Raw genomic sequence first — 57,671 nt, forward strand, 5'->3', positions numbered from 1 at the left:
CACCGTATGTCATTCGCGAACTCCCGATTTGACGTTTCATCTGAAACACGCGGATATTGTCGTAGCCGCTGTCGGGAAACCGGGAGTTATTACCTGGGAAATGATCCGGCCCGGGACGATCGTCATAGACGCGGGCATCCATGAGCTGCCGGATGGTAGGATTACCGGCGATGTCGATCCGCGTGCGATCGAGGTTGCGGAAGCGATGTCTCCGGTTCCCGGGGGCGTAGGCGCTTTAACGACGGCGCTGCTGTTCGAAAATGCGATGCGGGCGATTCGGCTGCAGCAGCAGGCTGGAAGGGAGGCTGCACGATGATGGAGCAGCAAAACGCGATGTTCGACCGGACGATCCGGTCGTTTGTTCAAGAAGCGGGAGCGGCTGTTCCGACGCCGGGCGGAGGCAGCGTCTCGGCGCTCGTCGGAGCGCTCGGGACCGCGATGGTGTCGATGGCGGCCAATTTTACCCAAGGCGCGAAATTCGCCGGAGCGGAAGCGGCGATGAAAGAAGTGGTCGGCCGGCTGCAGGACTGGACCCGGGATTGCGAAGACTTGCTGGAGGCGGACGTCGCTTCTTTTGAGCGGTATATGTCGGCTCTGAAGCTGCCGAAGTCGACGGACGAGGAGAAGCGGGTGCGTGCGCAAGCGATCCAGGATGCGGCGGGCCAGGCGATCGAAGTGCCGCTCGCGCTTATGCGCGTATGCCGGGACGCCCTTGAGCAAACGGTGCGTATCGCGGAGTCCGCCAATCCGAACGTCATCTCCGATCTCGGGATCGGCGCGATTTTGTTCGATTCGGCGGCTCAGTCCGCTTATTTAACCGTAGAAATCAATCTGGCCTCGCTGAAAGACGAGGAAGCGAAGCAGCGGTACGACGAACGGGCGGCTGCGCTGCTCGGGGAGACGGCAAGGCTGAAGACGCAAGCCGTAACCGCCGTACGCGGGATCATCTGGAGAGGAAGCAGGTAGGATGCCGAAACTGAATATAGCTATATTCGCTTCGCACGGAGGCTCGAACGCCCAGGCGATCATCAATGCCGCTGCAGCAGGGAACATGAACGCAGCCGTTAAAGCGGTGATCAGCAACAATTCGCAGTCGGGAGCGCTGGAGAGAGCGAAGCAAGCGGGAATTCCCGGCTTTCATCTCAGCTCGAAAGCTTATCCGGAGCCGGAAGCGCTGGACCGGACGATACTGGATACGTTGATCGCACAAGAGGTGAATCTGATCGCGCTGGCCGGCTATATGAAAAAGCTCGGTCCGCAAACGCTGGCCGCCTACGCCGGACGTATCGTGAACATTCACCCGTCGCTTCTGCCGAAGTTCGGCGGACACGGGATGTACGGCCATCGCGTGCACGAGGCGGTGCTCGCTGCGGGCGAGAAAGAGACGGGGGTAACGATGCATCTGGTCGACGGCGAGTACGACGAAGGACCGGTGATTGCGCAAAGCGTCGTGCCCGTCGAGCCAGGCGATTCGGTCGAGACGCTGGCTGCGCGAGTGTTGCGCAGAGAGCATGCGTTTTACGTCGAGACGCTCGGACGGATTGCGGACGGAGAGATCGTGCTGCCGCCGCTGAACGGTTGAGGCTGTGGAGGAGGAGCCTAGACGCGGCTCGATCCGGTAAGAAGCGTTTACACTCGATACCGTGCGAATGAAGAAAAGTACTACCATTTAATACCAAATTGATTATACAAAGCCCGGGCATGTCAGGTCATGCTGCCGCCCTGGCTCTACGCGCCGGCCCAATAGAGATGCTCCAGCGTAACGAGCCAGGTTAATCCTAGTGACTCGGCCAGGAGGACCGATGGCCGGTTACGGTCTTCGACCTGATATCGCGGGATGAGATTTCGGCTCAGCAGTCCATTGCCGGCGGCTTGTACGACTTTTTTGGCGTAACCGTTACCCCGATATTCCTCTGCGGTATGGACGGCGCCGACTTCCCAAACTCTGCCGTAATTGCGAAAGACGATGCAGGTGCTGGCAGGTTTTCCGTCAGTATAGAAACTGTAAGACCTCGCCCCGTGAGCGAACAGCTGCTCGATTTCTCCAAGCTCGTATCCGTTGGAGAGCCACATCGGCAGCAGTTCTTCTTGCAGAGTGTCCCATGCGATCACCTCATCCGGGCTTTGACCGGGAAACGGCTCCAGACAGGAGTAGGAATAAAAGGAACGAATCCCGGCAAGCTTGAACTTCCGCTCGAGAAGCTGCTTGTACGCGTTTCTCTGAACTTTAAATACGGCGGGTTTCTTCGGAATCGGGGGATCGTCGAGCAATCGCTCCAGCAGACGGTTGTCCGTACCGGCCAGCATATATACCGACTCTGCCTCCGGATACGTCTTCCGATCGTAGGAAGAAAACTCCACCGGAAGCGACAGCAGCAGCCCCCAGCTGGAATCCCGTTCCAGCACCGTACAGCCGAGCTTGCTGCCATACGTATCGATCATTTTCAGCAGGGTAATATTCTCGAGGACGTTACTGCTTAACTGTTGTTTGGCTTTACTCCACATGGACGCACCACCTCTTTCTATGTCGGAATCGACATCTTCATTTTCCAGTTGATGGGCGGTTGTAGTCAATGGGGGATGCGCGTATACCAATAAAAGGGGTTTGTGGTAGGATCATTATTGAAGCCCGAGATAACTGCTGGTGGGAGGGGAATGTATGATTCACATTGGCGTGGATATAGACGGCGTACTTGCTGTTCACGGGGGAGATGAGAAGTTCTTCGATATCAGAATCGCCCCTAAGGCGGTAGAAGTTATACAGGAGTTTTCTAAGTTAGGTGTGAGGTTCAGCATCATCAGCTCGAGAATAAATTGTAAACCGGAAACACACGAGTGGCTGAAACGGAATCGGGCTTTTGATCTGTTTGAATCTATCTTGTTGGCAGAAGACCATAACGACAGTAAACTGAAGGCGGCTCAGCTGTTACAAATCCAAGTCATGATCGAAGATACTCCTTACGAAATAGAGAAATTAAGTGTTGGGGAATGGGAAATATGGATGCCGGAACTCCCTATAAATCGATCCTATACCCCTGCATCCCGACAAGTGGTGAGCATGAAGGGAAGAAGCGTATCTCCAAAAGGCTGGGTAGCCGATTGGGAAGATATCGAAACCCGGCTTATTCAAAAATTGAATGAACGAACCCGGTAATTGCATAGGGCTCTGGCATGGAGGTCCTGTCCGTTCTCATATACTCATAATGCGCGATAGGGGCATAGATGACGGAGGAAACGGAGGAATGGACATCGACAGCCATGAGGAGCTGGTTTTGTTTTTGAATTTATGCGCGGTTGAGAAAAGGAGAGCGATCCGCATGTACGCGGATCAGCGGGACGATAGCTTGTACCAGACGTTACTGTCCGCTTCGGTAATAACGGAATGCCGGCTTGCTCAGATCGGCCGGTCGGCCAAAGTTCTGTTTATCGGAGCCGGCGCGTTCCCGATCTCGACTTGTACGCTTCATGCCGATTTGTCGGGAGTGTGGGACGTAGAGCCGGTTGCCGGAAACAACTGTATTTACGATACGTTGATTCTGAAGGCTCCCCAGCCGGCTGTCGCCTCGCCGACCTGCTGATACGCCCATTGTTCGGCAACTGGGCCGTATCGTGAATTACCCAATCAACCGCGCATAGAAGTTATGCGCGGTTTTGATTTTTGTACAGTTGATTATACCTAAAACCTCCCACTTCCTTACTAGAAATTCATGGTAGTATGAAAGAATGGGAGGTGCGGCTTACTCCACCATGAGCGGGCAAGTAACCAGCCGCAAAACTGCAACTACGGATGGAGCCTGCTAGAAAAAAGGAGGGAAACGGATGGAAGACGCGCTTTCGCGGATCAAGCACAAACACTCGAGAATGATTAACGGACGGCGGCACGTGTGGGACGTAGAAAAATTGTGGAAGCGATCCGAGAACCTGCCTGTTGTCAAGATCCGAGTAGATTCGATCCAAGAACTGGATCAGGACTGCTGGTTCGGATACGGGAGCACTTCGGTGCCTACGATACGCAATGTGGCGAAGCATTGTAAACGGATCGTCGAAGCGGATATGAGTTACCCGATAATAGTAACGGCAGACGGTCTGCTCGTCGACGGAGGACACCGGCTTGCCAAAGCGCTGCTGAACGGCCAAACGGAAATCGACGCCGTCTTTCTGGATGCTCTGCCGGATGCGGATTTTATAGAAGGAGCGTTTACGGCCATGTACCGCTACGTTCCCATGACCGAAGAGACTGCCCGAATCGTAAACGCCTGGACGTACCCGCAGCCGTACGATTTATACAATATGGGCGGAGAGGACGAAGGGATCGCGGAGCTGTTGAACGGCGAATATTACAGCGTCCGTGAGGCGAACGATCAGATTGCAGGATTTATATGCAGCGGGCATTCTGCGCGAATCCCCGGAGCTTACGAGGCCGGAATCTATAACGACCCAGACTGCCTTGACGTCGGGCTCGGGCTGCGTCCGGATCTGACCGGCAAAGGGCTGGGGAGCGATTATGTCAAGCAGGCGGTAGAGTTTCTGGGCAAGGAACTGGGGAAGTCCAAGTTCCGTCTGGCCGTTGCCGCCTTTAACGAAAGAGCGATCCGAACGTATGAGAAAGTCGGATTCCGCCGGGGAGAGCAGGTCCATAGCCCCGTGTCGGGCGTGCAGGTTCCGTTTGTAGTAATGCGTTTAACCGAATCGGGTTGAGAAACCGGAAGTCCGGTACAAGGGAGGAACCGACGTGAACGATCGGCCTCCGTGCAGAGCGAACACAATGACGAGTATATCCAGCAGAGGTGAACGGAATGGATCTGAAAGCAAATGAACAAGAAGTAGCGAAATGGGCCGCCCGCCATGCACAAACGCTCGGATTCAGCGGCTCTTCGATCGAGGCGGCTTATATATGGAATCCCGGAGGATTCGTGAACCAGTCCTACCGGCTGACCGATGGCGAAACGGTGCGGCATCTCAAGCTCGCCAAGGAAGATAAAGCCCCGGAACTCCGGCAATGGGCCAGGATCAGCGGCTGCCTGTCGGACCGCTACCGGGCTCCGCGGCTAGTTCAAGAGGTGGCGCAAGAGATCGTCCCCGGCTATACGTGCGGCCTCGTGTTCGAGTACCTGAAGGGCGAACCGCTAAGCACCGCACCCGATCCGCTGTCCGTTATCGAAAAGGTGCTGCCCCTAATAAGCCGGCTGCATGCCGACGAGCAGATCCGCCAAGCCGTTCCCGGTACGCCGGAGATGCAAACTCTCACTTATTCGGATGCCTTTATCCAGGAGTATATCGGGCGGTTCGAGGAAGATTTGGAAGGGATCAAGGCCGGGAGACAGCTGCTAAGCTTCGTGTCGGACACTACAATGGAATGGTTCGATGCTGAAGTTGGCCGGTTGAAAAAGCTGGTGGAGGAGCATCCGTCTTTCCGCAAGCAAGCGGCCGATATCGTCCATAACGACTTGAACTGGCAAAATATTTTGGTCGGCGAGCACGGAGAACACTGGATGATCGACTGGGACGATCTGTCGGTTGCCGGAGATGCGGCTATGGACTATTCCGTCTTGCTGTGGCCGCTGTATCGGACGGCGGACTGGCCGGTATGGCAGGAGCGGGTGAGCCGTCTGGCCGGTGAAGATGCGGCGGAGCGAATGGAGATTTACTTTCGGGCGAAGCTGCTCGACGATGTGATCGATGTGCTTGCCGATTATGTGGAAGCGGAGCAGATACCGGATGTCAAAGAGGTAACGCAGGAAAGGGCGAGAAATATTCATCTTCGCGCTTATCCGGAATATTTGAAGCTGTACGGGACATAAATCCGCGTGTTCCTCCGCAAGCAGCCGGCCCGATGCAAAAATGACCTCGCCGAGTCAACCGATGACCGATCCCTTCCTTCGATCCGATTTATACTATAACAAACGTTCCATTTACAGATCAGGGGGAAAGCTGGAGTGAACGAGATTCGAGTAGCTGTTGTCGGATTCGGTACGATGGGCAGGCTGTATGCGAACATCCTGTCGCAGATGGAGGGCGTTTCGTTAACCGCCATATGTAGTTCGTCGGCGGAATCGAGGCTGGAAGCGGCCTCGCTCGGGGCATTACGGTTCGACAGTCTGGACGAGCTGATTCAGGAGAAGATTCCGCTGGATGCGGTCGTTCTGGCGCTGCCGACATATTTGCATAAGACGTATGCGGTGGCTGCGGCGGAAAAGGGTCTCCATATCATTTGCGAGAAACCGGCCGCCCTGACTGCGGAGGACACGGAAGAGATGATCGAAGCGTGCAGGCGAAACGGCGTTTGCTTGCTCGTCGGTCATGTGCTGCGTTTTTTCCCCGATTACGCCCGGCTGTCCGAGCGGGTGTCCAAGGGAGAGGCGGGGCCGATAATAACCGCTCATGCGAAACGGTACAGTCTGCATCCGCCGTCGGACAGCTGGTTCGAGGACGATACGAAAAGCGGCGGCGTCTTGTTCGATTTAATGATTCACGATATCGACTATCTGCATTCGCTGATGGGCGAAGCGGAATCGGTCTATGCGGTGATCCGGAAATCGCCGGGGGTCCAGTACGCGGCGGCCGTGTTACGCTTCGAAAACGGAACGGTAGCGAATCTGGAAGCGATGTGGGGATATGCCGGACCGTTTACGTCCTCGCTGGAAGTGACAGGGAAGGACGGGATGCTTCGCGCCGACAACGAAGCTTACAAGCTGGCAGTAAGCCGGGGAGCCGTTGCCGCGCATTCGCAGCGGAATGAAGGGGTAGCGATCCCGCAAGGCGAGCCTGCTGACGATCCGTATCGGCTGGAACTGGAACATTTTATCGAGTGTATCCGGACCGGAGCCGAACCGATCGTCACTGCCCGCGACGCTGGGAGGGCGGTAGCAACCGCTTGCGCTGCGCTCGAGTCGGCATGGCTCGGACGTCCGATTAAGCCGCAGCGGTTGCGCCAGAGCACGAGCGCTTTGCACGTGAAAGATTAGGCGCCCCATCCAATTGCAATCCAATCGGAATAAAAAAAACAGAACGCCTCTCGGGGCGTTCTACGTCGTTTTGGTCAGCTCGATCACCCGCCCGCCTCGTTTTTTGATTTCTTCATCGTGCGTGACGAGGATGACCGTTTTGCCGGCTTCATTAAACTCTTTTACGATACCCAGCACCGTCTCCGCATTATGCCGGTCCAGCGAACCGGTCGGCTCATCGGCCAATATAAGCTCGCAACGCTTAAGCATCAGCCGGGCCAGTGCGATTCGCTGCTGCTCTCCGCCCGACAACGTGTACACTTTTTTGTTCAGCTTGTCCTCCAGTCCGACCCGGCGCAGCGCATCCTCGATCGTCAGACCGGTCCGGCAATCTTTGCGGATCAGCTTCAGGTTTTCCTTCACCGTTTTGTTGTCGACCAAGGCGAAGTTTTGAAACAAAAAGCCGACCTTCGTTCGAAAATAGGACAAATGATGCTTCTTCACCCGCAAATCCACCCCGTCCACCAGGATGGAACCTTGCTCCGTCGTTTCCAGAGCGCCGATCATATTCAGCAGCGTCGTTTTCCCGCACCCGCTCGGGCCGGAGAAGATAACGAATTCTCCTTGCTCGATCGTTAAGTTCAAATCTTGAAATACGACTTTATCCTTGAATGTTTTCGTTACGTTTTGAATGATGATTCTGCTCATAGGTTGCCGCCTTTCAAAGTATTCTGAATTCGCGCGTGTTCGATTTTGCGGATATAAAAGAAGATGACCGCGAGCTCCAGCGCAAGTATGACGATTCCCCCGAATACGAGATGGGAGACGTTGTTCAGCTCCAATACAAGCGCGGCCGTCACAGCCGCTCCGATACTCAGCACAGAGGTGACCAGCGTCATCAGAACGAGCTTCCGGTGTTTGGCCGGCAGGCTGTGACCCAATACTTTCTTAATCGCAAGCTCGATCGCATTTACTTCGTACTCCAGCTTAATGATGGTGACGATAATGATGAATTCCAGAAGCAATACGAGTGTACTGAAAATCAGGTTGATCGCCAGCACCCGTTGGGCCAGAGTCCAGCTATGGTTGTACTTGTCCAGCACATTCGTCTTCCTTACGATTTCCCTCGACATTCCATGCTCTTGCACGAACCGGTCGAATTCGTCGTCGCTCACCTTATACATAATCTCTTCGATAAACGGAAAAAACCGTTCCGGATCAACCGGTCTGTTCTCGACTTGTTCCGCCGTTTTGTTGTTATAGATGATGACCGGATTTTTCAGAATTTCGCTGCCATAGGCCAGATTCACTTCGATGCTGACCAGCTCGACCCGGCCCTTGTACGGAATTACTTCATACTCATAGGCGAACGACTCGCCTTCATATAAGCGAAGCGAATCTTGAAACGATGCGATCAGCTCGTTGGTAACGGGCATTTGTTCAGGTACTAGTAAATAAATGTCTTTCGTAAGATCCGCGTTCGTTAGTTCCTTGATGGTGCGGGATAAATAATCATAAGCGTTCCGGTTGGCGATCAGCGCGTTTCCATTCACCAAGCCGTCCATGTCCGACAATAAGGTGGCGTTGGCGTTTCGGAAAAACTGCTTGTAAAACGTTTTTTCAACCGTATTCGTATCACTCATCCTATTGGTGATGTTGCCGTCGCTATCTACGACAAGCCGATGATTGAGCCGGACGTACGAGTAATCGGAATAGTTCTCGAAGAACGACTTCTGCTTATACAGCTGATACGATTCGTATAAAACCGCCACATTGCCCGAGATGACGAAAATCGTGACGATAACGGTTACGAGCTTTAAACCGTAATTCAGCGCCAGCAGCCTTTTGGAGCCGCCTTTCGAGTTGGAGAACACTTCTTTCAGGTTGTACACATACATATTCAAATACAATAGGGCGTTAAAGACGATCAGCGCAGCAAACAGGGTCAAGGAAATCCGGACTCCAAAATAGACTGATGTAAAGGGGGCCAGAAACAGAACGACGGCAGCGAACAAGGCCGTAAAGACGAAAGTATCCGTCAGCACATTCCGCCACATCATGCCTCCGATCGATTCCCCCATCGAGACGCGGATCAAATTTTCCTTTTTCTGAAACAAAACGTCGTAGTAGGTTAGCAGCAAAACGATACTCATCATCAAAAGCCAGATCGCGATAATCGTGTTTCTCGACTCTGGATCGGTGTAACCTTCCTTCGGATGGTTGCCTGCATACTTGTCGATCAGCTCGATTTTAAATGCCGTCGCCTTCTCCAAACTTCCGATGATGTAAAAGTCGTGAATGGTGTCCAAGCCCGGAACGGTTGCAAAATCATGGAACTGAAACTGGATATCTTCCAAAAACAAACTCTCGTACGATTTCTCCTGGATGTCCAGATTTGTATCGAGGTAACGTTTCACGCCCGGGGTTCCGTATAGATCGTACTTCGTCTGGAACAAGCTCGGGGTTGACCGTACGAACGTAAACATCTCGACTCCATGGCGCTCGGCGGAGCGGAGCGTATCCCGGATCATCTCCTCCTCGGTAGTGTTCGGCTGCAAATAAAGGGTCGTATTGTGAAATTCGGTGTAGAAATTGTTCAGACGAAACGTATGGCTCTCCCCGATAATAAGCAGGCCGATAAACAAAATGCAGAAACTGACGATATACTTGATCGTTTTCAAAAAGAATAACCTCCGGAAGAATAAGGCGGGGAGCCGATAAGAAAAGCTTCTAAACGAAGCCTTAACCACGATGAATGACCCTGCGCAAGCAGAGGCTTTTCTTGGTAAAGAATGTTTCATTTTACCGCTTTAACGCTTTAGTAAAATTAAACAATCTTTAACGTTAAAAAACTCTCCCCGGCCTCAGATGATGAGTTACAGGAAGAGTGTACCGGATAAATATCAAAGTTTTATCAATTTTCGCCATGTGAACTAGAGAGAACGAAACCGGGCCGTTACTTGGGCGCCTCCGGACGGCGAATTGGCAACGATCAGCTGCCCTCCGTGCTTCTCGCAAAGCAGCTTGCCTATATACAGCCCCAATCCGAAGTGGGCGGTGCCTGCCTGATGATCGTCCCGGTAAAACGGTTCGGCCGCTTTTTTCAATGCTCTGGCGGAAAAGCCGGCTCCATCGTCGGTGACGCTTAGCGTACATGCAGTGCCGGTGATCTCGCCGGTTACGGCAACCGTTTGTTTGGCGTATCTGGCCGCGTTTACGATGAGGTTCTCGACTACTTGGGACACCATCTCCGGATCGAGACGCACGGTGTCCGCCGTAGCGTTCACCTCAAACGACAGCTGCTTGCCGTCGCATAAGATAACGGCCGTCTCTCGCAGGCCGGAGAGCAATTCCCGGGCGGAGACTTCAGCAGGTGAGGGGCGGACTTCCTCCAGTTTCTGGATCGAGTTCATGCTGGCGACGTAACGCTCCAGTCTCTCGATATGGCCCTTCATCGTATTGATCGTGGAAAGCACATCTTCCTTGGACATTTGTTCATCCGGGTAATACCTTTTCAGATAGTCGACATGTCCCTTTAGAACCGTGAGAGGGGTGCGCAAGTCATGGGAGAACGCTGCGTTCAGCCTTTTGCGTTCTTCGGCCGTTCTCCACATGTCCCGGGTATTTTGCGCCAGGGCGGCACGCATCTTCTCGAAGGCCGCGCACAGTTTCCCGAACTCGTCCTTGCTTTCGTACCGGATCTCGAAATCGAGATCCTGTTCGGCGATCTTGCGGGAGGAGGCGATCATAAGATCATAGGGTGTTTTTACCCGCCGCTTGTAATAATAGAACATACCGGAACCCAGCAAGCCGACCACATACACGGGAACGGCTATGAAGGGCAGCACCTGATACAGGATGCTCTTGACCTTGTCGGCAGTGGTAAAGTAGGGGAATTTGTTATACGGATATTCTCTGACCGTGTATCCGTCCTTCGTCTTTATTTCGTTATAAGGTATTTTGTCCGAATAAGAGAATTCCAGATTCATATAGGCGTCAGAGGCCTCTTCGACGGTGATGACGGACAAATAGACGGCCAGCATCCCCAGAACGATAGCAATCAGCATAAACTCAAGCAGCACGGAGCGTTGTCCGAGCATTCGTTTTATTTGCTCCATTTGTACCCGAGCCCCCAGACGGTTTCGATCGGAGAGAGCGCACCGGCCGCGGTCAGCTTGGCCCGCAGCTTGCGGATATGCTCGACGACGACCGAATCGTTGCCGTCCCCGTCCACCCCCCATAACCGTTCATAGATCCGTTCCTTGTCAAAGGTTTGTCCGCTGTTCGAGGAAAGCAGCTCCAGTATTTTGAATTCCTGCTTCGTCAGCGGAACGGCCGCCTCCTTCACGTACACTTCCTTGGCGGAATAATCGACGACAAGCTCGCCTTCGAATTTCACCTTGGCCCGGCTCGCCAGCCGCCGTTCGCGCCTAAGATGGGCGGCTACGCGGGCGCCGAGCTCGTCGATGCTAAACGGCTTCATAATGTAATCGTCGCCGCCTGCGGCGAATCCGGCTATTTTGTCCGCATCTTCCACCTTGGCCGTCAGGAACAGGATCGGGCAAGCCACATGCGACCGAATCCGCTCGCACACTTGAAGCCCGTCCGGCTCCGGCATATGAATGTCGAGCAGGATCAGGTCCGGCTGCTTCTCCGCCTGCCGGATCGCTTCGGCTCCATTAGCGGCGGTCAGCGGATCGTACCCGTTCTTTTTAAAAAAGGTATACAGCAGCTTCACAATATCGGGTTCGTCATCGACGATTAGAATCGTATACGGCATTGTTTCCTCCTCATGGCCGGTCTAGTGGTATAAGCCGACGCTCGTCGTATCCGATCTTATCATAACCGATCCGCCGGGAAACCTTACTTACCCCGTATACAGGGCCTGCATAAAGAAAAACCGTAAGAATATAGACGAGATCTATAGTCCAGGAATAGGCGATTACTGCTAACAGGGCGCCTATCCCCCAATAGCAGGAGAACGCTATAAGGACGTCTCTATTTTTCCTGCTCAATGGAATAGCCGGATATGCTTGAGCTGGGTCCAGATTCGGTCCGCCCTTTTCCGAAGAGTACCGCGGCGGTCGGGCTGCAAGCGGATGTCCGACATCGCTGCAATCGCTTCCGCCGCCTCTTCTACGGACAGCCGCTCCGTATCCAGATGATGCCGGAACACGTCGCCCGCGAGCCCGTCGATGCACCGGTCGATTTGCCGGGCCGCCCACGAGCCGCTTCCGTCGCCTCTGCTACGCAGTCGTTTTAACAGGCTCTCCTTGGACGCGATTAACGTATAGTGGTGGACAGTCACGCCATCCGCCCGCAATCGGCCTACCATTTCCTGAAAATAGTCAGGGTCGGTTACCGTCATCGGCACGATTACCGTCCCGTCATAGCGCTGATTGATGTAAGACAGCATCGAATAATTCAGCTCGCGCCACATCGGATAATGCTGGAAGTCTTCTTCGGCGGTTTGCTTCGGGATGTTTTTGCGGATGTAAAATCCGGCCTGCTCCGGGTCATATACGTAGGAATGCGGCATTCTCCGGCATAACTCATAGGACGTTTGCGTCTTTCCCGAGCCAAACGCCCCGTTGATCCACAGGATCATGGTTTTTCCCTCCGATTGAAAATTAGCAGTTCCGCTTGTTATAGGGGCGTGAGCTGAATAAACAAGCTGCTTTTTCATTCGTCCCCTCATCAGAAATAGACACCCTAAGAGCCGGTAAGGTTCAAGATTATTTCGTACATCTTTGAACAGGTCAAAAGGAAATTTCGCCGGGACTCGGGAGGATTTCCTTGCCGTTCGAAACTCACGCGGTCGAAGATGGATGCAGTTTGCCATGGACCGATGGCGGAATTGACCATCCTGATGACGGAATGAGCAATGAAGCCGAACAATCCGGCCATGTATAATAAAGCTAGGAATGGAACATATCCGATGTTTTGGGGGTGAGAACGAACAGGAAATGGAGAAACATTTGAGAAGCAGCAAATTCATGGGCCAAGAGTTTCCGTTCTGGATGAAACGGTTCGCTCAAAATCGAAACGCGACTCCAATCGAGCATAGCCACGAGTTTGTAGAACTCGTGTATGTTGTGAGGGGGGAAGCGCAGCATCGCTTTGAGGGCGAGCGATATTCCATTCGCGCCGGCGATGTATTCATCATCAATCCCGGAGAGGTGCATGCGTACGACTACGAGGACGAGCAGCAGATCGAAATTATTAACTGTCTGTTTATGCCTTCGCTCATCCAGGAGGGACTGCTGCGTGAACTTGGCATATCAAGGTCCATGGACTTTTTCTACGTGCAGCCTTTTCTGAATAAAGAAGAGCGCTTCCACCATCGGCTTAATCTGAGCGGCCCGCACGCAGCGACGATGCTGGTCATTATGGAAAGCATGATGGCCGAATTCGAGCATCGGAATCCGGGCTTCGATGCGATTATTCGATTAAAGATGATCGAGCTGCAAATTTTTTTATCGCGTATATACAATCTGCATCAAACGAGAAGACATGACGTTAATTACGGCGAGCGAGAAGTGATGGCGAGACGGATACGCGGCTTTCTGGAAAGGAACTACGGGGACAAAATAACGTTGACGTCTTTGGTAAACGTATTCAAAATCAGTGAACGAAAGCTGAACAGGCTCATGAAGGAGCAAATGGGCATGAGTGTGATCGAGCTGCTCCATCAGATTCGCATCGAGAAGGCGAAGTATCTGCTTGAGGATCAGGCAGAAAAGGTGATTAATGTAGCATCCATGGTCGGCTACGAGGACCCGGCCTTTTTTAGCCGCTTGTTCCATCGTATTGTCGGATGCCCGCCAGGGGCGTACAGAAAAACGGTTTATAAATAATGAGGGGGGCGCTTGCTGGAAATGAAACTGTTACTCCGTAAAACAATCGTTATGTTGGTAGTGGTCGGGAGTGTGACCGCTTGCAGTCAAGCCGGAACGCAGAGTGGAGAAAGTCAACAGGAAGAGAATCGAGCCGACACTGCGAAGGAACCGGTCGAAATTGTCTTTTATTCGACAAACAATGATTCCGTAGAAGGATTTGACCAAAGGCTGGGCACTTCTTTGCGCAAAAAGTTTCCGGACTATACGATCAAGTACATTCAATCGACGAAGGGCAACTCGATGGAGGAGCTGCTGGCGTCGGGAACGCGATTCGATATTTTCTACCAGACGATCGGCAACTATGAGGGGCAGGTGTTCCCGAATCGAATTGAATATGACATGTCCGAGTTGATCGCGAAGCACAAGGTGGATCTGAATCGATTTGAGCCGACCGTGATGGATGCTCTCAAGCAAACGTCTAACGGTAAAATGTATGCGCTTCCCGTTATCACGAACAACTTGCTTTTATATTACAACAAGGACTTGTTCGATAAGTTCGGCGTTCCGTATCCGAAGGACGGGATGACTTGGGAGCAAATAAGCGAGCTGTCCAAGAAACTATCCCGCACCGACCAGGGGACGCAATATTTCGGGTTTACGCATTCGCCGCTTCATACGATCCGCATGAACCAGCTCTCTATTCCGAATGCCGATTTGAAGACCAACACGCCAACTATTAATCAGGACAGCCGCTGGAGCCGATTTTTCCAAACTTTATTCCTTGATCCGGTTCAGGAGCCGGGTTACGCGCAGTATTTGCAGTCGACCGGCAAAATTCCGGGCAGCAACGAATTTATCAAATCGAAAAATGTCGCGATGTACGTGTACATCCAAGGTTTAATGGGGGCATGGGGCGATCAGGTGAACTATGATGTCGTGTCGCTCCCGGTGTTCAGCGACCGTCCGGGAATCGGATCGCAATCTTACCCGAGCTATTATGGCATCACGAATATGGCCAAAAATAAAGATGCGGCCATGGAGGTTTTGAAATATATCGTTTCCGACGAATATCAGACCGAATTGGCGCTGAGAGGCGACATGACCGTTCTGACCGACGAGCGCGTGCGGAAGCAGCTGGGGCAAGGAACGCCATACAAGGATAAAAACTGGCAGGCAGCGTACTACAACAAGTTTGCGCCTTTCCTTCCGAAAGGGACTTATGATGCCGAACTGGTCACCATTTACGGATCGATGGGCATTCAACTGCAAACAGGCAAAATCGACATCAATACAGGCTTGAGACAAGCGGGCGAGCAGGCACAGAAGAAAATCGCAGAGATGGTCCAGATGAATAAATAGGGGAAGAAACGGCTGTAATCGGTTCCAAAAGGAGCTTCTAGACAGACTATTAGAGGAGACAGGGAGTGGAGTTGTTGTTGCAAGTAATCGATCTTCGCGTAAATGGCACTGCTGAGCCGATGTCTGCGAATCCGGGCGACGTGGCGTTTAGCTGGCGATTAATAGGTGAAGGCCGCGCGAAGGAATGGACAGCTTACCAGGTTCAATTATTTGACAAGGAATCATCTGTGCGTGAAGGAGTTGGGGCAGTTTGGGATAGCGGCAAGGTCGAACTTCAAGAAACGAATGCGACCTATTCGGGGCCGGCCTTGGAAAGTGCATCTCTGTACTGGTGGCGTGTAAGGGTGTGGGACAGGGAGCAGATGTCGGAAAGTGTTCCGGCCCGATTCGGCACCGGATTGCTTACGCACGAGTGGCGGGCTGAATGGATTTGGAGCCATACGGAGGTCAGGTGCAATGACTACGCCTATTTCCGCAAAGAACTCGACATCCGTGGGGCGATTGGCACGGCTAGACTATTTGTTTCCGCTCACAATGTTGCCAATCTTTATCTGAACGGGATAAAAGTCGGCGGGTACGCCACCCCCGCTCCGACGAATCCGTGGAGACGCAAATATTACACCGCTTACGATGTGACTCCATTATTGGCGGCAGGCCCAAACTGTATCGCCGCTGTGGCGCACTATTTAGGCGGCGACGGGCAGAATTACGTGAATGGGGTGCCGGGATTCCGGCTGCAGTTGCATGTCGTCTACACGAATGGAACGACGGAATGCTTCAATACCGATACGACCTGGGAAACGATTCGCGATGTCCCGCATCGGATTGGTACGGCCTACCAGCAAAACAGGCGAATATCCGCGATCGAAGATGTCGATGCCGGGAAGCTGGATCATGGCTGGAAACGTGTCGGCTTCGCGTCAAGCCGATGCGACAAGGCGGTGTTAGCGGATTCTAGAATCAGAAGCTGGATGATGGTGGGTCAAGAGATACCGGAAGGGGAAATCGAGGAACTGATCGTACCCGCCGAACTGTACGGTGAAACGGTGTCCGGCGAAGCGCAGAAGACGGGCTCGGAGCACCGAACGGTTCGCCAAGTGTTCGATGCCGGCAAAATCGTTTCCGGTTGGCCGCGATTACGTCTTGCAGGAACAGCCGGTGCGACCGTGCAGCTTCGGTATGCCGAACAATTGGACGAGCATGGCTTCGTTAAGCATTATGTTTGCAACGAGAAGTCCGACTACTATTACGACCGCTACACCGTTGGAGGAGAAGGGGCTCAAGTATGGCAGCCGGATTTATCTTACAAAGCATTTCGTTATGTGGAGGTGACGCATCATACGGACCGCCTTGTTCCAGGCAAGGATCTGTGGATCGCATCTGCGCATACGGCGATGACCGGGCGTGGATCGTTCCGCTGCTCGAACGAGCTGCTGAACGGGATGGCAGAGGCGTGTACTCAAACGCTCAAGAACAATACGCTAGGTCAGGCGACCGATTGCCCCCATCGGGAGCAGGCACAGTATTTAGCGGACGTCGATCTGCAAGCGGAGACGCTATTGTACAACTTTGATGCGCGGCCTATTTTGATCAAGACGCTTATTGATTTTGCGGACGGGCAATTAGAGGACGGGTCGTTTCCGTATGTGTATCCGACCAACTTCGAAAACCCTGCCTTCAACAAACAAATTCCCGAATGGGATTTGCACTATTGTACGCTATTGTGGAAAACATACTATGCCTATGGGGATGCACGAATAATTGCCGTTTGTTTTGATACCGCTAAACGGATGGTCGATCATTATTGGGCTCGATTGGATGAGAAAACGGGACTTGTGCCAGCCGATCGCCCGTGGCATATCAGCGACTGGCCGTATTCAACGGTCCAACAGACTGCGCCGTTTCTGACCGTTCAGAACATCAAGCTCGTTTTAGCGATCGAGGCGATGGCGGACATGGCCGCTGTGCTGGGGAAGCAGATAGAAGCACAGTCGTACGAGCAGATGGCCCAAAAGCTGCGCGTTTCCGTCGTGGAGGCTTTATTCGACCGGGAGATCGGCTTGTTCCGCGACGGATTCCAATCTCCGAACTATCATCAAGGGGTAAACGGTTTGGCCGTATATGCAGGGCTCCTTCCGGAGGAGGCGGTGAGCAAGGCGCTGGAGACGATAGCCGAGATGAAATGGGAGAGCCGGACCGTTTTGTCACTGCCGCTTCTACGAGCGTTGTTCGAAGGAGGGAAGCAGGAGAAGGCTTACCGTATGATCGCCAGTCCGGACTATCCCGGCTGGGGATATATGATCCGCAGCGGCGCAAAAACGATGTGGGAAGGCTGGGACGACATCAACTCCCATTGTCATGCCTGGAATAGCTATCCGCTGCGGCTGCTGCAGGAATATGTGGCCGGAATCCGGCAGCGTTCGCCGGGTTTTCGCGACGTGGAACTGCGGCCTTACATGCCGGATGATCTCACCTTCGCGGAGGCAACCGTCGCAACCGTATACGGGGAGCTGTTTCTTCGCTGGGAGCGCCAGTGCGAGGATAAGGTGCAGTTGCGTGTCCATGTTTCGATTCCGATTGGCATGGCCGGCAGGCTTATCATCGAACCGGGCTTCGGTGCCCTGGCTTCGCGAATTGAAGAATCGGGCGAAGCGATCTGGACGGGGGGAAAGCCATATGAGGGAGTTGAGGGCATAACGTCCTGCGTTTGGAATGGCAACACGGTCGAGATCGGTTTGAAATCGGGACGATACGACTTTGCATTTATACCTGAATCATACAAATGACAGGGAGTTGAAGGTTGTGGAGAAAGAGCCGCTTGACACGATTCGGGATGAACAGATTCGTGCAACTAAAGATAGCTCGTTGACCAGAAGGAAACTGCTGTCTTACTTGGCCGCCGGAGGAGTCGCGACCATTGCGGGGACAACTTTGCTGAATCACAGTGTGGGATCGGCTGAATGGAGGGGGACGGTCACCGATAGCGTGTATGGACCCCTAGCGTGCACCGGCGGCTTCATTGTCGATGTGACAGCCGCTCCTTACCATGCTAGCGGCGATGGCGCGACTGACGACACCTCGGCGATTCAAGCCGCCGCCGTTGCCGCTGAGAACGGGATACTTATCCTACCAAAACCGGCAGCGAGCTACTTGATTTCAAGTACGATCGAACTGCCATCCAATATTATGGTGATCGGGATCGGCTATGCGACCATCAGTTTGAAAGCGAACTCGAATTGCACGATGATTCAACTCGACGGCAAGCAAAATGTGACCCTTACAGGTTTGACTTTAGACGGGAATCGGGCTAATCAATCGAGCGACAACAGCAATCCTTTCGATATGGCGGAAAGCCATCATGCCCTTAAATTAATCAACTCCCGAAACGTGACGATTCGAGGGTGCAAGCTAACAAACGCAAGCGGGGATGGAGCTGCGGTAGCCGGACAGTTTTTCGTGGTGGGAGAGGGAAATGTAAACCGGCACATTACGATTGTCGACAATGAAATTCAAAATAACGGACGTAACGGGGTTTCGATTATTCATGCCGACGGCGTGTGGATCAAAAATAATGAAATTCACGGCCATCATGCCTGGGTTTCGACATTAGGGGCCGGGATCGATATTGAGCCGAATCGGGGCATCAATCCGGGCGAGCAATGGATCGTGAGAAACGTTACAGTGGAAAATAACATTCTTCATGATAACAACGTAGGGGGACAGATCATCGGTTGGGCCAATTCCGCCACTACGATTGTGGAGCACATAACGTTCCGGAGCAACAGCATTTACCGGAATAATCACCGGACGGCGCCGGCCTCTTCCAAAGGACTGCTGGTCAAGGAGATGAATAATTCCGCTGGCGGCAAGTACTCCGATATTGTAATTGCGGATAATGACGTATACGAGAACGGGTTTGTCGAGGGCATTCCCGTATCCAATACGATCGGGATTCATCTCGATAAATGCAATGTGCCCCTTTTTGTACGGGAAAATCGAATTAGCGGATCGGGGATGGGAATCCAGCTCCACACCGCCTCTTATGCAACTGTCCAAAACAACCATATTTACCGGTTTGGAAACGCTCAAGGCGGAAGCGGTATTACGATGTATGCAAGCCAGTGGTGTTATCTTCTGGACAATCGAATCCATTCTCCTACGGCACTAAGTAATTTTTCAAGAGGGATTTCGATCACTGCGTTAACTTTACAACAAGTGTCCCGCAACCTGATCGTGACCGGCAATATCATTGGCGATTCGACTAACAATATGAACGCGGCGATCGGGATGACCAGCAATAACATAGGGTGGTCCGTTTTCTCCGGCATCGTGCTTGATCGCAATGTCCTGTCGGGTTACGTACATCTTCCTGTCAAATGCACGAATTGTTCGCTCCCGGCCATATCGAGTGTTATCGGAAAACAGGTGCTGAACGGAATTCAGTCTCACTACAGTGCGGCGGAGGGCGAGTTTATTCCCTACTATTCTGAGGCATCCCTGTATGGTCCTTCGTCGGAAAGACCCGTAACAGGCAGGTACATTCATATGTCGTGGTTTGACAGTACGCTCGGCAAACCGATCTGGTGGAACGGCACTGCTTGGGTCGATGCCGCGGGCACGGTATCCTAGTATAACCCTTACTAAAGAGGGGGAGGCCCCGGCGTATAGGTTGCACGGAAATGGACCGTCCCGTCTCTGGCCGCCCCCCTGGAGGAACATTGCAGGCATTCGAAAGCCGCCGGTTGCCCGGCGGCTTTTGTGGCGTCCCGATCCCGATATGGCTATCTCCGCGCTTTACATCACCAACAAGAAGAACAACGCCGCAATCACGAAACGGTACAAGGCAAACCATTCCAGCTTCAGCCGCTTGATCAGATTCAGGAACGTCACGACCGCAAGCATCGCGACGACGAAGGCGGAGACGAACCCGATCAGGAACAGCACCAGATCGTCCGAGGTCAGAAATTCGCGGCTGTCGTACATATCCAGCACCGTGGCGCCGAGCATGACGGGGACGGAGATCATAAACGTAAAGTCCGCAGCCGCCTTCTGGCTCGTACCGAGCAGCAGTCCTCCGGAAATCGTCGAGCCCGACCGCGAAAATCCGGGCCACAAGGCGAGGCATTGGAACAAACCGATTCCGAACGCCTGCTTGTACGAGATATTGTCGGTATTCTCGGCGGTTACCCGCCGTTTGACCCTTGCGGCTACGATCATCAGCACGCCGCCGATGATTAACCCGATCAGAACCGGAGCGGGGCCGAACAAGTACATCTTTATAAAGTCTTTGAACAGCAGATACACGATCAGCGCCGGAATCATCGCGACGATCATATGGATCGCGTTTAATTTGTTTTTGGCCGAGAAGTTAAAGGCCAGCAAATCTTTCAACATGCTCATATACCGTTTCCAGTACAGGATAAGCACGGCCATGACGGCTCCGAGCTGAATGACGATTTTGAACGTAGTCGCCGCGTCCCCTTCGAATCCGAGCAGATCGCCGACCAAGATCAGATGGCCGGTGGACGAGACCGGGAGAAACTCCGTTAAACCTTCGACAATGCCCAGGATGATGGCGCAAAAAATATCGTACATTATTGGATGTCCGCCCTTCTGAAATAAACTAAAGCGGCAATGAAGCCGATCAGCGAGGTAGCCGCAATTATCGTATAAGAATAATACGCCGGGTATTCCGGCAGCAGCGTGCCGTTCGCGATATCAAAGGCGGCCGTCCAAGGAATAAGTCCTTTGTACTCGGAAGTGGAGCCCATCACGTTGATCAGAGTGATCAGGATCGTTAACACGATCGTAGGCACGTAATTTTTTAGCACGATGGCGGTAAGCACGACGGGGGTCGACAGCACGATCAGAAAGGCGCCGCAGACCAGAAACTCGCGAAACGATTCTGCGATTAATCCGGCGGATAACCCGTCGAACCCGCAAAGGACGCCGAGCAGCAGCGTCAGCCCCCATGCCTGCAAAGTGAGCAGGATGATCCAGATCGACAAGAGCAGCATTTTGCTCAGGATGATCGCAGACCGGGACACCGGGATCGTAAGCAGGTTTTTGAGCGTATCTTCCGCGTATTCGCGGTTGAACAAGTACGCCGTCACTACGCCGTAGAGCGGCACCCCGATTAAAAGCGTCGTATACAGGTTCGCATCGTAAAAAAGCTCCTCAAACAATACGACCTGCGCCGGGTCTTTCGTCTTGATATGGACGAACGTGGCGATCACGACCATGAATGGCGCTACGGCGGCCCCAATAAAGCTTAGCAGAAACATTTTGGAGCGCTTCAGCTTCAGCAGCTCGGTATACAACAAATCAGCCAATGGAGCCGCCTCCCACCAATTTCGTAAAATAATCTTCCAGCTTGTCCTCGTTCATCACGATTTTCGTGACTTCAATGTCGTGCTGCACGAACGCTTTGTTAATCGCTCCTTGCCGGTCGAGGTGGGAGTAGATGCGGATATGGCCGTCGTCGTGAACCTCGTAGTCGCGGATGTGCATATGCTTCTCCAGCACCATCGCCGCTTTGTTGTCGTCGGATACTTGAAACTCCAAATAGTGGCGGTTTCGTTTCCGGAGCTGGCTGATCGTTAGTTCCTCCAGAAGCCGGCCTTCGTGAATAATGCCCATCCGGTCGGCGATCTGCTCGATCTCCGATAAAATATGGCTGGAGATCAAAATCGTAATGTTGCGCTCCACGGCCAGCGACTGAATGAGCTTGCGCATTTCCTTAATGCCGATCGGATCGAGACCGTTCGTGGGTTCGTCGAGAATGAGCAGTTCGGGATAATGGAGCAGCGCTCTGGCGATGCCGAGCCGCTGTTTCATGCCGAGCGAATACGTGCCGACAAGCTTTTTCGTTTCCCCCGCCAGGCCTACGATTTCCAGCGACTCTTCAATCGCCTGTCTTTTATGGATTCCCATAATTCGCGCATTGATCTGCAGATTTTCTCTGGCCGTCAAGTTTTCGTAGAAACCGGGCGTCTCGACGATCGCCCCGATCCGGCGCAGCAAGCTTTTCGGATTGGCGTGCAGGCTCTCCCCGAACAACTCGATTCTCCCGCCGGTCGGCTGGATTAGTCCGACCAGCATCCGGATCGTAGTCGTCTTGCCCGCACCGTTGCGGCCGAGAAAGCCGTATATTTCCCCTTGTCTCACCGTCATCGTTAAGCGGTCGACGGACGTCTGGCTGCCGTACCGCTTCGTCAGATCGGTCGTTTGAATGACCGCGCTCATGCCGGCGCACCTCCTTATCGAATCGAATGATCTCATTGTAAGAAGGCGATTTTAAATACGGCTTATCTGTTTCTTAACTGTTTCTTAAGTCTAACGTTTTTCTTGTAACTCCATGTCATACATGGGGATCGTCAAGCTAAACGTCGTTTTGACCCACGGATCGCTTTCCGCCTGCAGTTGTCCGCCGTTTTTGACGGCCAAAGCCAGTGCGATCGCGAGCCCGAGCCCGCTGCCGCCGCTGCCCGGATTTCTCGACGGATCGCCCCGGTACGTCCGCTCGAATATATACGCCAGCTCCTCCTTCGGGATACCCGGCCCGCAGTCCCATATGAGCAGCTTGTACGTCCGGGCGGCTTCGTCCTGCTCCAGCCCGATCCCGAGCGTTTTGCCATCTTGGCCGTAGGTGCATGCATTTTTCAAAATGTTGCCGATAATTCGGGATAAGCTCAGACGGTCTGCGAAGACGGGAAGCCGTTCGTCCGGTATGCGGATTTCAAGCTCCATCCCGGCGCCGTTCAGCTCGGGCAGGAAGGCGATCACCGACTCTCTCGCCAGCTCGGCCATATCCAATAGTTCCGGCTTATGGGGCAGCTCGTCCGCATCCAGCTTCGCCATCGTAAAGATTTCATCGATCAGCGCTTTCAGGTCGTTCGACTTTCGGGATACGATAGCGAGGCAGTCCCGCTTCTCCTGCTCGGATGGGAAGGCGCCGTCCAACAAGGCGTCGACATAACCGATGATCGAGGTGAGCGGGGTCCGGATATCGTGCGAGATGCCGGACAGCAGCCGTTTCCGCGCCGTTTGCGACCGTACCGCATCGATCTGTATGCGCTCCAGCTCCTCCAGCAGCTCGTTGATTGCGAAAATCGCCTCGCTCCAGCCGCGGTCGCGCTTGGCAAGCAGGCGTGTCTTCCGGTTCCCGTCCAGAGCGCGTCTTAATTCCGCGGTCAACTGCTTCAGCGCCGTACGGGTCCGCAGACCGTAGCTGATCAGAAGTCCCGTCGTCAGAGCCAGAAGGGCCAACAGGCCCAATCTCAGCGTTCCGGAGGGCTCGCCGAATAATTCCGCGGCTGCAAATGCGGCGAGGATGGCCGTTTGAGCGAGCAGAACGGCGATTTGCCGGTTCGGATTCATTCCCGCTCCCCCGCGAATTTGTAGCCGATGCCCCAGACCGTCTGAATATATTGCGGATTGGAAGGGTCCGGCTCGATTTTGAGACGCAGCTTGCGGATATGCACCATCACCGTATTGTCGTCCTCCAAGTACTGGCTGTCCCACACATTGCGGAAAAGCTGGGTTTTCGTAAACACTTGGCCCGGGCGGGAAGCGAGAAATTTCAGCAGCTCGAATTCTTTCGCGGTCAGAGGAACCGGTCCGCCGGCGACTTGAACGGTATAGGTTTTCAGCTCCATCGTGAGGCCTTTAAACTTCATGGTCTCCTGCTCCGGCGGCGACAGCTCGCTGCCCAGGATGAGATACCGTCTCATGAGCGCTTTGACCCGCGCGATAACTTCGGCGATGCTGAACGGTTTGGTAATATAGTCGTCGGCGCCGATGCCGAGACCTACAATTTTATCGGTCTCCAAATCTTTGGCCGTCAGCATCACGATCGGTACGTTCGATTTGCCGCGGATTTGCCGGCATACCTCGATCCCGTCCACCTTCGGCATCATCAGATCGAGCATAACGAGCGAATGCCGGCCCGGGTCGAACAGCCGGATCGCTTCCTCCCCGTCTGCGGCGGTATCGGTCTCGTACAGCTCGCGCTCCATATAGGTTTTGATCAACTCGCGGATTTCCCGGTCATCGTCGGCGATAAGCACCCGAATTTGTTTCATATTGGCACCTGCTTTACAGAGTAAAAAGGAACTGGCCGATTGCGCCTCTCTCATCATATCACACGGCCGGAAGCGGCGAGAACGGACTTGGGGCTAGGCTGAAGGATCAATGATCAATGATTAATGACCAAGGATCAAGATCCAATGATCAAGGATCAATTCTCAAGGGAGCTGGCCATCTATACGGGGGCTGTTTCGGAAAGAATCGCGGGGGCGGAAAGCTTGTTCCCGAAGGAACGGCAAAGACGCTTTCGCAACCACGGGGAACGTGGTGCAGAAAGCGTCTGCGGGCATGAGTTACTTTTGTCAGAACGGGTGTTCAGGCATAAGTTTTGCTTCTAAAACAGCCACTGCGGAGCGACCGTTCAATCGCGAAGCGTCAGCCAGCTGGAAAATTCGTGCACGGCATAACCCGCGAACGAAGCTTTGCCTGCGGAGGCTGCTACGACGGTGCTCAGCGCTGCGTTTAACTCTGCTCTTCCTTTGTCGTAGAAGCTCGTATCCGGCTCATAGTTGTTCAGCGTTTCCACGCCGACGATGACCGGCTTGCCGGCTTTCTCGGCTTCGTCCAGCTCTTTGCTGACCGAGGTCAGGATGTTCTCGGTGCTATTGCGGTACGCCATCAGCGTCGTCTGATCGAGCTGGCGGATGAGCCGGTCCGAGAGCGTCGTCCTCCCTCCGTACCCGTCGCGGACGTTGAAGGCGTCGAGCCAGACGGGCAGGCTGGCGCCCGTAATTAAGGCGCTGTCCGACTTCACTTCCTCGACGAAGCCGCTGATCGTATCCATAAGCAGCCCGATTACGGCATCCTGGTCGGCATACCATTCCGGCAGGACGTGGGGCTCGACATCGAGGTGGATACCGCGAAACTGTTCAGCCGGCAGGGCGCGGGCGTTGAACGTTTTTACCCAATCGATAAACTGGTACAGCTTCGCTGAGCTTCGCGGCAGCACCCAATCCGGAGCGCCGTCCAGGGCGTGGACTTCGATGCCCCGCTGCGCGGCTTCGGCCAGAAAGCTCCGGTAAATGTCCGCCGGGATGTCCGTGTCGATCTGCAAAAACAAAAGAGTAATGCCATTACGCTGCAGAGCGTCCAGCGTATTCGCCCTGTCGGTCCAGATGGAGAACGTATTCCACATCCACGTGGCGACGACGGGCTGCTGCTGCGCATGCACCGGCACCGGTTGGGAAGGAGCGATCGCGAGCATCAGGACGATCCCCAGCAGAGCCGCTTTCATCCCGAGCGGCAGCTTCGATAACTTGCTTGCCATCATTGGTTTCACCGATTCTCTCCTCGTATGTGTATTAGGCCCGTTAGTTCAAGCCCATCATATAGTTCGTTATAACGAACGATAAATAAGGGGAGGGAGTCGGGGAATGGTTCGTAAAAATGCTGTTGCGCGTTTTTCAAATTCCGAATACACTTGGATTAAGTGGATTGTGTTACCGATAACTCTTTTCTTGCCGATATCGCTTTACAGGTAAGGAAAATGGATCAGACGGATTGGAGTTATCGATAACTCCACAAAAAGGAGGAATCAACCTATGAACGGACAACCGATTAACCGCTACAAAGGAAGCTTGCCGAAAATCGGCATACGCCCGGTCGTTGACGGCCGGCTGGGAGGAATCCGCGAGTCGCTGGAGAATGTAACGATGGATATGGCGCGTTCGGTCGCCAAGCTGCTCACGGACAACCTGACGTATACGAACGGACAGCCGGTGGAATGCTTGATCGCCGATACGACGATCGGAGGCGTGGCCGAAGCGGCGCAGGCGGCGGAGAAGTTCGCCCGCGAAGGTGTGGGCGTGTCCATATCCGTTACCCCGTCCTGGTGTTACCCGACGGAGACGATCGATACCGATCCTTCCGTGCCGAAGGCTATCTGGGGCTTCAACGGAACGGAGCGTCCCGGTGCCGTTTATTTGGCGGCTGCGATGTCGGCCCATAACCAGAAAGGGCTGCCGGCCTTCGCCATCTATGGCAAGGACGTACAGGATATGGGGGATGCTGCGATTCCGGAGGACGTCCAGAGCAAGCTGCTCCAATTTGCGAAGTCGGCGCTTGCGGTAGCGGTGATGCGCGGGAAATCGTATTTGTCGATGGGTAACGTGTCGATGGGGATCGCCAGTTGTATCGCGGACGAGTCGTTTTTCGGAAAGTATCTCGGCATGCGCAACGAATACGTCGATATGACGGAATTTGTGCGCCGCATCGAGCGCGGCATTTACGATCATGACGAGTTCGAGAAAGCGCTTGCCTGGGTGAAAGAGAATTGCAAGGAAGGCGAGGACGTCAATCCTTCGCACTTGAAACGGACCCGGGAGCAGAAAGACGGCGATTGGGAGACGATTGTCAAAATGGCGCTGATCGGACGCGACCTGATGATCGGCAACCCGAAGCTGAAGGAGATGGGATACGGCGAAGAGGCGCACGGCCGGAACGCGATCGCGGCGGGCTTCCAGGGTCAGCGGGCGTGGACGGATCATTTCCCGACCGGCGACTTTATGGAGGCGATGCTGACGACGTCGTTCGACTGGAACGGCATCCGCGAGCCGTATATCGTCTCGACCGAGAACGATACGCTGAACGCGGTGACGATGCTGTTCGGACATCTGCTGACGAATGCCGCTCAGCTGTTCGCGGACGTTCGCACGTATTGGAGTCCGGAGGCGGTGGAGCGCGTTACCGGCAAAAAGCTGGAGGGACGTGCGGAGAACGGCGTTATCCACTTGATCAACTCGGGACCGGCAGCACTTGACTGGACCGGCGCGCAGACCGGCAGCGACGGCAAGCCGGCGGTGAAGCCGTTCTGGGAAATCTCGGAGGAAGAGGCGAATGCGTGTCTGGATGCGACTCAGTGGCGTCCGGCGATCGACTTTTTCCGCGGAGGCGGGTTCTCGACCGACTTTACGACCCGCGGAGGAATGCCGGTGACGATGGCTCGCGTCAATCTGGTTGCGGGCGTCGGTCCGGTGCTGCAGATCGCGGAAGGGTACACGGTCGAGCTGCCTGACGACGTGCACGACATTTTGGACCGCCGGACGGATCAGACTTGGCCGACTACATGGTTTGTGCCGAATCTGACCGGCAGCGGCGCGTTCCGCGACGTGTATTCGGTTATGAACAACTGGGGATCGAATCATTGCGCGGTCAGCTTCGGGCATGTGGGCGGTGATCTGATTACGCTTGCTTCCATGCTGCGGATTCCGGTAAGCATGCATAACGTACCGGCAGACCGCGTATTCCGTCCGTCCGCCTGGAACGCGTTCGGAACCGCCGATCCGGAGAGCGCCGATTACCGCGCCTGCGCCGCCTTCGGGCCGCTGTATAAATGACCGGAAAGGATAGATGAGGAACATGAGAGGAAATTTAGCGATCGGCATCGACTACGGGACGGAATCCGGCCGGGTATTGATCGTCGATGTGCGGGACGGCCGTGTGCTGGGCTCGCACGTTACGGCTTATCCGCACGGGGTGATGGACGACACGCTTCCGGGCGGCGGGACGAAGCTTGGAACGAACTGGGCGCTTCAGCACCCGGACGACTACATCGAAGTGCTGCGCCGGTCCGTTCCGGAGGCGCTGAGGATGTCTGGGGCGTCTGCGGAGGACGTGATCGGCATCGGCATCGATTTTACCGCGTGTACGATGCTGCCGGTCGACGCATTTGATGTTCCTTTGTGCTTCAAGGACGAATGGAGAGACCGCCCGAACGCATGGGTGAAATTGTGGAAGCATCATGCCGCCCAGGAGGACGCCGACCGGCTGAACGAGATCGCGGTCAGCCGCGGAGAATCGTTTCTGAGCCGGTACGGCGGCAGCCTGTCCTCAGAGTGGATGCTGCCGAAGATTAGCCAGGCGCTGCGTGAAGACCCGGACGTCTACGAGGCGGCCGACCGGTTCGTCGAGGCGGCCGACTGGGTCGTCGCGCAGATGACGGGGACGCTGAGACGCAGCAGCTGTGCTGCGGGCTACAAAGGCAATTGGCATAAGGCGGAAGGATATCCGAGCCGTGATTTCCTGAAGGCGGCCGATCCGCGGCTGGAGACGCTTGCGGAGACGAAGCTGCGGGGAGAGGTCGTCGCGTCCGGCACGAAGTCGGGCGAGCTGACCGGGGAGATGGCCCGTCTGATTGGCCTGAAGCCCGGCATTCCGGTAGCGGCTGCGATCATCGATGCTCATGCTGCCGTTCCGGGGGCGGGTATCGTCGCTCCGGGCACGATGGTGCTGGCGATGGGGACGTCGCTGTGCCATATGATCATCGCCGATACGGAACAGCCGGTCGAAGGAATACGCGGCATTGTCGAAGACGGGATTATCCCCGGTTATTACGGGTACGAGGCGGGTCAGCCGGCGGTCGGCGATCTGTTCGCCTGGTTCGTCGAACATGCGGTACCCGCTTACGTCCGGGAAGAAGCGGTTCGGGAAGGGATATCCGTCTTCGAATGGCTGGGGCGCGGGGCATCCCGGCTCGCTCCGGCGGAAAGCGGCCTGCTGGCGTTGGACTGGTGGAACGGCAACCGTTCCGTTCTCGCCAGCGAGAGCTTGAGCGGCCTGATCGTCGGTTATACGCTGCATACGAAGCCGGAAGAAGTGTACCGGGCGCTGCTCGAAGCGACCGCCTTCGGGACGAGACGGATCGTTGGCGCCTTCGAAGAGAGCGGCATCCGGGTCGACGCGATCGCGGCGAACGGCGGGATTCCGCAGCGCAATCCGCTGCTGATGCAGATTTACGCAGACGTCACCGGCAAGAAGGTCCATATTCCGGCGGCCGAGCAGGCGACCGCGCTCGGCTCGGCGATGATGGGCGCAGTAGCCGCCACGGCGGCGGGCGGCGGATACGATTCGATCGCCGAAGCGGCGGCCGTCATGGCCCCGCCGGTGAAAAAGACGTACGAGCCGATCGAGCGGAACGTTCGGCTCTACGAAGAGCTGTACCGCGAGTATGTCGCGCTGCACGATTACTTCGGCCGCGGGGCGAGCGGCGTTATGCGCAGCTTGCGCAAGCTGAAGGAGCGGGCGGCGAACGGCACGGACGGCGCTGCGGACGCTTAGCGGCGAGCGGCGCTGAGCTGCGGTTGCGAGTGTGTGCGATTGGCCGCTGTTAGGCGGCAGCGGGGTGCGTGCCTTGCGCTGCGTGGCCGTTTATCCTTGGCACCGCGCGGCGGACAAGGATCATTTAGCTCAATAGCAGCTTCTAGAACCTCTTATTTGGGACATTTTTCGGATGGACCTCGCAGTAAGAGGTTTTAGAAGCTTTTAAGTTCCCGGCGATTATAAGAGCTTCTTTCATTCGCTATATTGGACAAATGTGGATTTTCGGAGAGGTTAAGGGGGGCTAAAGACCCTTAACGATCCGTTTGAGCTGTAGATCGAGGAAACGGCCGGGGAGAAGGCGGTTGGCAGCGGGATTTGGCTTACCATGGCTACCTAAGCGTGCGGAAGCAGGGACACAGCGGGGGGAACGGGCGTTAGTTAGTTTAACTTTACAGCGGTGGTCCGTGTGCTCCAGCTTGCTGCATCTGCATCCGAGGCTGCCAAACGGGGTGCCAAGCTCGTTTCGTTTCCGTCATGTCGCTGTATTTAGACACTTTCACGTCTGAAAGCTTGGATTCGGCCGGTTCACCGATTCCGGAGAACGGCCGCTTTCCCTCTAACAAACAGCCCTAATCGGAAAGGGGAGAGCAGATGCAGCCTGTACATCGTATCCAAGAACTGGCGCCCGATTATACGGTCGTGTACGAATCGCCGGACCCCGGCAGCGTTTATGCGTACAGCCCGGGGATCGCGGTGCTGCCAAGCGGCCGGCTGGTGGCGACGCTCGATTTGAGCGGTCCGGGCATCGGGACGGTCCCGGGGCCGAAGCGGACGATCGAATGGGGCAAGCTTTGGTTCGGCAAAGTGCTCACGTCGGACGACGGCGGCCGGACATGGGACCATCGCACCGATTTTCCGTTTATGCATGCGAGGCCCTTCGTAGCTGGAGACAGCCTCTATGTGATCGGGCACTGCAACGATCTGGTCATCATGCGTTCCGGCGACGGCGGCGAGACGTGGGGGGAGCCGTGCTTTTTGACCGAAGGTCAAGTATGGCATCAGTCGGCCTGCAACGTTATTTATGCAAAAGGGAACGTTTACCTCGTTATGGAGCGCATTACGCTGCCCGGGGTTAAAGAGCTTCGCACTCATTTGATGGCGCCTGTTCTGATGCGGGGGGATGTCCGCTCCGATCTGACGAAGCGGGATGCTTGGACGTTCGCCTCCGAGTTGACAATGTCCGAAGCATTGGCCGGCAAGGAAAACGACTTGTTCGGCGTTCCTTTTTTCCACGAGAAGGACCCGCGGGGCGCTGCGGACGTTCCGCCCGGACAGAAGGGGATGTATCCGCGGGGCTGGCTGGAGACGAACGTGGTGCAGTTTACGGACAATCGCCACTTTTTCTATGATCCGTCGGGCCGGACGTTCCATTTGTGGATGAGGGCGAATACGGGCGGCACGGGGTATGCGGCCATCGCCAAAGCGGTGGAGCAAGAGGACGGAACGATCCGCACGATGCTGGAAACGGCGCCTTCGGGGAAAACGATGCTGTTCGTTCCTTGCCCCGGCGGACAGATGAAATTTTACATCCTGCACGACGCCGTCACCGGACTTTACTGGCTGCTGAGCTCGCAGGCGACGGACAGCATGACGCGTCCGGACAGACTTCCGCCCGATCGCGGAAGCAATCCGAATAACGAGCGGCATCGGCTCCAGCTTCATTTCTCGCGCAACTGCGTCGATTGGTGCTTTGCCGGGCTCGTCGCCAAAACCGACTCCGGCAAACAGGCGCGCCACTATGCCAGTATGGCGATCAGCGGCGGCGACCTCGTCATCTTGAGCCGGTCCGGGGACGAACGGGCGGCGAGCTCGCATGACGGCAACCTGATTACGTTTCACCGGATTTGCAATTTCCGGGAGCTCGTCTATTGAAGCATAGTTTTCGCAAACTCGTGACTTCAGTCATGAGTTAGAAAACATCGGATAGGGCGTGGCTTATGCCACGTTAACTATCCGATACATGTTTAGGTGACTATTACAACAATCCCTTTAATGTCAAGGTTTCTATAGGTGAACAACACTGACATATGTTATCCTGTAATCAGAGGTGATTATGTGTCAGAAATAAAGCGTGGTCGTGGTTACGTCTATGCCATTCAGTACCACATCGTATGGTCGTAAAGTACCGACACAAGATACTTGTGGAAGAAATCGACGTAAGACTAAAAGAAATTCTTGTTCAGATTGCATCCGATAACAACTTCACTATATCTGAAATTGAAAGCGACTCCGATTACATTCATCTCTTAGTGGAATGTACACCACAGCATTCAATACCTGGTATGATTAAAGCGTTAAAAGGTGTTTCCGCGAGACTTTTGTTTAAAGAGTTTCCTGAGATTAAAAAGAGATTGTGGGGAGGGAATTTTTGGATTGCTTCTTATTTTGTTGCAACAGCCAGTGAACATACAGAACAGCAGATAAGAACGTATATCCAAAATCAGAAAGTGAAGTGAAAAGCAATGGTAGTGAATAAAGCTTATAAATTCCGAATTTATCCCACGCCAGAACAAGTGACACTCATTAACAAGACGATTGGATGCGCTCGATTTGTATATAATCGTTTTCTAGCCTTATGGAGTGACACCTATAAAGAGACAGGAAAAGGCTTATCTTATGGAGCATGTTCTGCTGAACTCACAAAACTAAAACAAGAAATAGACTGGTTGAAAGAACCGGACAAATTTTCTTTACAAAATGCACTGAGGAATTTGAGTGACGCATACAATCGCTTTTTCAAAAAACAAAACGATGCGCCAAAGTTTAAGAGTAAAAAGAATCCTGTACAGTCTTATCAGACAAACTACACGAATGGAAATATTGAAATTGTAGACAATCAGATCAAGTTGCCTAAACTTGGACTTGTGAAATTGGCTAAAAGCCGTGAAGTTGAAGGGAGAATCCTGAACGCTACGATTACACGCAAGCCAAGCGGGAAATACTTTGTATCCGTGCTTGCAGAAGCGAGCATCCATGAGTTGCCCAAAACAGGCAAAGAAGTTGGCATCGATGTTGGCTTGAAAGATTTTGCAATTCTATCCAATGGCGTAGTAGTTGGCAACCCTAAATTCTTTCGCAGATGGGAAGAAAAACTGGCAAGAGCACAGCGTAAACTTACACGCATGATGAAAGGCAGCAGCAACTGGAACAAGCAGCGCATCAAAGTAGCGCATATTCACGAGAAAATCATGAATGCTCGTACGGACTACTTGCATCAGATTTCAACGCATATTGTCAAAAACCACGACATCATTGCGATTGAAGATTTACAGGTAGCCAATATGGTCAAGAATCGTAAGCTAGCCAAGGCCAGTAGCGAGGTTTCCTGGTCGATGTTTCGCTCCATGCTAGAGTACAAAGCGAAGTGGTATGGCCGCATAATAGTGGCTGTAGGCTCAACATTCGCATCTTCGCAATTATGCTCCTGCTGTAGCTATAAGCACAAAGATGTAAAAAATTTGAAGTTGCGCGAATGGGACTGCCCGGAATGTGGAGCGCATCACGACCGAGACTTTAACGCAAGCCTGAACATTCTTGCCGAAGGCAAAAGACTTCTTGCTGTGTAATCCTTACACGAACTGTCGGAACGACAGGGTTAGCTTGGTGAACTTCTCTTCGTTAGAAGGGACTACCCAAGAATCTCGTGACTTTAGTCATGAGAGGTTCAAGGGGCTGGATATAGCTGCCGCCTCGAAATCCGGCTTTGTCGCTGAAATCGGCATGTCCGCATCTTTCTGGCTATAACAAAACGGGCTGTCTCCGAAGTTTTTTACGATGTGTTGAGCCCCGCTTCAAATCGATGTTCCTCGAGAAAAAGGACCCCATCTTCCGCCTAACCGTGGAATTTGAGGTCCTTTCGTTTAGCATTTGGGACGTTTTCCATGTCCTATGGACACTTTTGGGACCATCCCCTTCCGCTTTATTTCCATAGCTTTCACTTTACCCCGCTTGACCGGTTTTCCCCTATGCGCAGCATGCCGTCTTCAACAAAAAATAAGTAAAAATGAAGCTGGAAACGTGCAGGAAAAAGTCGAATCGTGTCGAAACTGTACAAGGAAAATGCTGTAAGGAAAGGTGAGTCTATGAAGCGAAGACAAGGATTGCGGCTGCGTCTTCTGGTCGTCGCTTTGGTCGTCTTCTCGATCTGGGCGACACTCGGTGCCAGCACGTATATCGCCTATCGGACCGAGAAGGAAGCGCTCACCCGCTTGACGCTGGAGATGAATCAGATCAATTCCGATAAAATCGCCGAGTCGGTGGACGGCTTGTTCGCCAGCATGAAAAAAAGCTTGGCCGCCACCGGCGATTATTTCGTTCGCAATCGCGATCAAATCCCGTTAGCCGAACAGCTGGAGCTGTTCCGGCTGAATCATCCCGAGTTCAATTCCGTCGTTCTGGTCGACGAGAAGGGGAGATTGCTGGAGTCTTCGCCGGCAAACGCGACTTTGAAGGGGCAAGTCATCACGAGCGAAGGCACGGTCCAGGCCCTCCGGGAGAAAAGGCCCTTTATATCCGAGCCGTACGTCAGCACGCTAAACCGGCTGGTTGTCGTGGTCAGCCATCCGCTCGTCGATGAGAAGGGCGTGTACCGCGGGTTTATCGGCGGCTCGATCTGGCTGCAGGAGGAAAACTTGCTGAGCAAGCTGCTGTCGACGTCGCCGAACGATGAAAATGGTTCCTATATGTACGTCGTCAGCTCGTCCGGCAATTTGCTGTACCATCCGGACTCCTCGCGCATCGGAGAGAACGTCAACGAAAATCCGGTCGTAAAGGAACTGAAAAGCGGACATTCCGGGAAGATGCGGCTGCACAATTCGCGCGGGATCGCAATGCTGGCGAGTTATACGGCGTTGAAAGAAACCGGCTGGGGTGTCGTGGCGCAGACGCCGGCGGAGAGCGTGAACCGGGACACGAAAAAACTGGTTCTGCTTATTCCGCTTTATACGCTTCCGATTATGGCCGTGTTTATTTTCGCGATTAGTCTTATCATCGGCAAAGTGGCGGACCCGCTAGTCAAGCTGGCCCGTTATGCGGCGAGACTGTCTTATCAGGCGGGAGCGATCGAGCCGGTTCCGCGGATTCATGACTGGAACTTCGAGGCGAATCAGTTGCACAGGGCGCTGACGATAGCGGTACGGCAGTTCGGGAGCGAATTCGACAGCTTGTCCCACGAAGCGAATACGGACCCGTTGACCGGCTTGTACAACCGTCGGGTACTCGAGCTTTATACGCGAACCTGGATCGGCGGCCGTGTGCCGTTTAGCCTGCTGCTGATCGATTTGGATCATTTCAAGCGGATCAACGATACGTTCGGCCACGATACCGGGGACGAAGTGCTGAAGTTTCTGGCGCGGGCCGTCCGGTCACTGACCGAAGAACGGCATATGTGCTGCCGGTTCGGAGGCGAGGAATTCGTCGTGCTGATGCCGGATACGGCTCCCGAGCAGGCGCTCGTCTACGCCGAGACGATCCGCGCCTACATGGAAGCTACGGACAGCCCGGCAGGGCGGCCGGTAACGCTATCCATCGGGATAGCCGCTTACCCGGAAGATGCGGACGATGCCGAGCAACTGTTCCGGCTGGCCGACGAAGCGCTTTACCGGGCCAAGGGTGCGGGCCGCAACCGGATTGAATATTACCCGACCAGGCCTGGCGAGCGCCCGAAGCGGGCTAAGTAGACTGCACGCACCGTTTTAAATGGCGATATCAAGCGGAATGGTCGGATGGTACTTGTAACCGATCAGCTTGAAGTCGTCGATCGTAAAATCGTCGAACCGGCGTACCTCCGGGTTAATCCACAGCTCGGGAGCGGGGAACGGCTCGCGGCAGATCTGTTCCCGAAGCGGCTGGGCGTGACGCTCGTAGATATGGGCGTCGTTCAGGTTAAACGTAAGCGTGCCTAGCTGATAACCGGTCACCTGGGCGATCATCCGCTGCAGCACGTAATATTGAAACACATTCAGCGGATGCCCCAGGCCGATGTCGTTCGAGCGGGCGTTCACGACGAGGTGCAGCTGGTCTTGCTTGACGAGCCATTGGTTATTCCAAACGCACGGATACAGCTCCATTTGGTCCAAATCGTCGATATTCCATAGCGAAATGACGTGCCTTCTCGAAGCGGGGTTCGTCTTCAGCTCCGAAAGCAGCCGCTCGACCTGGTTCGTAATTTTCCCTTGGATGTAAATCGGCTTACCCAGCTGATAACCGTACGCTTTGCCGATATTGTTGTTTTCGTTCGTCCATTCCTTCCACAGCTTAACGCCATGCTCGTCCAAATAAGCGCAGTCGCTAGTCCGCTTGACGTAAAACCACAGCAATTCGTGAATCGCCGATTTCCAGGCAACCCGCTTGGTCGTCAAGATCGGGACCTCGGAGTTGTCGAACCGCAGCTGCCGGCAAATCGTGCTGATCGTATGAGCGGGAGTTCCGTCGGCCCACACCGTTCTCACTTGGTGATCTGTATCCCATACCCCGTTGTCCAAAATGTCGGTAACCAGATCTTTGTATACAGCATCGGCAATCCCCATCCTTGTTCCCCTTTCGCCGCTTTTGGCTATGATTGCAGGCGCTCCCCGTCAGGCAGCAACCCGGCATTCCATCATTTTATCATACTCGGACGGCATGGGCGGCACCCTTTTTTGGGAAAGACGGCTGCGGCGCGGCAGGGCAGGGAGTTTGCCGATACATACGGTCGACCTATGCTGGAATACAGCGAGACGCCGTGGACTGTGAGCAGCGAGCCCCGAGCTGCGCGTGGTACGGACCAAGACGGATTAAGCCTTGCTAAGCTGCGGGAGTATGGTATGATCGATATGATATATACAGGTAATATACAACAAACATCTTATACCGACAGGAGATGAGACGATGGATGCGCTGACGCCAAATCCGGCGCTGTACAACGTTCCGTTTCGTACGGACAGCTTTCAGGGGATGCCTTACCGCCGACTCGGCGCCACCGGGTTGAAAGTATCGAATATCGGGCTCGGCACTTGGAAAGTCGGGCTTCCGAAAACCGGGGACGGCTCGCGGGTAGGGGAGTCTGAGGCGTTTGCGATTTTCGACCGCGCTTTGGAGCTCGGGGTAACGTTTTGGGATACGGCCAACCGGTACAATCTCGGCTCGGGCAACTCCGAGCGGGTGATCGGCAGGTGGCTGCGCGCCAACTCGGCCCACCGGCGCGATATCGTGCTGGCGACGAAGATGTTTGGAGGTATGGACGGCACCACCCCGAACCATAGCGGGCTGTCCAGATCCAATATCATCGACTCGGTAGAAGCGAGTCTGGAACGGCTGCAGACGGATTGGATCGACGTGTTGTATTTTCACGGCTACGATCCCGATACGCCCCCGGAGGAGAGCTTGGCAGCCGTTGAAGATTTAGTGCGAAGCGGGAAAGTGCGGTATTTCGGAGTGTCGAACTTTACGGCGGAGCAGTTGGAGCAGTACGCGCAGGCCAACGAATCGTTCTCTGTCCGCACCAAGGTGGCGGCAGTGCAAAACCAGTTTGATTTGTTGTACGGGGAAGCTCCCGAACGTCCGGGGGTACTGGAGTATTGTGCGGCCCATGCCGTTTCTTACGTACCGTGGAGTCCTCTGGCCCGCGGACTGCTGACAGGCCGGTACGCCGATCCGGCGAAGGTTGGCCCGGGCGACCGCAGGTATGACGAAGGCGACTGGCAGATCGACGCTCGCACGGCGGAGAAGCTCGGCCAACTGACCGCGCTTGCCCGTGAGCTGGAGATGGGACTCGCCCAGCTCGTCATGGCCTATATGCTCACCCTCCCGGGGATGGGACCGATCATCCCCTCGTCGACAACCGTCTCGCAGCTCGAAGCGAACGCTGCGGCGGGCAAGCTCGCGCTGAACGCGTCGGTGCTGGAGCGGGTACGTGCGATTACGGGTGCATAGGCTTGATCCGGCGGGCGTTTACGCAGATTTTCCCGGAGGTTGGCGAGAAAGCAAGAGCAAGCAAGACTCCTTAACGGAAGCCTCCTCATCCCGATGCAGATCGGGGTGAGGAGGCTTCCGTTTACTCGTGAGCCGCCGACCGAGCCGCCGACCGAGCCGCCGACCGAGCCGCCGACCGAGCCGCCGACCGAGCCGCCGACCGAGCCGCCGACCGGGCCAACCGAGCCGGGCGCTGCACGCCGTCGTCCCTACACCCGGTGCGTTTTTCTGAACTCGGAAGGGTTCATGTTCGTTTGCTGGGTAAATACTTTGCACATATAAAAGCCGTTCTGAAAGCCGTTCAGCTGGGCGATCGTATCGATCGTATAGTCGGTGTGAATGAGCATCTCCTTAATATTGTGAATCCGCACGGAGGTCAAATATTGCAGAGGGCCTTTCTGGTACGCGGCCTGAAACCTTCGGGTCAGCTGCGAGGCGCTCAGCCCGTACCGGACCGCGACCGTCTCCATCTTCAGCGGCTCCGCCGCGTTTTCCTCGATATACGCCGCTACGTTCCGGATCACCTCGTCGATCGGCTTTAACTCCTCTTCCCCGGCTCTCATCGAGTTCAAGCAAAGCAGCAGCAGATCAAACACATAATGTGCCGACAAGTCCTTATCTGCGGAAGCTTGCTTCAAGTAGTCGTAGGTGGAAAGCAGCCGCTGTTTATCGAGGATCAAGACGGCGCCATAGGGCATCGTTTTCGTTTTGGCGGTTTTGGGAACTTCCTGCTCACTCCATTTGAATTCAACAAAATGAAACGATAACGCTGAGGAACTTACTTCGCGCCAAAGCGTAAGCCCGGGCGGTACGATCACGACCTGGCCGAAGCTCGCTTCCCCTTCTTCCTGACCGATCGCGTAACGAAACGCCCCTTCCTCCGGAGCCAGCATGACCCAGTGCGCATACGAATCCGACTCTCGGACAAACTGCGTTTTGGACTCCCCCCAATAGTAATGAACGATTTGATGCGACTCGTTTTTCCTCCACATGACGACACCCCTGCGCAAAAATGTATATAAAATAGTTTAATATCTTCCATTCGTTCTTGTATAGTCTTCTCTTACAATGAAGAGGAAGAGAGGGGAGAACGATGGATTTTCACGGAAAGGTCGCAGTCGTGACCGGCGGGCAGCGGGGTATCGGGAAAGCGATTACCGCCGCGTACCTGGCAGCCGGGGCGAGCGTGGCCGTCATTCATAACGACGAACAGCCGCACCAACCTTCACAGTTTGGACCGGTCGGAGCAGAAGAACGGTTTTTCGAGCTATATGGAGACGTATCGCAGTCCGGCCGGATGAACGATATATTCGGACAGATCGGGGAGCGCTGGGGGCGGATCGATATTCTCGTCAATTGTGCGGGAATAACCGAACGGCTGCCTCTGACGGCTCTAAACGAATCGTCCTGGGAGCGCATGATGGCCGTTAATCTGAAAGGCCAATATTTGTGCGTGAAGGAAACGGTGCCCCTTATGTTAAAAGCCGGCGGCGGCAGCATCATTAATATATCGTCGATCCGCGCCCGGCTCGGATTCGCCTCGGACAGCTGCTACATCGCCGCCAAGGGCGGAATCGAATCGTTTACCCGGGCGCTTGCGGTAGAACTGGCCGGGGACCGGATCCGGGTCAATTGCATCGCGCCGGGCGCCATCGAAACCGATTTTAACCGGGAGCGGCTTCAGGAGCCGGCGATTCGCGAGAGCACGCTCCAATCGATCCCGCTCGGCCGGATCGGGGGGCCGGACGATGTGGCGGGTGCGGCGTTGTTTCTCGCGTCCGATCTATCCGCCTTTATTACGGGGGTTACGATTCCCGTCGACGGCGGCCAGCTTATTAAAGGATGACAGGCGAAAAACAAAATCAAGGGGGAGAACAAGATGGATTGGAAACAAAACTACGAATACGGCGTACCGGTGCCGGAGCTGATTAAACGGTACAAAGAATTATATACGGGAGCCGTATACGATGTTTTGGACCATATGGGCTATCCGAATCAGGCGCTTGCGAACGGCTTGAAACCGGTTCGTCAGGACATGACGCTGGCCGGTCCCGCTTTTACGATCAAAGGCATTCCCGACATTAAGGGCGACGAAGATTTGCGCACGCGGCGCATTCACCTGTTCAACGACATGAGATCGATCGGCTGTCCGCTCATCGATACGCGGGACTGCAGCATGGACACACAGGCGGCCCATTACGGCGAAATGAACGCGGTGCTCGGCAAGGCGTCGGGCGTCGTTGGCGCCGTCGTTGACGGAGGCTGCAGAGATACGGGCTTCCTGGTGCGGGATAACTTCCCGGTATTTTGCCAGTACCAGACTCCGGTGGAAGCGTACATGCGGTGGAGCTATTATGACTGGCAGATGCCGATCGCTCTGAAGGGCGCGCTGACGTCCGTCGTGCCTGTCCATCCCGGCGATTTCCTGTTCGGCGATCTCGACGGCGTAGTCGTCATACCGCGCAAGCTCGTCGTCGAAGCGCTGGAGAAGACGGAAGCGCTCGTGCAGGTGGAGAACCAGGCTCGCGCCGAGTTCGCCTCCGGCGCCGATCCGGTGGAAATTTACAAAAAATACGGGAAGCTGTAGGCTTGCCCGGCAGCCGAGGAGGCGGAACGTTTTGAAAATCGTGGATATGCGAACCCGCTGCGTAGCGATACCGACGACTGCGCAGCTGCGGCACAGCACGGGGGTTCACCCCGGATATTTCATACGCACGGTGCTGGAGCTGATTACCGACGAGGGGATCGTAGGCTTGGGCGAAGTGGGCGGGGGGGACGCTCGCGGAGCTTTGCAGAAGCTGAAACCTAGAATAGCCGGAGAGGACCCGTTCAACTTGGAGCGGATCAAGCTGAAGGTGCTCCGCAGCGTCTACTACATGTCGAATGCAAGGCTCTATGCGGCGATTGAGATGGCCTGCCTCGATATTCAGGGCAAGGTGCTCGGCCGGCCGCTGAATGTCCTGCTCGGCGGTAAAGTCCGGGACGAAGTGCCGATGATCGGATACTTGTTCTGGCGGTACGACCGACCGGGAGGCGGCGACGACCGGTCGGCGGAAGATATGGCGGATCATTGCGAGCAGCTGCATCGGGAGCTCGGCATCACGTCGATGAAGCTGAAGGCGGGCGTGATGGCGCCGGAGGAGGAAGTGCGCACGCTCGAGCTCTGCCGCAAGCGGCTCGGCGACTCGTTCGGCCTGAGAATCGATCCGAACGGAGCCTGGTCGGTCCCGACGGCGATCCGGATGGGGCAGCGGTGCGAGGCGCTCGGCCTGGAATATTATGAAGATCCCTCCTGGGGGCTGGAAGGCAACGCCGCCGTCCGCAGCAAAGTAAGAATTCCGATCGCAACGAACATGTTCCCGAATAAATTCGACGATCTCGGTCCGGCGATCCGGATGGGGGCGGTCGATGTTATTTTGACCGATATCCATTACTGGGAAGGTCCGCGCGGGGTGAAGGATCTCGTCGCCGTCTGCAATACGTTCAACCTCGGCGTAGCGATGCACAGCGGAGTCGAATTCGGCATCGAGCTGGCCGCCATGCTGCATACCGCCTCCACGATTCCGGTCATGACCTTCGCCGGGGACGCCCACTACCATCATTTGACAGACGATATTATAGTTGGCGGCTTGATGCCGTACGAGCGCGGATGCATTCGCGTGCCGGACGGCCCGGGCCTCGGCGTGGAGTTGGACGAGGAGAAGATGGAGAAGTACGAACGGTATTTCGAACAAAAGGGAGATTATTACGCCCGGTTCCATCAAGATGCGCGGAGGCCGGAATGGTATCCGATCACCGGGGGTTTTTAGAGGGTTACTAGAAGGAGGTTACCGAATGATCGACCGACAGCCTTGCAATCCGTCGGCCTCCGGCTCCGCCGGAGAGCTGCTCCGCTTGTTGTCCGGGTTGCCGGAAAAGAAAGACAGGCGGGTCGTCGTAGGCCAGTATATCACCCGGAACAGCCATAATTCGAATCCTTACGACCCGGCCCAGGCATGGGAGCGCTATTACCACGACGTATACCGTCAGTCGGGCGAATACCCGGGCTTGGCCGGCTTCGACTTCAGCGGCCGCAGCGTGGACGGCGCCGGAGCGGACAGCGGTCCCTCCGATTCGAATTGGCGCGAATATGCCGAATACCACCATGAGCAGGGCGGTTTGCTCAGATTTATGTGGCATGCGAGCAATCCTTGGACGCTGGAGACGTCATGGTCGCAAATCCCGCAGGGGGGCGGACTGGAACAGCTGATTACCCCGGGAAACGAGGCTTACGACAGGTGGAACGGCTGGCTGGGCCGGCTTGCGGATCAACTCGAGACTTACGCGAAGAAAGACATTCCCATCATCTGGGGACCTCTGCATGAAATGAACGGCAGATGGTTCTGGTGGGGGACCGGCGCAACCGACCAGTTCCGGGAAGTATGGCGGCACATGTACCGCTATTTCACGGAGACGAGGGGACTGCACAATTTGCTTTGGATGTTTTGTCCGGATGCGAAGGCTGCGTGCGAGCGGGCGGTCGAGCAGTATCCCGGGGGGAGCTGCGTCGATATCATCGCGCCTGATCTATATTACGTATCCGCCGATAGCGGGGCTAGCCCGGCGTTGTACGACGAGTTTTCCGATCAGAAATACGGTAAAATTCTGGGATGGGGGGAAATCGGCGTCAATACGGAAGAGCGGATCGATAACCGGAAATTTATCGAGGAGATCCGCAGCAGATTCCCGCTCGTGACCACGTATATGCAGTGGGGGGACGTATTATCGGCAGGTACGATCAAAACGTTCGCGCTGCCCTCCAACGACTATATGGCGGAGCTGATGCGGGACGATTGGATACTTCCAAGAGGCGAGCTGGCGAAGCTGAAGAACAAATGAGCAAATGAATTCAGCTGCATAGCTTAACGAACCATATCGAATAATCGGGGGGATGTAACAAATGTTCCACAATTCGAACAGAAACAAAGTGATCGCCGGAATCGGAGCGCTCGCGCTGCTCGGTACAGCTTGCGGAGGCGGGCAGCCGAAGGAGCCGGCCGCCGCTTCGGAGAAGCCGGTCACACCGGTCGAGCTCGTCATTTATTCGGAGAGCGGCTGGTCGCAGGAGGAGTTCAACGACCGGTTCGGCGATTCGATCCGCAAGAAGTTTCCGCAGCATACGTTCAAATATATTCAGAAGACGGGTACGGGCACGCTGCTCGCCGATCTCGTCGCATCGGGACAGAAGATCGATATATACTGGGATTCGGTATCCAAAATCGTATCCAACCTCAAAGATATGCGGCTGGAATATGACATGACCGAGCTGATCAAAAAACGGCAAATCAATCTGAATCAGCTCGAGCCGTCCGTTGTTAACTTCGGCAGGGAGATGTCCGACGGGAAAATGTATGCGCTTCCGGTCGTTATCAACACCCAGGCATTGTATTACAACAAAGATATTTTCGACAAGTTCGGGGTTCCTTATCTAAAGGACGGCATGACGTGGGATGAGGTGCTGGACGTTGCCAAGAAGCTGACCCGGAAAGACGGAGCGAACGAATATTGGGGTGTCGGCTTGTACATCGACCAATATTTGCCGCTGAATCCGTTCTCCTTGCCGTATGTCGATCCAAAGACGGAGAAAGCGACGATCCAGAACGAAAACTGGAGGCCTGTGTACGACGTCCTGACGAAGATTTACCAGACTTCGTCGAATAAAATGATGTCGCCGAACGTTTTCGCGACCAAAAAGAACGTAGCAATTACCGTCGCGCTGGGCAATTTCTTCCTGTCCCAGCCGATGGCCGACGTCAACTGGGATATCGTCTCGTTTCCGAAATACAAGGAAGCGCCTCAGCTCGGGCCGCAAACGCTGCCGACTTATTTCGGCATTACTTCCACAAGCGAGCACAAGGAGCTGGCGATGGACGTTATCCAGCATCTGATCAGCGCGGAGAAGCAGACCGAGCTGTCCCGCAAAGGAATCATCCCGGTGCTGACCGACGAAAACGTCAAGAAGCAATTCGGCCAGGATAGTCCGCACAAAAATAAAAACTTGCAGACGATCGTGAACCAGAAGTATTCGCCGATCGCGCCGAAAACGAAATACGACGCCAATGCGATGAAAATTTATATCAAATACGACGTCGATTTGGCGACAGGAAAAGTGGATCTGAATACGGCGTTCCGTCAAATCGAAGAAGAAACGAACAGTATGATCGCTCAGGTCAAGTCGAAATAAGCGGGCGTTCGGACGACCTTTTTGACAACTGCCATGCAACACCGCAGCGTGCGCCGGAGATGGCGCGCGCTGCAACCATTTCCGTTATAAGGCGGGACATTGATGATCCATCGTCCGCATGCGCGGGTCACGGGGTAGGATCGATCATGCCGTTACGGTTCATGAAAAGCTCCATCGCCTCGTTCAGCCAGTCCTCCTCTTCCTTCGAGAACGGGGAGACGACCATGTTCTCCAAGTCCTCCAACTGCACGGACTCGAGGCTGCCGAACCCGTTCATCGCTTCTTCTCCGACGAACTCCAAATTCGCCTTCAAATACCGCTCCATCAGCCCCTGCACCTCCGGATCGCCCGCCGGTTTGCCGAACAGCCTTTTCACTTCGCCGGACAGTTCCAAATACTCCTTGTCCAGCTCCAGTTTGCGATCGTCAGGCTGATCGAACAGCCGGTTTGCGATCTCTTTCGATGTGTGGCGTTCCAGCCATTCCCGCTGCTCGTTCTCCGTCTGGATGCTGTGAATAAGCGTCATCATAATGCTGCTGTCGATGTCGCCCTTTTCCTCAAGCAGCGCAATAGTACGTTTAATCGCTGTGAGGGCGAGGCGGATTTGCTCCTGCTTCTGTTCCAGAGCCTGCTGTTGAAGCGTCAACGTCTCTATGAGGCTCATGTCGAAGCTCGCTTCGCGGAGCAGCGTTTTGATTTGCTCCAGGCTGTAGCCTAGAAATTTCAAGCTGACGATTTTTTGCAGTGTCAGCACGTCCCGGCCGGTATAGAGCCGGTGTCCGGATCCCGGCTGTTTAAGCGGCTCGAGCAATCCGATTTCGTCGTAGTAATGAAGCGTCCGGACCGAGGTGCCGGTTTTTTCCGCGAATTCTCCTATCGAGTAATGCCGGGCTTTGTTATCGTTCATATCATGCTCCTCCTTGTAGCGACTATATATCGATCATAAGGCATAACGTTACTGGAGGTGCAAGCGTTCCTTAACAAAAAAGAAAAGCAGCCGCGTATACATCTTTGGAGGGCCGCCGCCGGTACCGTGTAAAAGTTGGGATATTTAGCTTAAGAAATGCAACGCATTTTCCGGCGGTACGGGTTATACTTGTCGCAAAGCCCTGCGAGGGTTGTCAGGCCGCGGCCGGCATAAACGATGATGCCGTGCACGCAGAAGAGAGGGGAACGAAGAGGATGAGTCGAACTATAAAGCTGGGCATTATCGGTGCAGGAAATATTGGGGCGGTACATGCGACGGAGTTCAGCAAGCTGAAGGAGCGCTGCGAGATCGTGGCGATCTCCGACGTGTCCCGGCCGCTGGCCGAATCGAGAGCGGCGCAGTTCGGCATTCCTTCCGTGGAAGAGAGTGCGGAGACACTGATCGCCCGCAGCGATATCGACGCCGTCGTCATCGGCGTGCCGAACCGCTTCCATGCGGATTTTGCGGTAAGTGCGCTCGAAGCGGGCAAGCACGTGCTGCTGGAGAAACCGATGGGGCTGAACGCCGAGCATGCCAAGCGGATCGTCCGGGCGCAGAACAGCACCGGCAACGTGCTCATGGTTTCGCACCAGATGCGCTGGGACTCGCTGCCGATGCAGGTGAAATCGCAGATGGAGCAGGGCGCGCTCGGCGATATTTATTCCGCCAAGACCGGCTGGTACCGCCGCAAGGGGATTCCCGGCTGGGGCACTTGGTTTACGCGCAAGGAGATGTCCGGCGGCGGACCGCTTATCGATATCGGGGTTCATATGCTCGATCTGGCGTTTCATCTGATGGGCGATCCGAAGCCGGTCGCGGTATCCGGAGCCGCCTACGCCGAGTTCGGGCCGAAGCGCAAAGGCATCGGCTCGTGGGGAACGCCGGACTGGAACGGCGTATGGGACGTGGAAGATTTCAGCACGGCGCTCATCCGGATGGAAAACGGCAGCACGCTGACGCTGGAAGTAAGCTGGGCGGTTCATATGGATACGGACAGCCAGCCGTTCGTCCATCTGTTCGGCTCCGAGGGCGGAGCTTCGATCCGGGGATCGCAGGGCAAGTTTTTGACCGAATCGTTCGACCGCGCGATCGAGGTTGAGCTGAAGACGCCGGAAAAGGACGAAGGAGCGCGGAACCGGATGAGCCGTCACTTCCTCGATTGCGTGGAAAGCGGCAAGCAGCCGATTTCGTCGGCGATCACCGGACTGACGAACAATCTGATTATCGATGCGATTTACGAGTCGTCCCGGACGGGCAGCGAAGTCAGACTGGATTGGGACGGCCTGCGCTGAGGCGATGTATGGACGCTGGACTGAACAATTGGAAGGAGCAAGCGAAATGATTCGAGGATTAACGAGAGCGGGGCTCGGCCAAGTCGGCAGCGACGAGGCGTTTATTGCATTGGCGGCCCGGTACGGCTTCCAAGCTGTCGATATCGATGCAGGCAAGCTGATTGCGGAGAAAGGGGCGGAGGGCGCGGCGTCGCTGCTGAGCTCGCACGGGATGCGGATCGGCTCGATCGGTCTGCCCGTCCAATGGCGGACGACCGACGACGAGTTCCGCAAAGGGTTGCCTGCGCTGGTGGCTGCCGCGGAAGGAGCCCGGCAGCTCGGCTGTACGTCCTGCTGCACGTACATTTTGCCTTCGACCGACGAGCCGGCGGCGCCGTTTATGGCGGCAGCCATCCGACGTCTCCGGCTGTGCGCGCAAATTCTCGGAGCGTACGGCATCCGACTCGGCCTGGAATTCGTCGGGCCGCACCATCTGCGGACACGCTGGAAGCATCCGTACATATGGACGATGTCCGATACGCTCGATCTCGCGGCGGCGATCGGGGAGCCGAATGTAGGTCTGCTGCTGGATGCGTATCACTGGTATACGACGGAGCTCGGCGTGGAGGATCTTCACGCTCTGCGCGCAGATCAGATCGTGCACGTGCATCTGAACGACGCGCCGGACGTTCCGGTATCGGAGGCGCTTGACAATGACCGCCGGATCAGCGGCGAAGGCGTGATCGATCTGGCCGGGTTTCTGAAGGCGCTGCGGCACATCGGTTATACCGGCGTCGTTTCGCAGGAGGTCCTGACCCAGCAGCCTCCGCAAGAGCCTGCTGAAGAGCTCGTGCAGCGGACGGCGGCGGGGTACGACCGGTTGTTCGCGGAAGCGGGCATTGAAGGCTGACAGCTTCGGCTAACGTAGAAGTTCGAACCGCTGTACGGACAATAGGCGCAACAAAAGAGTAAAAGACGCTTCCATCCCGGTTAATGCTGCCGTGGTTCTGGAGGCGTCTTTTTCTAGCATGCAGGCTAAGGTTTCGACCATTTGATAAAAGAAAAAATCCTGTTTTCACAGGATTTTTTCTTATTACTTTTTAACCACAGGCACCCAAAATTCGCCGTAGAAAGTGCCGTCGCCGTTATCTGTGCGATAAGTCGCATTTGGACCGCCGATGTAAGCATAGTCAGTGATTTTGGCCAAGACTTCGCCAAAAGCACGGTAAGTCAGCTGATCAAACAAAGTTTCCTTGTCGCCATTTCCTGCAACCACGATGTACTCGCTCTCCGGAAACTCGATCATGCGGGTTGCGTCAGACACTGACTTGCTTGCTTCTACCGCGAAATAATTCCACGGTTTGCCTTGATAAACCTCGTTGACTGACCATTCGCGATCGTCTTTTGCGGCGTCTTTGAGCTTATCGAAACGCCCGTCCGCCTTGAGTCCGCCCCAAAACTCAGCTTTCTCCTTTTGCAAAGCTTGCATGTCTTGGAAATTCGAATGAATGGAAAAACCATAAGCGGTCAATGTGAATGATTTTTTGTGTTCAATTGTGTAATCTGTCATGGGAGTGCTCCTTTTATCCAGGTTTAACTTCCGCTACAAAATTCCATTAATCCCCAAATCGTCAAACAAGAAACCTTCTTTGCCGCCAAAAGCTTCATTAGCCTTCGATTTTTTTGGCACGAAGCCACATTTCACCATAGAATTCACCGTTTTCGGCTGCTTTGACAAATGTTGAGTTACCGGGACCTACGTATTTGTAGTCTGTGATTCCTTGCAACAAGCCCCCGAAAACGTTGCCTGTGATTTCGTCAGTAAGGCGGTTTTTGTCAGCGCCTGTGCCAGGCACGACGAGGTAGTCGCCAGCGAGGAAATCGAGGACGACCGCGCCTTCCGCGTCGAACTCGCCCATCACGCCGAAGCCGCGCCAAGCCTTGCCGTCGATGACGTAGTTGATTTGATATTCTTGCCCGTCAGCGAGCGCGAGAAGTTCAGCTAGCTTGCCGTTTTCAGTGATTTCAGCTTTTTTCGCTGCAGTTTTTGCTGCATTGCCTGCCCAGTCGTTGTAGTCTTCAAGTAAAACACCGAAAGCAGTCATTTTGTAGTTTTCTGAGATTGTTTTGATGGAGTAGTTAGACATTTTGTTCTCTCCTCGCGGATTTATTTTTTACAAGATTGATTCTATTTGCCGAATGTATCAGAAAATGATACTTTTTATTGCCTCTTAAAATCGCCAGAATTTTCAACCTATCTATGGAGGAAATTTAGTTCATTTCCTATTTTCAATCATAAAATGTAAATCTGTCAGCACTGGCTTTATTTTTGCTACATTTTTGATACAATAAAAACCATGAGGAAAACAGAACGAGTGAACCTGATTATGCGCTACATCAATAACCGCGCGCATTTTACGATTGCTGAGATTCAGCGGGAGTTCAAGATTTCCCGAGCGACGGCGATTCGCGACATTAACGAGATTCAGGCGATGGGTTTTCCGCTGACGACCGAGCTGGGGCGCGGTGGCGGCTACTATGTCCTTCAAAATCAGTATCTGCCCGCCGTCCGCTTCACGCCAGATGAGCTGAAGGCGATTTTTATCAGCTTTATCGCCTCGAAAAATTCGCAGCTGCCGTATCTGCAAAATCGCCGTTCTATCACTGAAAAACTCATCGGCATCGCGTCGCAAACCCAGCAAGACGAGCTGATCGAGCTGAATAATATCCTGCTTTTTGAAAATACAAACCCTGGAAATCCGAACCTCTTGGAGCTTGATGATGCAGCGCCTGCGGGACTGAACCAGCTGATTTCGCTTGCTGTGCGGGATAAGCACTTGCGCTTGACTTATGAGCTGAGTCCGGGCTGGCCGCAGTTAATGGATGTTTTTTTGCTGCATATTTTTAACTCGAACGCTCAGTGGCTGGTCGAAGTTTATGATTTTGATACGGATGAGTTTCGTTATTTGCCTGTTGCGATGCTGCGGGATTCGGCAATTTCTGGGCAGGAGATGAAGTGGTCCGAGCAAGAGATTATAAGCAAAAAACGGCTTGGTGCACGAGAGTCCAATCTGGTTGTGAAGCTTGATTCGACTGGGATTCAGCGCTTTAAGCGTATGCACCCGCCGGGGATTATCTTGTCCTTTACTGGGATGTTTCAGTCGAGCGGGATTTTCAATGTTCAGTTGGATGTGACCGATGTCGAGGGGCTGACGTATTATGCGGATTGGCTTTTGTTTTTGGGGAAAGGGGTCGTGTTTGAACGGATTCCTGCTGAGCTGCGCGTAATTTTGGAAGAGCGTTTAGGGGTACCGCCAACATTTTAACCTTGGGGATTAAGAGGGCGAAATGAATCGACCATATCAAGCTGTATCCTGTCGTCTTGTCGGAAACCGATAACGCTCCAGCGACGCCGATCAGTATCCATAACAACGGGTTTATCCGGTATCCAAACAAATCGGCGCTCTGCTGGGACAATTGGTTCGTTCCCAATGCAGAGACGGTCAAAAACGCGGCAGAGGCATCTTTATCTTCATGAACAAATTCGGCAACGAATCGATCAAAGAGTGAAAAGCCCCGGTCACATTCGTGAGACCGGGGCTTTACTTCTGCGCTGCTCTAAGGGGGCGGATGCGGAAGGACGGCGGTTTACGGCCGCTTCGGTTCCTCCGACAGCCTGCGGTAATCGTTCGGAGTGGTGCCTTTTTGCTCGCGGAACAGCCGGGAGAACGTGTTGTACGAGCCGTAGCCGGCTTCCATGGCGATATCGGCGATCTTCATGCCGGTCGAACGGAGCAGCCCGCAGGCGTGTCCGAGCCGCACGTCGTGCACGTGCTGGAGAAACGTCCGCCCGGCTTTTTTCTTGAACAGAGCGCTCAAATAAGCCGGACTGATGCCGAAATGCCCCGCCACCGAGTTCAAGGTCAGCTCCTCCTTGAAATGATGCTGGATATACCGGATGATGTCCAAATACAGGCGGCTCCCCGTCGTCGCTGCCGCTGCCGCGCGGTCGCTGGCCGCCTGCTTCCGGCTCCGGTCGAATTCGATCAGAATGTCAAGCAGCGTCACTTTCATTTTCAGCTTCCTCCAGCTGTCGGCTCTCCCATACTCTTCATAAAACCGGTCGAACGACCGCTTCATGGCTGATGCCGCCACTTCCTCGAACTGATGGTAAGCAGGCAGCGACGGATCGGAGCCGGCCAGCATCCGCTGGAGCACGGCTTCCGTTTCCAGCTCCGCAAACAGACCTGCGGAGAACCGGACGTTATACAGCACGAGCGGCTCTCCAGGCTCCGTGTGCAGCTCGTGGATCTGGTACGGCAGTATAAAGGTGAACGTCCCCGGCTTCATCGGATGGACCGTTCCGTTGATCGTCTCTGTTCCTTCGCCGCTGATCACATACGACAGCTCCAAATAGTCGTGCCGATGTGCCGGATAACCGCTTTCCAGCCGGTTGATCGTATAGTCCAAAGGGAAGGCCGAGTCCATATTTCGGTATTTATCGATATAAAGCGGAAGATAAGTCATCGGATAGTCCTCTCTTCATGCGGATGCTGTTGGATGTTTACTTCTGCTTCGCGCCGCTTTTTCCTGGTTCCGCGCAGTTCCCGTTTTTGCCCCGGCTTAGTCTGGCAACCCCGTTATTCCCTCTTGCAGCGCCGGTTTTTTCACGTCACTTTCATAACCTTCATATATTATAAAATGAATCGTCGTGCATGAGCGAAAATTCTGAAAAAAAAGATTGCTGACGGCGGAATTGCTGATAAAATGAGGGAGAGACATAGTGCAACCATCATAAGTCGCAGCATCCGAACTCGAAAGGAGAAACGCGATGGTACTCTTACCGAAAGTGAACGAGCTCGGTTTTTTTGAAATCCGCCTTGAATCGATCGGCGGACTCGGCGCGAATTTGGCAGGCAAGATGCTTGCCGAAGCGGGCGTTATGGGAGTCGGCTTGAACGGAGTGAGCTTCTCGTCGTACGGCTCTGAGAAAAAAGGGTCCCCGGTCAAGGCGCATATCCGTTTTTGCGATATGGATACGTTCATCCGTGATACTTCTCCCGTGGAACGGCCACATGTAGTCGGTATTTTTCACGAATCTTTATCGAAAACGGTCAATGTAATCAGCGGCATCTATGAAGACAGTATTGTGCTAGTAAACTCGACGCGGACGCCAGACGAATTGAAGGACAAGATGAAGCTGAAGGGCGGAACGATTGCCGTCGTAGATGCGATCGGCATCTCGCTCGAAGAGAACAACCGGGTCAATATGGCGATGCTGGGGGCCTTGTTCCGGTTGTGCGACTTTTTGGATGCGGAAGTCATGAAGGGTGTCATTCGCAAATCGCTCGAAAAGAAATACCCCCAAGCGGTCGGGCCGGCGCTGCGGACGTTTGAGAGGGGTTATAATGAAGTTCGCTTCCAGACGTACGCGCTGCCCGAGGGCGATGTGATGCCGGCTTTTGTCCGTCAGGACACTCCGGTTCTCGGCTACGAGACTCAGCCTATGGGCGGTGTCATTACGAATCCGGGCAACAGCATTCTGAAAGATTTGAGCATTTCCCGGGCCGGGATGATGCCGCACTTCGACGACGAGAAATGTATCCATTGCGCGGCTTGCGACAACGTATGCCCGGATTTTTGCTTTGTGTGGGACGAACAGGCGGACAAGAAGGGACGGCCGCAAATGTTCCTGCAAGGCATCGACTACCAATATTGCAAAGGCTGCCTCAAGTGCGTAGTCGCTTGTCCGACCGAAGCGCTGTCCAAATCGCGCGAGGAAGACGGCTACGCCGAGCAGCATCGGGTGCCGCACCGGTTCGACCGGGCGATCGTGTAGCTTCCCCATTTCCAGCCGAAAGGGTGACAAGGGCACATGGCAATTGACATGAAGCGCGAAGAGCAACGCACGGGTACAGTCGAGCAGCGCGTCGTATACGAATCCGGCAATGAAATGGCTGCTTACGCAGCTCATCAGATCAACTATCATATTATGGGATATTTCCCGATCTCTCCTTCGACGGAGGTCGCCCAATTTCTCGATTTAATGAAAGCGAACGGACAGCACGACGTCGTGCTGATTCCCGCGGACGGCGAGCACGGCTCGGCCGGCGTCTGTTACGGCGCTTCGGCGGCGGGCGGCCGCGTATTTAACGCGACAAGCGCGAACGGTTATTTGTATATGATCGAGCAGATGCCGGTTCAGTCCGGCACCCGCTTTCCGATGGTGATGAACCTGGTCTGCCGTTCGGTATCCGGTCCGCTGGACATTCACGGCGATCACTCGGATCTGTATTTTGCGCTGAACACCGGCTGGCCGATCGTGATGTGCCGCGATCCGCAGGCGGTCTACGATATGAACATCATCGCGCTGAAACTGGCGGAAGACCCCGAGGTGCGCTTGCCCGTGCTGGTTGCGTCCGACGGTTATTTCACGTCCCACCAGAAACGCCGGGTCATGACGTTCGCACACCGCGATGATGTGCACAAATTTATCGGGGCACAGCCCGCGCGCGGTTATCCGGATGTGCTGGACCGCAACAATCCGATCACTGTAGGGCCGTACATGAACGAGCCGGACTACATCAACAACTGTTACCAGCAGTCGATGGCGATGTACAATGCGGAGCACGTCTATGACCGGATTCGCCAGGAATACGCCGAGCTGACCGGCCGCGATTACCCGATCCTCGACCTGTACCGGATGGAAGACGCCGAGGTGGCCGTGTTCCTGATGAACTCGGCATCGGAGATTATCAAGGATGTCGTCGACCAGCTCCGCGCCAAAGGGATTAAGGCCGGTTCGATCGCGCCGAACATGATCCGTCCGTTCCCTCAGAAGCAGATCGCGGAAGCGCTCAAGGGCGTCAAGGCGATTACGGTCGGAGACCGGGCCGATTCGTACGGCGGACACGGCGGCAATATGGTCAACGAGATCAAGGCTGCGCTGTTCACGCACGGCAACCGGGATACGCTTGTGATCAGCCGGGTGTACGGGCTGGGAGGCAAAGACTTCTACGCCGAGGACGGCCACAACTTGTTCCAGTTCGCCATCGAGGCGGCGGAGAAAGGGTATGTGGCGAAGCCGTTCGACTACTATGGCCATACGCCGGGCGATCCTGCGAAGGCGCCGAAGCGCGTGTTGAATCCGATGAAATACGAGGATTTGAAAACAGGCCTGATCACCGTCACGCCGGATGCGGCGTCCGGCAAGCTGAACGTGCGCATTCCGCCGCTGCGGTCGCTCACGAAGAAGCCGAAGCGGATCGCGCCGGGTCACGGGGCGTGTCCGGGCTGCGGGATTTTCTCCGGGCTGGAGCTGTTCTTCAAGGGCATCGAGGGCGATATCGTCGCCTTGTTCCATACCGGCTGCGCGATGGTCGTGACGACCGGTTATCCGTACTCGGCTCACAAAGCCACGTACATTCATAACTTGTTCCAGAACGGGGCGGCTACCTTGTCGGGCGTCGTCGAGATGTTCTGGGAGCGCAAGCGCAGAGGCGAGCTCGATTATCTCAACCTGCCGGACGATTTCACGTTTGTGATGATTACAGGCGACGGGGGAATGGACATCGGGATGGGACCGGCGATCGGCGCCGCGCTTCGCAATCACAAGATGATCATCCTCGAGTACGACAACGAAGGGTACATGAATACAGGCGCGCAGCTGTCGTATTCGACGCCGATGGGGCACCGGACCTCGACGTCCAACGTCGGCAAGAAGCAGGCCGGCAAGCTGTTCCATCACAAGGATACGGCGCAAATTATGGCCGCGACGAACATTCCGTATGTGTTCACCGGATCGGAATCGTACCCGCAGGATCTTGTCAAAAAAGCGGCCAAAGCGCAATGGTACGCGCAGAACGAAGGGCTCGTCTACGGCAAAATCCTGATCACCTGCCCGCTCAACTGGCTGTCCGACGATCAGGAAGGCACGAACATTATCGATGCCGCCGTGTGCTCGAACTTCTTCCCGCTGTACGAGATCGAGCGCGGGATTACGAATATTACGTACAATCCGGAAGAGAAAAACAAAAAAGTGACCGTCGCCGAATGGCTCGGCTCGATGGGCAAGACGAAGCATATGACGAAGCCGGAAAACGCGGAGGCGCTCCAATCGTTCGAGCAAGAGGTGGAACGCCGCTGGAACCGGCTGAAAGCGAAGCACGAGAACCCTTATTTGTAAACGGCTAGGAAACGCGCCGTGCCCGGATCGGGTCGCCCGCCGCCGCTGGGCAGAGAGACACCGCGTGGTTCGAATACAGCGACACAGCGTTTGGCGGGAGCTCTCTTCCACATCGCGCGGTGTTTCCGGCGCACAAGGCCCGGTCGCGAGGCGGCAGTCGTACATGTAAGACAGAGCTGGAGGTGCGCGGTGCCATACGTATTAAAGCATGCGGGAAGCTCGGAACTGTTCGCCTGCAGGCTGGTCAACCGCTATGAGCTGGACTATTTCGGCGTGAAGGACTGGGAGGACGAGTCGGCCGCGCGGGAGGAGAAGGATTCCTTCCTCGCCGGCCGCGGAGTCCCGGACGCCCCGGACTGGGAAATCGCCGAGCTGGAAGAAATGAAGCTGAAGATGTGCAACGTGAAGCTGCGCAACGATCCGTCCAACCGCGTTTATGTAGGCGGGGATGGCACGATTCGTGTGGAGAAGCGTTGAAAGCGGATTTACAACAGAGTCTCTGGCGGAAGCCGGGGGCTTTGTTGTTTATGCGACCTATCTGATCCGCAGCGTCTGAACGGGGAGTTGCGGCAGTTACGGAATTGGGCTTGGCAGCCGCTCCCCACATCTTGACCGCTGACCCAGTGCTTCCCAAGCTCAAGCTGCTCAAACAAACTAAATAACGGTCTTTGTCGAGGCTGTCGATTCAATGTGTAGAAGTGATAGCAGGGCGTTCCAAGTGAAAAGTTACCTTCTTCTGCTCAAACAGGTTGTCCGGAATCCCTTGATTGAATAAGGATTGTAAGGTAGGGGATTCCAGACAAAACTCGCCAGAAGGTAATCTTTTCCCTTTCCACTTGGTTGTCCATAATGAATCGACAGGCTCTTTGTCACCCCTTATTTTTCGGTAGGATGGGCATTGCATTTTCCCCATATAGCGGATGATTGTACCTCCTATTTACTGGCAAAAAGACCGGAGTTGGGGCTATCAAGCTGAAATAATAGATTACAAAAAATTCCATTTCAGGAGTTTAGTCAAAGTCGCCTAAAATAGCAAATAGCATGTACAAAAGCCTCTTATTATCAGACCGCCGCGCGAAATCCCCGTTCGCCCCACTAACAGGTACAAACCACATCCAAGCAAGCAAGCATTCTCAACCCCATACTTCCCCCAAAAAAACGAATGTAGCTTGCCCTGCCACCTCCCTGACACCGGGTCACCGCCATAGGGTGCGTCTGTCTCCGATCGGGATCGACTTGATCCCCATCTCAAACTGGAACAAACTCCGACAAGTGTCCCACTAGGCAGGAATGCCCAGACAAATGTCGAAAAGAGGGAGACAGCGAGTTGCTTGAGTTACTATAACAGGGGGGAACCAGATGTGGATGGACCGATGATTATTACGCTTGGTACGCTGGCGCTGGCGTCTGCGTTATTCATATCCGGCAAAATACGTTCGGATTTGGTTGCGATCGGGTCGTTGATCGTGTTGATGCTGTTTCAAATTTTAACGCCGGGCGAGGCATTGTCCGGTTTTTCGAACTCGGTCGTCATCATGATGATCGGCCTGTTCGTAGTCGGGGGCGGGATCTTCCAGACCGGCCTCGCCAAGATGGCGAGCAGGCAGCTGCTCCAGTTGGCGGGCAAAAGCGAGACGCGCCTGCTCATCATGGTGATGCTCGTCACGTCGGCGATCGGCGCGTTCGTAAGCAACACGGGGACGGTGGCAGTGATGCTGCCGATCGTCGTCAGTCTGGCGATGAGCGCCCAGACGAATCCGGGCCGGCTGCTGATGCCGCTCGCATTTGCAAGCAGCCTCGGCGGGATGTTGACGCTGATCGGGACGCCGCCGAACCTCGTCATTCAAGAAACGCTCCAAAATGCCGGCTACGGCAGCTTGTCCTTTTTTTCGTTTACCCCGATCGGATTGGTATGTTTGGTTACCGGCATCGTGGCGCTGCTCTTCCTGCGCCGGTTTTTGCCGAAAAACGAAGAGGGCGGCGATAAGAAGCACAATGGCCGGACGTTGAAGGAGCTGGCGCGGAAGTACCAGCTGTCCCGGAATTTGTTCCGGATTCAGGTTGGCGCGGATTCTCCGATTCAGACGAAAACGCTGCTGGAGCTGAATATCCCGGCTTCGTTTGGCATTAACGTCATTGAGATCCGGCGCAAGACGTCGGCGAAAAATCAGTTTTTCAAAACGATCAACCAGGAAATCGCCGGACCGGGAACGGTCATTCAAGAAGATGATATTTTGTACGTAAACGGTACTTTCGAGCACGCACAGCGGTTTGCGGAGACGTACGGCTTAGTGCTGCTCGACCGGCAAGCTCCGGAGAACCAGCCGCGCGCAAGCGCGGAGCGGTACGCGACTCACGATGTAGGCATTGCGGAAGTGATGCTGACGCCGAATTCCAGACTGATCGGCCAGCTCGTCAAACAATCCGGGTTTCGCGAGAAATACCGGATCAACATTTTGGGCATTCAGAGGAAGGAGCAATATTTGCTTCACAATCTGAAGGAGGAGAAGATGCGGTTCGGCGATGCGCTGCTCGTCCAAGGGACGTGGAAAGACATTGCCCTGCTCGCGGCGGAACAGGCGGACGTCGTCGTAGTCGGCCAGCCGATCGAGGAATCCCGCAAGGTGACGATGGACCACAAAGCTCCGATCGCCGCCGGCATCATGCTCTTAATGGTGCTGCTCCTGATCACCGAGCTTATTCCGGCTGTCGCGTCGGTCATGATCGCCGCTGTGCTGATGGTGGTATTCGGCTGTGTGCGCAATATGGAAGAGGCATACAAGACGGTAAACTGGGAAAGCATCGTGCTGATCGGCGGGATGATTCCGATGTCGATCGCGATCGAGAAGACGGGCGCTGCGAAGCTGCTTTCCGAAGGGCTCGTCGGCTCGCTGGGCGGATTCGGGCCGATAGCTTTGCTGGCAGGCGTTTATTTTACAACGTCGATCTTAACGCTGTTTATTAGCAATACGGCTTGCGCTGTCTTATTTGCCCCGATCGCGCTCACGGCCGCGGTCCAGCTGGGCGTCAGCCCGATGCCGTTCCTGTTCGCCGTCTCGATTGGGGCCAGCATGTGCTTCGCGTCGCCGTTCTCCACGCCGCCTAACGCGCTTGTAATGTCGGCCGGCCGGTATAAGTTCAGCCATTACTTAAAGGTCGGACTGCCGCTGCAGCTGGTGATGGGGATCGTGATGGTTGCCGTGCTGCCGTACTTTTTTCCTTTCTAAAAAAGCAGGAGCCGCTTCCGTTGGACGTTTAAAGTCCGGGAAGCGGCTTTTTTTACGAGTAAAGTACAATTGGGACAGCACGTTGTTATCATCTGTCGGAGATTGTCCGTAATGAACCGGTTATCAACTGCAAGTTGCGGAAGAATGATTTCCTCTATTTCCGCAAAGTACGTCATTTTCACGCTATAACGGAAGTCCGATTTCCGTTATTTTCGCTACACTGGGTAATATAGGCAGTAATACGGGAAATAGCGGAACAGTTTCTTCCGCTATGCGTCTAATTCCCGCTATTGGAAACAGATAGCGGAAGTTTTTCTTCCGGAAGCAGCTTCACAGGCAATATCTGATGCCGGTTGTTGCTATACCTCCTAATACGAGGTTATACCGCTGCCCCGTAACCGAGCACAACGATCCGGGAGCCGCGCGGTACGAAACAATCGGCAACCCGTTGGAGCAGCGAAGATACCCATTCCTCGTGCAAACAAGCGGCATGTGGTTGACCACCGTCATGCGACGCTCAAG

At 54.7% G+C, this 57,671-nt stretch carries 48 protein-coding genes and 1 pseudogene (1 of these 49 only partly in view); 31 read left to right on the plus strand and 18 right to left on the minus strand.

Annotated features, from left to right (window positions below):
* The 3 genes in view from PV433_RS13820 to purN are tightly spaced (at most 1 nt apart) and all read left to right on the plus strand, a layout consistent with a single transcriptional unit that may run on beyond the window.
* On the plus strand, positions 1–316 hold the 3' portion of the coding sequence (locus PV433_RS13820; RefSeq protein WP_332072670.1) for a bifunctional 5,10-methylenetetrahydrofolate dehydrogenase/5,10-methenyltetrahydrofolate cyclohydrolase. It extends 551 nt beyond the left edge of the window; only the last 316 of its 867 coding nucleotides appear in the window; its start codon lies off the left edge, out of view; its stop codon occupies positions 314–316.
* Positions 313–966 carry a cyclodeaminase/cyclohydrolase family protein gene (locus PV433_RS13825; RefSeq protein WP_332072671.1) on the plus strand — a complete coding sequence of 218 codons (654 nt, stop codon included), beginning with the start codon at positions 313–315 and terminating at the stop codon, positions 964–966. Before PV433_RS13820 ends, PV433_RS13825 begins: the two co-directional genes overlap by 4 nt.
* A 1-nt stretch (position 967) precedes the next feature.
* Entirely contained in the window at positions 968–1,582 is a 615-nt protein-coding gene (purN, locus tag PV433_RS13830; RefSeq protein ID WP_332072672.1) for a phosphoribosylglycinamide formyltransferase, read from the plus strand.
* Positions 1,583–1,728: 146 nt separating this feature from the next.
* Here the strand turns inward: purN and PV433_RS13835 are convergent, their stop codons facing one another.
* Positions 1,729–2,505 carry a GNAT family N-acetyltransferase gene (locus PV433_RS13835; protein WP_332072673.1) on the minus strand — a complete coding sequence of 259 codons (777 nt, stop codon included), beginning with the start codon at positions 2,503–2,505 and terminating at the stop codon, positions 1,729–1,731.
* Positions 2,506–2,659: 154 nt separating this feature from the next.
* Here PV433_RS13835 and PV433_RS13840 point away from each other — a divergent pair, with 154 nt between their 5' ends.
* The 5 genes from PV433_RS13840 (at position 2,660) to PV433_RS13860 (ending at position 6,965) form a co-directional block, all read left to right on the plus strand.
* Positions 2,660–3,154, plus strand: a complete 495-nt coding sequence (locus tag PV433_RS13840) for a hypothetical protein (protein WP_332072674.1) — start codon at positions 2,660–2,662, stop codon at positions 3,152–3,154.
* 88 nt (positions 3,155–3,242) lie between these two features.
* The gene (locus PV433_RS13845) at positions 3,243–3,578 is read left to right on the plus strand and encodes a hypothetical protein (protein ID WP_332072675.1); all 336 of its coding nucleotides are present in this window, start codon (positions 3,243–3,245) and stop codon (positions 3,576–3,578) included.
* Positions 3,579–3,819: 241 nt separating this feature from the next.
* Positions 3,820–4,698 carry a GNAT family N-acetyltransferase gene (locus PV433_RS13850; protein WP_332072676.1) on the plus strand — a complete coding sequence of 293 codons (879 nt, stop codon included), beginning with the start codon at positions 3,820–3,822 and terminating at the stop codon, positions 4,696–4,698.
* 98 nt (positions 4,699–4,796) lie between these two features.
* Positions 4,797–5,801 carry an aminoglycoside phosphotransferase family protein gene (locus tag PV433_RS13855; protein WP_332072677.1) on the plus strand — a complete coding sequence of 335 codons (1,005 nt, stop codon included), beginning with the start codon at positions 4,797–4,799 and terminating at the stop codon, positions 5,799–5,801.
* 135 nt (positions 5,802–5,936) lie between these two features.
* A complete protein-coding gene (locus PV433_RS13860) occupies positions 5,937–6,965 on the plus strand; it encodes a Gfo/Idh/MocA family protein (RefSeq protein ID WP_332072678.1) in 1,029 nt (342 codons plus the stop codon).
* A 60-nt stretch (positions 6,966–7,025) separates the two neighbouring features.
* On the opposite strand, the gene PV433_RS13865 is transcribed toward PV433_RS13860, so the two are convergent.
* The 5 genes from PV433_RS13865 to PV433_RS13885 all read right to left on the minus strand — a co-directional run bounded on the left by PV433_RS13865 (position 7,026) and on the right by PV433_RS13885 (position 12,552).
* Positions 7,026–7,652, minus strand: a complete 627-nt coding sequence (locus PV433_RS13865; protein ID WP_332072679.1) for an ATP-binding cassette domain-containing protein — start codon at positions 7,650–7,652, stop codon at positions 7,026–7,028.
* Positions 7,649–9,625, minus strand: a complete 1,977-nt coding sequence (locus tag PV433_RS13870; protein WP_332072680.1) for a DUF1430 domain-containing protein — start codon at positions 9,623–9,625, stop codon at positions 7,649–7,651. Before PV433_RS13870 ends, PV433_RS13865 begins: the two co-directional genes overlap by 4 nt.
* A gap of 252 nt (positions 9,626–9,877) precedes the next feature.
* Positions 9,878–11,062, minus strand: coding sequence for a HAMP domain-containing sensor histidine kinase (locus PV433_RS13875; RefSeq protein WP_332072681.1), 1,185 nt, complete (start codon positions 11,060–11,062; stop codon positions 9,878–9,880).
* Positions 11,050–11,724, minus strand: coding sequence for a response regulator transcription factor (locus PV433_RS13880; protein WP_332072682.1), 675 nt, complete (start codon positions 11,722–11,724; stop codon positions 11,050–11,052). Before PV433_RS13880 ends, PV433_RS13875 begins: the two co-directional genes overlap by 13 nt.
* Positions 11,725–11,955: 231 nt before the next feature.
* The gene (locus PV433_RS13885; protein WP_332072683.1) at positions 11,956–12,552 is read right to left on the minus strand and encodes an AAA family ATPase; all 597 of its coding nucleotides are present in this window, start codon (positions 12,550–12,552) and stop codon (positions 11,956–11,958) included.
* Between the two features lie 370 nt (positions 12,553–12,922).
* Between PV433_RS13885 and PV433_RS13890 the strand changes: the two genes are divergently transcribed.
* From PV433_RS13890 to PV433_RS13905, 4 genes are all read left to right on the plus strand, one after another.
* Positions 12,923–13,801 carry an AraC family transcriptional regulator gene (locus PV433_RS13890; RefSeq protein ID WP_332072684.1) on the plus strand — a complete coding sequence of 293 codons (879 nt, stop codon included), beginning with the start codon at positions 12,923–12,925 and terminating at the stop codon, positions 13,799–13,801.
* Positions 13,802–13,822: 21 nt separating this feature from the next.
* A complete protein-coding gene (locus PV433_RS13895; RefSeq protein WP_332072685.1) occupies positions 13,823–15,142 on the plus strand; it encodes an ABC transporter substrate-binding protein in 1,320 nt (439 codons plus the stop codon).
* Positions 15,143–15,207: 65 nt separating this feature from the next.
* Positions 15,208–17,928, plus strand: a complete 2,721-nt coding sequence (locus PV433_RS13900; protein ID WP_332072686.1) for a family 78 glycoside hydrolase catalytic domain — start codon at positions 15,208–15,210, stop codon at positions 17,926–17,928.
* A 16-nt stretch (positions 17,929–17,944) separates the two neighbouring features.
* Complete coding sequence (locus PV433_RS13905) at positions 17,945–19,771, plus strand: right-handed parallel beta-helix repeat-containing protein (protein ID WP_332072687.1); 1,827 nt, start codon at positions 17,945–17,947, stop codon at positions 19,769–19,771.
* A gap of 165 nt (positions 19,772–19,936) precedes the next feature.
* Here PV433_RS13905 and PV433_RS13910 read toward each other — a convergent pair whose 3' ends face one another.
* From PV433_RS13910 to PV433_RS13935, 6 genes are all read right to left on the minus strand, one after another.
* Positions 19,937–20,737, minus strand: a complete 801-nt coding sequence (locus PV433_RS13910) for an undecaprenyl-diphosphate phosphatase (RefSeq protein WP_332072688.1) — start codon at positions 20,735–20,737, stop codon at positions 19,937–19,939.
* A complete protein-coding gene (locus PV433_RS13915; RefSeq protein WP_332072689.1) occupies positions 20,737–21,474 on the minus strand; it encodes an ABC transporter permease in 738 nt (245 codons plus the stop codon). Before PV433_RS13915 ends, PV433_RS13910 begins: the two co-directional genes overlap by 1 nt.
* Positions 21,467–22,387, minus strand: a complete 921-nt coding sequence (locus PV433_RS13920; RefSeq protein ID WP_332072690.1) for an ABC transporter ATP-binding protein — start codon at positions 22,385–22,387, stop codon at positions 21,467–21,469. The genes PV433_RS13915 and PV433_RS13920 overlap by 8 nt, the downstream gene beginning before the upstream one ends.
* Positions 22,388–22,477: 90 nt before the next feature.
* Complete coding sequence (locus tag PV433_RS13925; protein WP_332072691.1) at positions 22,478–23,521, minus strand: sensor histidine kinase; 1,044 nt, start codon at positions 23,519–23,521, stop codon at positions 22,478–22,480.
* Positions 23,518–24,225: a response regulator transcription factor gene (locus PV433_RS13930; RefSeq protein WP_332072692.1), complete on the minus strand. Its 708-nt coding sequence runs from the start codon at positions 24,223–24,225 to the stop codon at positions 23,518–23,520. The genes PV433_RS13925 and PV433_RS13930 overlap by 4 nt, the downstream gene beginning before the upstream one ends.
* Before the next feature lie 365 nt (positions 24,226–24,590).
* The gene (locus PV433_RS13935) at positions 24,591–25,508 is read right to left on the minus strand and encodes a hypothetical protein (protein WP_332072693.1); all 918 of its coding nucleotides are present in this window, start codon (positions 25,506–25,508) and stop codon (positions 24,591–24,593) included.
* Positions 25,509–25,770: 262 nt separating this feature from the next.
* On the opposite strand from PV433_RS13935, the gene PV433_RS13940 reads away from it, so the two are divergent.
* From PV433_RS13940 to PV433_RS13965, 6 genes and pseudogenes are all read left to right on the plus strand, one after another.
* Positions 25,771–27,564, plus strand: coding sequence for an L-fucose isomerase (locus PV433_RS13940; protein WP_332072694.1), 1,794 nt, complete (start codon positions 25,771–25,773; stop codon positions 27,562–27,564).
* Positions 27,565–27,586: 22 nt separating this feature from the next.
* Positions 27,587–29,284, plus strand: a complete 1,698-nt coding sequence (locus PV433_RS13945; protein WP_332072695.1) for a ribulokinase — start codon at positions 27,587–27,589, stop codon at positions 29,282–29,284.
* A 633-nt stretch (positions 29,285–29,917) separates the two neighbouring features.
* Complete coding sequence (locus PV433_RS13950; protein WP_332072696.1) at positions 29,918–31,198, plus strand: sialidase family protein; 1,281 nt, start codon at positions 29,918–29,920, stop codon at positions 31,196–31,198.
* A gap of 183 nt (positions 31,199–31,381) precedes the next feature.
* Positions 31,382–31,782 (plus strand): annotated as a pseudogene (gene tnpA / locus PV433_RS13955) (IS200/IS605 family transposase).
* Positions 31,783–31,788: 6 nt separating this feature from the next.
* Complete coding sequence (gene tnpB, locus PV433_RS13960) at positions 31,789–32,892, plus strand: IS200/IS605 family element RNA-guided endonuclease TnpB (RefSeq protein WP_332072697.1); 1,104 nt, start codon at positions 31,789–31,791, stop codon at positions 32,890–32,892.
* 516 nt (positions 32,893–33,408) lie between these two features.
* Entirely contained in the window at positions 33,409–35,004 is a 1,596-nt protein-coding gene (locus tag PV433_RS13965; protein WP_332072698.1) for a sensor domain-containing diguanylate cyclase, read from the plus strand.
* Between the two features lie 15 nt (positions 35,005–35,019).
* Here PV433_RS13965 and thyA read toward each other — a convergent pair whose 3' ends face one another.
* Positions 35,020–35,853 carry a thymidylate synthase gene (thyA, locus tag PV433_RS13970; RefSeq protein ID WP_332072699.1) on the minus strand — a complete coding sequence of 278 codons (834 nt, stop codon included), beginning with the start codon at positions 35,851–35,853 and terminating at the stop codon, positions 35,020–35,022.
* Between the two features lie 340 nt (positions 35,854–36,193).
* Here thyA and PV433_RS13975 point away from each other — a divergent pair, with 340 nt between their 5' ends.
* Positions 36,194–37,237 (plus strand): aldo/keto reductase, encoded by a 1,044-nt coding sequence (locus PV433_RS13975; protein WP_332072700.1) that lies wholly within the window; start codon positions 36,194–36,196, stop codon positions 37,235–37,237.
* A 248-nt stretch (positions 37,238–37,485) separates the two neighbouring features.
* Here PV433_RS13975 and PV433_RS13980 read toward each other — a convergent pair whose 3' ends face one another.
* On the minus strand, positions 37,486–38,268 hold the full coding sequence (locus tag PV433_RS13980) for a helix-turn-helix transcriptional regulator (RefSeq protein WP_332072701.1): 783 nt from the start codon (positions 38,266–38,268) through the stop codon (positions 37,486–37,488).
* A 101-nt stretch (positions 38,269–38,369) separates the two neighbouring features.
* On the opposite strand from PV433_RS13980, the gene PV433_RS13985 reads away from it, so the two are divergent.
* The 5 genes from PV433_RS13985 (at position 38,370) to PV433_RS14005 (ending at position 43,499) form a co-directional block, all read left to right on the plus strand.
* On the plus strand, positions 38,370–39,122 hold the full coding sequence (locus PV433_RS13985; RefSeq protein ID WP_332072702.1) for an SDR family NAD(P)-dependent oxidoreductase: 753 nt from the start codon (positions 38,370–38,372) through the stop codon (positions 39,120–39,122).
* Between the two features lie 33 nt (positions 39,123–39,155).
* Positions 39,156–39,863, plus strand: a complete 708-nt coding sequence (locus PV433_RS13990; RefSeq protein ID WP_332072703.1) for an RraA family protein — start codon at positions 39,156–39,158, stop codon at positions 39,861–39,863.
* A gap of 40 nt (positions 39,864–39,903) precedes the next feature.
* Positions 39,904–41,085: an enolase C-terminal domain-like protein gene (locus PV433_RS13995; protein ID WP_332072723.1), complete on the plus strand. Its 1,182-nt coding sequence runs from the start codon at positions 39,904–39,906 to the stop codon at positions 41,083–41,085.
* 25 nt (positions 41,086–41,110) lie between these two features.
* Positions 41,111–42,154, plus strand: a complete 1,044-nt coding sequence (locus PV433_RS14000; RefSeq protein WP_332072704.1) for a glycoside hydrolase family 26 protein — start codon at positions 41,111–41,113, stop codon at positions 42,152–42,154.
* 61 nt (positions 42,155–42,215) lie between these two features.
* Positions 42,216–43,499, plus strand: coding sequence for an ABC transporter substrate-binding protein (locus tag PV433_RS14005; RefSeq protein WP_332072705.1), 1,284 nt, complete (start codon positions 42,216–42,218; stop codon positions 43,497–43,499).
* A gap of 127 nt (positions 43,500–43,626) precedes the next feature.
* Here the strand turns inward: PV433_RS14005 and PV433_RS14010 are convergent, their stop codons facing one another.
* On the minus strand, positions 43,627–44,406 hold the full coding sequence (locus PV433_RS14010; RefSeq protein WP_332072706.1) for a MerR family transcriptional regulator: 780 nt from the start codon (positions 44,404–44,406) through the stop codon (positions 43,627–43,629).
* 275 nt (positions 44,407–44,681) lie between these two features.
* Here PV433_RS14010 and PV433_RS14015 point away from each other — a divergent pair, with 275 nt between their 5' ends.
* Both PV433_RS14015 and PV433_RS14020 read left to right on the plus strand, forming a co-directional pair.
* Positions 44,682–45,758: a Gfo/Idh/MocA family protein gene (locus tag PV433_RS14015; RefSeq protein WP_332072707.1), complete on the plus strand. Its 1,077-nt coding sequence runs from the start codon at positions 44,682–44,684 to the stop codon at positions 45,756–45,758.
* 46 nt (positions 45,759–45,804) lie between these two features.
* Positions 45,805–46,647 (plus strand): sugar phosphate isomerase/epimerase family protein, encoded by an 843-nt coding sequence (locus PV433_RS14020; protein ID WP_332072708.1) that lies wholly within the window; start codon positions 45,805–45,807, stop codon positions 46,645–46,647.
* Between the two features lie 183 nt (positions 46,648–46,830).
* Here the strand turns inward: PV433_RS14020 and PV433_RS14025 are convergent, their stop codons facing one another.
* Complete coding sequence (locus tag PV433_RS14025) at positions 46,831–47,307, minus strand: GyrI-like domain-containing protein (RefSeq protein WP_332072709.1); 477 nt, start codon at positions 47,305–47,307, stop codon at positions 46,831–46,833.
* A 97-nt stretch (positions 47,308–47,404) separates the two neighbouring features.
* Positions 47,405–47,884 carry a hypothetical protein gene (locus PV433_RS14030; RefSeq protein WP_332072710.1) on the minus strand — a complete coding sequence of 160 codons (480 nt, stop codon included), beginning with the start codon at positions 47,882–47,884 and terminating at the stop codon, positions 47,405–47,407.
* Between the two features lie 228 nt (positions 47,885–48,112).
* On the opposite strand from PV433_RS14030, the gene PV433_RS14035 reads away from it, so the two are divergent.
* Positions 48,113–49,063, plus strand: coding sequence for a helix-turn-helix transcriptional regulator (locus PV433_RS14035; RefSeq protein WP_332072711.1), 951 nt, complete (start codon positions 48,113–48,115; stop codon positions 49,061–49,063).
* 322 nt (positions 49,064–49,385) lie between these two features.
* Here PV433_RS14035 and PV433_RS14040 read toward each other — a convergent pair whose 3' ends face one another.
* A complete protein-coding gene (locus PV433_RS14040) occupies positions 49,386–50,264 on the minus strand; it encodes an AraC family transcriptional regulator (protein WP_332072712.1) in 879 nt (292 codons plus the stop codon).
* Positions 50,265–50,568: 304 nt separating this feature from the next.
* Between PV433_RS14040 and PV433_RS14045 the strand changes: the two genes are divergently transcribed.
* The 4 genes from PV433_RS14045 to PV433_RS14060 all read left to right on the plus strand — a co-directional run bounded on the left by PV433_RS14045 (position 50,569) and on the right by PV433_RS14060 (position 57,149).
* Complete coding sequence (locus tag PV433_RS14045) at positions 50,569–51,576, plus strand: 2-oxoacid:acceptor oxidoreductase family protein (RefSeq protein ID WP_190924239.1); 1,008 nt, start codon at positions 50,569–50,571, stop codon at positions 51,574–51,576.
* A gap of 36 nt (positions 51,577–51,612) precedes the next feature.
* Entirely contained in the window at positions 51,613–53,922 is a 2,310-nt protein-coding gene (locus tag PV433_RS14050; protein ID WP_332072713.1) for a thiamine pyrophosphate-dependent enzyme, read from the plus strand.
* A 189-nt stretch (positions 53,923–54,111) separates the two neighbouring features.
* The gene (locus PV433_RS14055) at positions 54,112–54,399 is read left to right on the plus strand and encodes a hypothetical protein (RefSeq protein ID WP_332072714.1); all 288 of its coding nucleotides are present in this window, start codon (positions 54,112–54,114) and stop codon (positions 54,397–54,399) included.
* An 884-nt stretch (positions 54,400–55,283) separates the two neighbouring features.
* Positions 55,284–57,149 carry an SLC13 family permease gene (locus tag PV433_RS14060; RefSeq protein ID WP_332072715.1) on the plus strand — a complete coding sequence of 622 codons (1,866 nt, stop codon included), beginning with the start codon at positions 55,284–55,286 and terminating at the stop codon, positions 57,147–57,149.
* Positions 57,150–57,671 lie beyond the last annotated feature (522 nt).

It is taken from the genome of Paenibacillus sp. GYB004 (assembly GCF_036577605.1).
GTDB lineage: Bacteria > Bacillota > Bacilli > Paenibacillales > NBRC-103111 > Paenibacillus_AB > Paenibacillus_AB oceani.

What these genes read in the sequence shown, in the direction of transcription:
- PV433_RS13950 (WP_332072696.1), top strand. Translation starts at nt 29,918, where the DNA reads ATGCAGCCTGTACATCGTATCCAAGAACTGGCGCCCGATTATACGGTC.
- PV433_RS13865 (WP_332072679.1), bottom strand. Translation starts at nt 7,652, where the DNA reads ATGAGCAGAATCATCATTCAAAACGTAACGAAAACATTCAAGGATAAA.
- PV433_RS13825 (WP_332072671.1), top strand. Translation starts at nt 313, where the DNA reads ATGATGGAGCAGCAAAACGCGATGTTCGACCGGACGATCCGGTCGTTT.
- PV433_RS13835 (WP_332072673.1), bottom strand. Translation starts at nt 2,505, where the DNA reads ATGTGGAGTAAAGCCAAACAACAGTTAAGCAGTAACGTCCTCGAGAAT.
- PV433_RS13875 (WP_332072681.1), bottom strand. Translation starts at nt 11,062, where the DNA reads ATGGAGCAAATAAAACGAATGCTCGGACAACGCTCCGTGCTGCTTGAG.
- PV433_RS13985 (WP_332072702.1), top strand. Translation starts at nt 38,370, where the DNA reads ATGGATTTTCACGGAAAGGTCGCAGTCGTGACCGGCGGGCAGCGGGGT.
- PV433_RS14040 (WP_332072712.1), bottom strand. Translation starts at nt 50,264, where the DNA reads ATGACTTATCTTCCGCTTTATATCGATAAATACCGAAATATGGACTCG.
- PV433_RS13845 (WP_332072675.1), top strand. Translation starts at nt 3,243, where the DNA reads ATGGACATCGACAGCCATGAGGAGCTGGTTTTGTTTTTGAATTTATGC.
- PV433_RS14025 (WP_332072709.1), bottom strand. Translation starts at nt 47,307, where the DNA reads ATGACAGATTACACAATTGAACACAAAAAATCATTCACATTGACCGCT.
- PV433_RS14030 (WP_332072710.1), bottom strand. Translation starts at nt 47,884, where the DNA reads ATGTCTAACTACTCCATCAAAACAATCTCAGAAAACTACAAAATGACT.
- PV433_RS14020 (WP_332072708.1), top strand. Translation starts at nt 45,805, where the DNA reads ATGATTCGAGGATTAACGAGAGCGGGGCTCGGCCAAGTCGGCAGCGAC.
- PV433_RS13975 (WP_332072700.1), top strand. Translation starts at nt 36,194, where the DNA reads ATGGATGCGCTGACGCCAAATCCGGCGCTGTACAACGTTCCGTTTCGT.
- PV433_RS14015 (WP_332072707.1), top strand. Translation starts at nt 44,682, where the DNA reads ATGAGTCGAACTATAAAGCTGGGCATTATCGGTGCAGGAAATATTGGG.
- PV433_RS14010 (WP_332072706.1), bottom strand. Translation starts at nt 44,406, where the DNA reads ATGAACGATAACAAAGCCCGGCATTACTCGATAGGAGAATTCGCGGAA.
- PV433_RS14050 (WP_332072713.1), top strand. Translation starts at nt 51,613, where the DNA reads ATGGCAATTGACATGAAGCGCGAAGAGCAACGCACGGGTACAGTCGAG.
- PV433_RS13880 (WP_332072682.1), bottom strand. Translation starts at nt 11,724, where the DNA reads ATGCCGTATACGATTCTAATCGTCGATGACGAACCCGATATTGTGAAG.
- PV433_RS13895 (WP_332072685.1), top strand. Translation starts at nt 13,823, where the DNA reads ATGAAACTGTTACTCCGTAAAACAATCGTTATGTTGGTAGTGGTCGGG.
- PV433_RS14045 (WP_190924239.1), top strand. Translation starts at nt 50,569, where the DNA reads ATGGTACTCTTACCGAAAGTGAACGAGCTCGGTTTTTTTGAAATCCGC.
- purN (WP_332072672.1), top strand. Translation starts at nt 968, where the DNA reads ATGCCGAAACTGAATATAGCTATATTCGCTTCGCACGGAGGCTCGAAC.
- PV433_RS13850 (WP_332072676.1), top strand. Translation starts at nt 3,820, where the DNA reads ATGGAAGACGCGCTTTCGCGGATCAAGCACAAACACTCGAGAATGATT.
- PV433_RS13910 (WP_332072688.1), bottom strand. Translation starts at nt 20,737, where the DNA reads ATGTACGATATTTTTTGCGCCATCATCCTGGGCATTGTCGAAGGTTTA.
- PV433_RS13980 (WP_332072701.1), bottom strand. Translation starts at nt 38,268, where the DNA reads ATGTGGAGGAAAAACGAGTCGCATCAAATCGTTCATTACTATTGGGGG.
- PV433_RS13930 (WP_332072692.1), bottom strand. Translation starts at nt 24,225, where the DNA reads ATGAAACAAATTCGGGTGCTTATCGCCGACGATGACCGGGAAATCCGC.
- PV433_RS13990 (WP_332072703.1), top strand. Translation starts at nt 39,156, where the DNA reads ATGGATTGGAAACAAAACTACGAATACGGCGTACCGGTGCCGGAGCTG.
- PV433_RS13940 (WP_332072694.1), top strand. Translation starts at nt 25,771, where the DNA reads ATGAACGGACAACCGATTAACCGCTACAAAGGAAGCTTGCCGAAAATC.
- PV433_RS14005 (WP_332072705.1), top strand. Translation starts at nt 42,216, where the DNA reads ATGTTCCACAATTCGAACAGAAACAAAGTGATCGCCGGAATCGGAGCG.
- tnpB (WP_332072697.1), top strand. Translation starts at nt 31,789, where the DNA reads ATGGTAGTGAATAAAGCTTATAAATTCCGAATTTATCCCACGCCAGAA.
- PV433_RS13885 (WP_332072683.1), bottom strand. Translation starts at nt 12,552, where the DNA reads ATGATCCTGTGGATCAACGGGGCGTTTGGCTCGGGAAAGACGCAAACG.
- PV433_RS14000 (WP_332072704.1), top strand. Translation starts at nt 41,111, where the DNA reads ATGATCGACCGACAGCCTTGCAATCCGTCGGCCTCCGGCTCCGCCGGA.
- PV433_RS13855 (WP_332072677.1), top strand. Translation starts at nt 4,797, where the DNA reads ATGGATCTGAAAGCAAATGAACAAGAAGTAGCGAAATGGGCCGCCCGC.
- PV433_RS13945 (WP_332072695.1), top strand. Translation starts at nt 27,587, where the DNA reads ATGAGAGGAAATTTAGCGATCGGCATCGACTACGGGACGGAATCCGGC.
- PV433_RS13840 (WP_332072674.1), top strand. Translation starts at nt 2,660, where the DNA reads ATGATTCACATTGGCGTGGATATAGACGGCGTACTTGCTGTTCACGGG.
- PV433_RS13965 (WP_332072698.1), top strand. Translation starts at nt 33,409, where the DNA reads ATGAAGCGAAGACAAGGATTGCGGCTGCGTCTTCTGGTCGTCGCTTTG.
- PV433_RS13920 (WP_332072690.1), bottom strand. Translation starts at nt 22,387, where the DNA reads ATGAGCGCGGTCATTCAAACGACCGATCTGACGAAGCGGTACGGCAGC.
- PV433_RS13925 (WP_332072691.1), bottom strand. Translation starts at nt 23,521, where the DNA reads ATGAATCCGAACCGGCAAATCGCCGTTCTGCTCGCTCAAACGGCCATC.
- thyA (WP_332072699.1), bottom strand. Translation starts at nt 35,853, where the DNA reads ATGGGGATTGCCGATGCTGTATACAAAGATCTGGTTACCGACATTTTG.